The sequence below is a fragment of the Mycolicibacterium elephantis DSM 44368 genome, from assembly GCF_004014805.1.
Lineage (GTDB): Bacteria > Actinomycetota > Actinomycetes > Mycobacteriales > Mycobacteriaceae > Mycobacterium > Mycobacterium elephantis.
Map to the genome: position 1 here is coordinate 115,344 of NZ_ATDN01000078.1, position 57,073 is coordinate 172,416.

Sequence of the window (57,073 nt, forward strand, 5' to 3'; positions counted from 1 at the left end):
GTCAGCTCCTTCTCGCTGATCTCGGCGGGCGCGTCGCGAAGCACGTCGGCGACGATCTCATAGGCCTCGAAGAACGGGCGCAGCATGGCGCCGGCGATCAGCGGCTTCTTGGCGCGCAGCAGGACGTTGACGCGGTCGCCGCCGGCCGACACGTGGGTTTCCCAGTCCTCGTGCCACGACATTTCCTCGGCCAGGTGCTCGCGGAACGCGCTGGAGTCGGCGAAGTAGAAGTCGAACTTCAGCAGGTCGCGCAGCCGCATCGCCTGGTTCCAGAACGCCTCCAGCCGGTCTCCGTCGCTGCGCGCCGCGTAGGCCAGCGCCAGCTCGACGATCGAGGTCTCCAGGAACGCATCGATGAGCGTGTTGCGGTAGAAGGCCGCCTCGTGTTCGTCCTCGGGCGCGATCCGCCAGACGCACTCCCTGCCGCCCTCCACGGCGGTGACGGGATGGCTGTTGGACAGCGCATCGAGCGCCGCGCGCACCCCTTCGGGCGTGCGCAACCGCAACGCGCTGTTCGTCATCGGGGTCTGCTTGCGTTCCAGATAATCCAGCGAGTCCTGCAGCGTGTGGTGAATCGGGTCGAGTGTCAGCGCAACGCCTCGCGTGGTCAGCAGCAGCGCTGAAACCAGTGCGGTGGCGTTGACCGGCGTCGCCCGCAGAATCCGCCACGACACCTCGAACGCCATCTTCTGCAGCGCAAGCCGCTTACCGTCCTCGTCGGTGGTCATCGACCCGTGCGGTTCGCCGAGGTACTCGCGCATCGACACGGCTTCGGGGAAGCGGACGTAGATCTTGCCATAGTTGCGTTCACCCTGCGCCTTGATGAAGTTGTACATCCAGGACAGGCTTTCGGGCGTCTTCTCGCCACCGCGGGCGTACGCGGCGTACTCGGCGGTCTCGTGCAGTTGGTCGAAGCTGATCGACACGGGCTGAAGCAGGATGTCGTCGCTGCGCCCGTCGAGGTAGGCATCGGCGACGTAGGCGAGCAGTCCGAGCTTGGGGGGCAACATCTTTCCGGTGCGCGAGCGGGTGCCCTCGATCGACCAGCTGAGGTTGAACCGTTTTTCGACGATGTAGCCGACGAATTGGCGCAGCACGTACCTGTACAGCGGATCGTCGAGCTTGCGGCGCAGGAAGATGACGCCGGAGTGGCGCATCATCGGACCCATCAGGCCGAACGACAGGTTGATGCCCGCGAACGTGTGCACGGGGGGTAACCGGTTCTCCTGCATGGCCACCGGGACGATCACCCCGTCGAGGTAGGACCGGTGCGAGAACAGCAGGACGGCCGGATGGTTCTCCAGGTTGCGCCGCATCACCTCGACCTCGGCGCGGTCGTAGTCGATGTTGGGATCGAAGCCGCGGCTGAAGATCGCCCGGCCCAGCGACGGGATCAGGTCGACGGAGAACCGGCTCCACCCGGTGGACAGTTCGTCGAGCATCTCGCCGGCGCGTTCCACCGTCGCGCCCGGAATCCGCTCCAGCCCTTCGCGGAACCGTGCGGAGGCCAACAACTCGGGTTTGATCAGCCGTGGCGACTTGTATTCGGGCCCCAGCAGCCGCAGCTCGACGCGTTCGATCGCCAGGGCGGCACGGCGAATGACGAACCGGGCGAACTCCCTTGCGTTCTCGGCGACGGTGGTGTCGGCCCACTGCTGACGGAGTTCAGACACCTTGGCGGGTTCGCCGGCGACCACCCGGGCCCGTGACGGATCTCTGCGCAGGATGCGGCGCTGCAGGATCTCGGGCGGACGGTAGGTGTCGCGGCCGGAGAGCAGCGCCACGATCTTCGACCGGGTGGGCAGCCCGCCCGGCACCCAGAACACGCGGACCGGCACGACCGACCGGTCCTCGTCGGCCTGCAGCTTTTCGACGAGTTGAGCGAGAACACCAGGGGGCGGATCGTCCGAGTGTGGCAGCCGCAGCACCTCGACGTTCGTGTCGGGATGTTGGCGTCGTTGTTGCGCCAGCCAGTCATTGAGCAGTTCCTGCTCGGCGGGTGAGGACACCGACGCCAGCACCAGCGCGTCGTCGGTGGGGGTGAACGGGGTGTACTGGTCGACGGGCGCCTTCACGACCGGCCCTCCCCAGCGGTGCCTTTCGCCGCCGACTTCTTGGCGGCCGACTTCTTGGCCGTGGACTTCTTCGCCGCAGCCTTCTTCGCCGCAGCCTTCTTCGCCGCAGCCTTCTTCGTCTGCTTCTTGGCCGGCTTCTTCTTCGATGTGTGCGTGTACAACTCGGGTGTCGGCAACGTGTCGTGCGGCCAGTCCTTCAGAGTGTCGAGATAGAGCTGCCGGACCTCTTCGATGCGCTCGGACAGGTTCTCGTGCGTCCAGTCGTCCACGGGTATCGGCGGGTACACCACGACGTCGACGGTGCCGGGATTGAAGGTGCTCGAGTCGCGCGCGGCGATCACCTCGGCGTTGCGGATCACGATGGGCACGATGGGGATTCCCGCCGACATCGCGATGCGAAACGGACCCTTCTTGAAGGGACCCACCTCGTTGGTGTCCAGCCGGGTGCCCTCCGGGGCGATCAAGATCGACAGTCCCTTGCGGGCGAGTTCCTCGACCTTCTTGAGCCCCTCGACCGCCTTCTCCGGATCGTCGCGGTCGATGAAGGCGGCGTCCAACACCTTGCCCAACGTGCCGACGATCGGATCCTTTTCGAGCTCCTTCTTTCCGACCGACGTGAAGTCGGTGTCGACCAACCGCCCCGCGATGAGTGGGTCGGCCTGGTTGCGGTGGTTGAAGATGAACACCGCGGGCCGCTGCGCGGTCAGGTTCTCCTTGCCGAGGACGTTGATGTTGACGCCGATCGCGGTCATCAACGCCCGGCCGAACGTCGACGTGAAGAAGTTGACTCCGGTGCGCTTGCTGCGGGTCAGCAGGCCCAGGCTGATGGCGCCCGCCGCGATCGGAACCATCGATGCGATGCCCGCGGCCGTGCGCAGCTGGGACACCGGGTTGCTTCCGCTGCGGCTGGAGAACCGCAACACCGGCCAGCCGCGCTTGGCGGCGACGGCGGCCAGCTTGCCTGCCGGGTTCGTCGGCCGCGGGTTTCCGACGAGGTACATCAGCGCGACGTCCTCGTCTCCGTCGGCGTAGAAATAGCTCTTCGCCAGGTCGACACCGTACTTGGCCGCGAACTTCTGTACCGCCCTGGCCTTTCCGGGACCCCAGATGACCGGCCTGCGAACCTCGCCGGTGAGCAGTCCGTTCTCGTCGACCTCGAACTTGTTGCTCAGCACGTTCCCGATGCCGAGAAACCGCGCGACAGGCTCCACTTGGACCGTCAGCGCCGATGAGCTGAGCACCACGGTGTGGCCGCGCGCCATGTGGGCCCGCACCAGTTCACGCATCTCCGGATAGATTCGGCCGACGATCTTCTGCACAAAGAGCCGCTCGGCCAGCTCGTCGATATCGGTCAGCGAGTTGCCGCGCAGCATCCGGGCGCCCTTGCCGATCAGATCCTCGAACTCGGAGCGTCCGAGCTGGTGGTTCAACCCCGCCTGGACCATGCCGATGAACTCGCCCACCGACATCTGCCTGTTGCGCAGCCGATCTTGTGTCATAACCACGCCGGTGAAACCGGCGACCAGCGTGCCGTCGAGATCGAAGAACGCGCCCACCTCCGGACCGGGAGGGCTCGCCTCGATCTCGGCGACCGACCCCGGAAGCCGCATGGTCCGTGACGAAGCCTGACCATTCGCCGAAGTCATTGCGACGCACTCCCGTTGGGTGAAACCGGACTTGATGAAACCGCGTCGAGCGTGAACGAGGCGGGCACGGCTCGGCCCTCACCGCCGAGAGCGAGGACTTCGTCGAAACCCTGCACCAGGCAACGGGCCCACAGGTCGGGATCGTTGATCGCGGCCCGGTCGTACCTCGTCGTGACCGTGCAGTAACCGCTGCGCGAGATCAGCACGACCATCATCGCCACCCCTGGAAGGGGGCCAAGGCCGTACTGCCGCAGGACTTTCGCGCCCGCTATGTAGGTGTCCCCGGCATACACCGGCACGTTGCTGGCCTGAACATCGGAGTTGACGATCGAGCCGGCCATCGATTCGAGCACACTGTCGGGCAGAAGGCTCAGCACCGGAGCGATCGCGCCCACCATGTCGATGGCCCGTTCCTCACGCTTGGTGGTCATCTGCGATCGGATGTTCTTGATCCGCACCTGCGGATCCGTCAGGCCGATCGGCGCAGCGAGATTCACACCGGCGAACCGGTTCCCGCCCGCCGGGTCGGCCTCTGAGCGAAGGTTCACCGGCACCGCCATCGGCAGCTCGTCGATCGGCACGCCCTCGGCGTGGTGGTAGAACCGCAGCGCTCCGCAGAGCCCAGCCAGATACGCGTCGTTGATCGATCCGCCCGCGGCCTTGGCGGCTCGATGGATGCCACCGAACTCGATGTCGATCGCCTCGCTGTGCGACGACAGGCTGCGCCGGCGCAACACCGGCGACGGTTCGGCGACCGGGCCGACGACCCGGGCGCCGGACATCGCGTACTCGACGACGTCGCTCATCCGTGAGATCGGGTCGCGAACCACCTCGCCCACCACGTGCGCAGCCCCGGCCAACACCCCGCGGAACCTGCCGAACATCGTGCTGGGAAGTCGGCTGATCCCTTGGCGCATCAAGTCGTTGGGCGAGAGATCCTGCGGAATCGGCAGCGGCGGGACGTCCTGCGGCGGCGGTTCGCGCTCGAGGTCGTAGAGGCTGGCGAACATCTCCACACCGCCCACGCCGTCGGTGACGGCATGGCTGAGGTGGACCATCAGCGCGGCCTTCCCGTCGGCGAGTCCCTCGACCAGCGTCGCCGTCCACAGCGGCCGGGAGATATCGAGCGGCGACTGCGCGGCGACCTCGGCCAGATCCAACACCTGTCGGAAGGTGCCGGGCTCGGGCACCCGCAGTCTGCGCAGGTGATAGTCGAGGTTGAAGTCTGGGTCGACCACCCACCGCGGCGCGACGGTCGGCAGCGTCGGGGACACCACCTTCTGGCGCAGCCGCAGCACCTTGCGGGAGGCATGCTCGAACCTGGCGCGGAACAGGTCCCAATCCGGCGCGGTGTCGAGGAGTTCCAGAGTCATGATCCCCGACCGGGTGCGCGGGTTGGCCTCGCCACGATGCAGGATCTGGTCGAGGGCATTGAGTTCCTCGGGAAGTCCTGCCGCATCGAGGTCCGGCAGATCCGTCATGGCTCGTCGCTCCCCTTCCCACTGCCAACGCTGCTGTGACCACGCTAGCCCGCCGCGCGGTAGCGGGCAGGGGCTTTAGTAGCTGTCCGGCCGCTCTCGCCCTGGAAGATAGAATTCAGGGCGCACAGCCTCCGTAGCTCAGCGGAAAGAGCAGCCGCCTTCTAAGCGGTTGGTCGCAGGTTCGATCCCTGCCGGGGGCGCGCGATAGATTGCTGGGGCACCGTCGAACGGAAATCAAGGATGGCAAGACGCGCGAACAGGCTGGCGCTGACCGTCGCTGCGGCAGGCATCGCGACCAGCGTCACCGGGGTCGCCGCGCTGCAACCGGCCGCCATCACCACGCCGTTGGTCGATCTGGCCGCCCTGATTGTCGTCGGCAGCTCCACCAACCCGACCGGCGCGGGTGTGGAGAACTTCTTCCAGGGCAAGTTCAACGACCCCATGTACACCGGCCCGAACGGCGACGACATCGTCTACGTCAACTTCTGGTCCGGTGTGAAAGGCATCGAACGGGCTCTGGACGCCAACGCCGGGGAACGCAACGCCATCATCGCATCGGGCTGGGGCGCGGCGAACGCGAGCCTGCTGGCGCTGAGCAATCGTCCCGACCTCAGCGACACGGTGCTGATCCTGGACAACGACGTGGCGCGGCCCGACGGCGGCTTCGGCACCCGCTATCCGTGGTTCGCCCTCATCGGCGTCAACCCGTTTCCCACACCCAGCCAGGTGCCGGCCCTGCGCGCGGTGAACATCGGCTACGAATACGACTACAACTCGAACGCGCCCGCGGTTCTCCTCAACCCGCTGGCGGCCGTCAACTCGCTGGTCGGCTATCTGTACCGGCACCGCGACCAGGCCTCGATCGACCTGCCGGTCAATCCTGACGGCACGCCCGCGGTCCACTGCGACGCGAACACCTGCGCGATCACCGTCAGCGGAGCCGTTCTCGACTGCCCGAACGCTCGATGCAGTTCCCCCGGGGACCGGATCACCGCATACGTCACCATCCGCAACAACACCACCTATGTGACCTACGCCAGCGACGAGCTACCGCTGACCAGGCTCATCCGCGACGTGTTCGGAGATCAGATCGCCGCGTTCTTCGACCCACTTCTGCGTCTGTTCGTCAACTCCGCCTACTACGGGAGCAATCCGATCCCCAGCGATCCCAGCGCCTACCGCCCCGCGACGCTGTTCCCGTCGCCCTTACAAGTGCTGGATACCCTCGTGCGGATCCCGGGCGCGATCATCGAGGGCTGGCATGCGGCCACGGCGCCCCCGAAGCCGCCGGCACCGAAGGCCACTTCCGCGAACGACACGGCGGACGGAGCCGGAGACGACGCGTCCGAGCAGGACAGCCCCGAGAAGTCCACCCTGATGGAATCCCCGCTTGTCCAGCGCGTGCTGGCGTCCGTGACGCCGCAGCCGGCGTCACCGAGCCCCGACGCCGACGAAGACGTCGAAGCGTCCGAGGACGGCCAACTGTCCGAGGGTTCGGACGAGACGCGGCGGCCGAAGATCGGCGTCGTGCGCACCAGCGACAAGGCCGAGCCCGGCACCATCGGCTTCACCGGCGGCAGCGACGACGACTCGAACGTCGTTGAGCCGGACACGTATTCCACAACCGACAGCGATACCGAACCGGCTCAGGACGACGACAAAGGCACGGACACAGCGCAGGACGACGGCGCTGACACCGGCGCCGATACCGGCGCCGACGACGCCGGTGCCGCGGCCTGACCCTGCGCCAAGCTGTGATTCACGTTGCGCGTCGACGCCGATCGATACACTCATCGCGTGAATTCGGGGCGACGCAGCGCGGCCGCGGTCATCGCAACCGCCGCACTGCTGGCGGCTGCGAACGCCGTTCCCGCGCAGGCGAGCCCCCCGAGCTACGGCAGCAACGGGGTGTTCGGCGTCGCCACCAACCCCACCGAAGGCTGGGCGACGGCCTACATCCAGCCCGGCCGCTACCGGGTCGACCAGGCACCGAGCATGGCGCCGTACCAGAGCGCCCCCGGGTTCTGGTACCGCTGTCACGCCTTCCCATGCAGCCCGGGCTTTCCGGGCAACGTCATCGCCAGCGGCGCCGCCGTCCGAGACGCTCCGACCTTCGTGGACATCCTGCCCAGCGACGTCGCGGTGGCGCTGCACAACGTCACGCTGACGGCCGCCGGTTGAACGTCGACGCCGCCGCTCTACGCTGAGCAGCGTGTCTGATCTTGTGTTGGTCCACATCGAGGACCGCGTCGCCGTCGTCACCGTCAACGATCCCGACCGCCGCAACGCCGTGACGTTCGACATGTCCGTTCAGCTTCGTGCCGCCGTCGACGCCGCCGAAGCCAACCCGGACGTGCATGCGCTCGTCGTCACCGGGGCCGGTAAGGCCTTCTGCGCCGGCGCCGATCTGAGCGCGCTCGGCGAGGCGACCGAGGACGGCCTGCGCAAGATCTACGACGGTTTCCTCGCCGTCGCCAACTGCGCGTTGCCGACCATCGCCGCGGTCAACGGCGCGGCCGTCGGCGCCGGTCTGAACCTGGCGCTCGCCGCCGACGTGCGCATCGCGGGCCCCGCGGCCCTGTTCGATCCCCGGTTCCAGAAGCTGGGCATCCACCCGGGTGGTGGGGCCACCTGGATGCTGCAACGCGCGGTCGGGCCGCAGGTGGCGCGCGCGGCGCTGCTGTTCGGCATGCGTTTCGACGCCGAGGCCGCCGTCCGCCACGGTCTCGCGCTCGCCGTCGCTGACGACCCGGTCGCCGCGGCGCGCGAGCTGGCCGCCGGGCCGGCCGCGGCGCCGCGTGACGTCGTCCTGGCGACCAAGGCCTCCATGCGCGCGACCGCGAACCCCGGCGTCGTCGACACCGAGCAGCACCGTATCGCCGTCGACACCGAACTCGGGCCGCAGGCCACGTCGATCCTGACTCCGGAATTCGCTGAACGACTGGCCGCCGCCAAGCGGAAGTAGGCGCTAGACGTCGAGCAGCGCCAGCTCCGGGGATTCGATCAGGTCACGCAGCTCCCTCAGGAACGCCGCGACCTGCGCGCCGTCGGCGACACGATGGTCGAACGCGCACGTGAGTCTCATCGTCGGACGGGCGACCACTTCACCATCGACGACGACGGGCCGCGGGCGCAGCGAGCCCATCCCGAGAATGGCCGCCTCCGGGTAGTTGATGACCGGCACTCCGTCGTCGAGGCCGAGCGCCCCGAAGTTCGACACCGTGAACGTCGAGCCCTGCAGTTCCGTCGGCCGAAGTGTTCCCTCGCGAGCACCTTGAATCAACCGGGCCACCACGCGGGCCAGTTCGCGGGTCGTCTTGTCCTGCGCGTCACGCACCACCGGGACCAGCAGCCCGCGCGGCGCCGCCACCCCGAACCCCAGGTGCACCGCCGAATGCAGGTGTATCCGGGGTCCGTCGGTGGTTTCCACCCAGGTGGCGTTGAGGTTGGGGTGGTGGCGCAGCGCGATCGTCAACAGCCGCAGCGTCAGCACGAACGGGGTGATCGGCGCGTCCGCATCCGCCTTGTCTGCCAACCGGTCGCGCAATGTCATCAAGCGCGAAGCATCGACCTCGACACCTGCATGTGCGTCCGGTATCTCCCTGCGTGACAGCGTCATTCGCTGCGCCATCTCGGCATGCACACCGCGCACCGAAACCGTGTCCGCTTCGGGCGCGCTCCTGCCCGCCGCCGCCAGCACGTCCTCCCGGGTGATCACCCCGTCGGCACCCGAACCGGTCAACGTGCGCAGGTCGACGTTCAGGTCCGCCGCCAGTTTGCGTACCGGCGGCTTGGCCCTCGGCCGGCTCGGCGCGGCGAGGCGCCTGCTGCTGTCCATCTCGTCGTCGGCGCCGTATCCGACCAGCACCGGCCTGCGTTTCACACCGGCGCTGTCCGTCTCGAAACGTGCCAGCACTGAGCCGACGGCCAGCGTATCGCCCTCGGCGCCACCGAGTTCGACGATCCGGCCCGCGTACGGGCTCGGGATCTCGACCTCGGCCTTGTTGGTCTCGACGGTGCACAGCGTCTGGTTCAGGTCGACGTCATCGCCGACCGCGACGGCCCAGTGGGTGATCGTCGCGTCTTCCAATCCTTCACCCAGGTCGGGGACCAGGAACTCTCGCACGGTCATGGTTGCTCCAATGTGCGTTCCACACAGTCGAGTAACCGGTCGACGCCGGGCAGCCACAGTTTCTCCAGCCGGGCCGGCGGATACGGTGTGTCAAATCCCGTGGCGCGCAGCACCGGCGCTTCCAGATCGTAGAACAGTTCTTCCTGCAGGCGCGCGGCCAGTTCCGCGCCGAACCCCAGCGTGCGCGGGCCTTCGTGCATCACGACCGCGCGACCGGTGCGCCGTACCGAGTTCGCGACCGTGTCGAAGTCCAGCGGGTTCAGCGACCGCAGATCGATCACCTCCAGGCGCCAACCGCGCTGCTCGGCAGCGATGTCGGCGGCGCTCAACGCCGTCGCGGCCAGTGGACCGTAGGTCACCACGGTCACGTCGTCGCCGCTGCGCCGAATCGCCGCCCGGCCGATCGGTGGTGCTGCCACGTCGGTGTCGACCGGTCCGCGCGCCCAGTACCGCCGTTTGGGTTCCAGATACACGACCGGGTCAGGGCTGCTGATCGCTTGTCGCAACAGCCAATACGCGTCCGACGGCGTAGAAGGCACGACAACCTTGAGGCCCGCGGTGTGTAGCCAGTAGGTCTCGGTCGACTCGGAATGGTGTTCGACGGCGCCGATCCCGCCGAACGACGGGATGCGAATGGTCACCGGCATCGCGATGTCGCCGCGCGTACGCATCCGGTATTTCGCCAGATGGCTGACGATCTGGTCGAACGCCGGCGCGGCGAAACCGTCGAACTGTATCTCAGGCACCGGTACCAGCCCGCGGATCGCCATGCCGATCGCGATGCCGACAATCGCCGACTCCGCCAGCGGAGTGTCGAAACACCGCTGCTCGCCGAATGTTTCGGCGAGCCCTTCGGTGACCCGGAAGACACCGCCCAGCATCGCGACGTCCTCGCCGAACACCAGCACCCGCTCGTCGGCCGCCATCGCATCGTGCAGCGCCCGGTTGATCGCCTGCACCATTGTGAGCGTCGGCGCCACCGGCACCGGGGTCAGCAAGGGGCCGCGGGGATCGTCCTCGCCGTGCGCTGCGGGGCGTTCGATGATCTGTGTCATGCTCGTGCCCTCCCGTCGCTTCGCTCGCCCGAAGCCTCCTTCGCCAGCTCGGCAAGCAACTCTCGTCGCTGGTGCGCGAGAGCCGGTGTGATGTCGTAGTAGACGGTGTCGAACATGTCGGCCACGTCGAAATCGGCTGCGTCGACGACGGAGTCGCGCAGTTCGGCCCGCAACCGTTTCGACCTGGCGGCAACGCGCTGTTCGAGCCGATCGGTCCAAATTCCGGCGTTGCGCAGATACGTGCGGTACCGCTGGATGGGATCCCGTGCGGCCCAGAGCGCCACCTCGTCGGCGTCCTGATACCGCGTCGGGTCGTCGGAGGTGGTGTGCGGGCCCATGCGGTAGGTCACCGCCTCGATCAGCGTCGGTCCGCCGCCGTCGCGGGCTCGCTCGGCGGCCTCGGCCACCACCGCGAAACACGCCATTACGTCGTTGCCGTCCACCCGAACCCCCGGCATGCCGTAGCCGACGGCGCGGTGCGCGATCGACGGTGCGGCGATCTGGTGGCTGACCGGCACCGAGATCGCCCACTGGTTGTTCTGCACGAAGAACACGCACGGTGCCTTGAACACCGCGGCGAAGTTGAGCGCCTCGTGCGCATCGCCCGTGCTGGTGGCGCCGTCGCCGATGAACGCCAGCGTCACCGAGTTCTCGCCGAGCCGTTGCGCGGCCATCGCGGCGCCGACGGCGTGCAGTCCCTGGGTGCCGATCGGGATGGAGATGGGCGCGACGCATTTGTCGGTGAAATCCAGTCCGCCGTGCCACTTACCGCGCCACACCGCTGCCATCTGGGCGGGGCTGATCCCGCGCACCAGAAAGGCGCCGATTTCGCGGTATTGCGGGAACAGCCAGTCGGTCTTGCGCAAGCAGGCCGTCGCGCCGATCTGGGCGGCCTCCTGCCCGCGACACGACGCGAACAGCGCCAGCTCGCCCTGCCGTTGCAGGTTGACGAACTCAGCGTCGAGGTCGCGCGTCACGACCATCGACTCGTAAAGCCAGGAAAGCGTCTCGGGCGGCAGGCCTCGGCGGTATCGGCTGTGCGACGTCGGTGAACCGTCGGGCGCCACGAGTTGGACCAACTCCGACAGACCAGCCATACCGCCTCCTAGGGTCACTGACGGCGGATCGCGTCGTCAGGCGACTGAGGTGCTCAGCGCGGAGGCGGTCAGAGCAAAACCCCTGGTGGAGGGCCCGTCCGTCAGCTGCCGGGGTGTGGCGCCAACGCGACGATGCGCTCTGCTCGCCGCAGCACTGGGGCATCCACCATTATGCCCTCGAACTGGAAGACGCCCCGCTGGTCGCGGGCCGTGTCGAGCACGCGGCGGGCCCAGTCGACCTGTTCGTCGGTCGGCGCGTAGGCGGAGCGAATCACCGCCACCTGGGTGGGATGGATGGCGACCTTGGCGTCGAACCCGACCGCGACGGCGTCGTCGGCTTCGGCGCGCAACCCGTCCAGATCCTTGATGTCCAGATACACCGAGTCCAGGGCCAGCCGCCCGTATGCCTTGGCCGCCAGCAGGCTTTGCGACCGCACGTGCTTGGCGACGTCGCGGTAACTGCCGTCCGGCCAGCGGTTCGCGGTGCCGCCGGTGACCGCGAACAGATCCTCGGCGCCCCACATCACCGCGAAAGCGTTGTCGACGCGGGCCGACTCCGTGACGTTGAGCGCGCCGAGCGGCGTCTCGACGAGAACCACCACCTCCAGCGGCGCCAGCGAGGCCACCTGCTCGGCGGTTTCCGTCTTGGCCAGCATCACCGTCGTGTAATCCGTTGCCGCCAGGGCCTTCACATCCAGCGCGTGATCTGGGGTGGAGACGGGATTGACCCGAACCACGGTGCGGACCGGGTCCAGCGGCGTGTCGATCAGCGCCTTGCGGGCCGCCTCACGATCCTTGGCGGCCACCCCGTCCTCGAGGTCGAGGATGACGACATCGGCTGCCGCAGCGGCCTTCTCGAAGCGTTCAGGGCGGTCGGCCGGGCAGAACAGCCAGCCGGGCCCGGCATGGTCGATCCCCATCAGGCTTCTCCCTGCGGCCGCATCCGCACCATCGTCTTGCGCGACGCCAGCGCGACGATGTCACCGTGCTGGTTGCGCCCGGTATGGGCGAACGTCACGATACCTTCGCCGGGGCGGCTCTTGGACTCGCGTTTGTCGGTCACCTCGGTTTCGGCGTACAAGGTGTCGCCGTGGAAAAGCGGCTTGGGGAACTTGACCTCGCCGAAGCCGAGGTTGCCGACGATCGTGCCCTGGGTCAGCTGGGCCACCGACAGGCCCACCAACGTCGAGAGCGTCAGCATCGAGTTGATCAGCCGCTGGTTGAACGGCGGCAGCGCGTCGGAGAACGCGGCATCGAGGTGGAGCGCCTGGGTGTTCATCGTCAGCGTGGTGAAAAGCACGTTGTCGGCTTCGGTGAGGGTGCGGCCCGGCCGGTGCTGATAGATCACGCCGGTCTCGAACTCCTCGTACCACAGTCCCCGCTGAACGACGACTCTCCCGCCACCCCGCCCGTCGACTTTCTTGTCGCTCAAAGCCCGAGTTCCCTTCCGATCAGCATCAGCTGCACTTCCGTTGTGCCCTCTCCGATTTCGAGGATCTTACTGTCGCGGTAGTGGCGGGCCACCGGGTACTCGTTCATGAACCCGTAGCCGCCGAAGATCTGGGTGGCGTCGCGCGCGTTGTCCATGGCGGCCTCGCTCGCCACCATCTTGGCGACCGCCGCCGCCTTCTTGAACGGCTTGCCCGCCAGCATCATCGCCGCCGCGTCGTAGTAGGCGGTGCGCGCGGTGTGGGCCCTGGCTTCCATCCGCGCGATCTTGAACGCGATCGCCTGATTGGCGCCGATCGGGCGGCCGAACGCCTCCCGCTCCTTGGCGTACTTGACGCTCTCGTCCACGCAGCCCTGCGCGGCGCCGACCGACAGCGCGGCGATCGCGATGCGTCCCTCGTCGAGGATGCGCAGGAAGTTCGCGTAGCCGCGGCCCCGCTCACCGAGCAGGTTCTCCTCGGGCACCCGCACGTCATCGAAGCTCAACGGGTGGGTGTCGGAGGCGTTCCAGCCAACCTTGTTGTAGGCCGGCTCGGCGGTGAAACCCGGCGTCGGTACGGGCACCAGGATCGAGCTGATCTCCTTCTTGCTCGCTCCTCCCCCCGTGACCGCCGTGACCGTCACCAGCTTGGTGATATCGGTGCCGGAGTTCGTGATGAACTGCTTGCTGCCGTTGATCACCCAGTGGCCGTCGTCGAGCCGCGCGGTCGTCTTCGTCGCACCGGCGTCGCTGCCGCCGCCGGGTTCGGTCAGGCCGAACGCGCCCAGCGCCTTGCCGCTGGCCAGCAGCGGAAGCCATTCCTGCTTCTGCTTTTCGTTGCCGAACCGGTAAATGGGCATCGCCCCCAGCGACACACCGGCCTCGAGCGTGATGGCCACGCTTTGGTCGACCTTGCCGAGTTCTTCGAGCGCCAGGCACAGCGCGAAATAGTCGCCGCCCATGCCGCCGTACTCCTCGGGGAACGGCAGCCCGAACAACCCCATATCGGCCATTCCGGCGACGACCTCGTACGGAAAGGAATGCTCCTCATCGTGTTTCGCCGAGACCGGCGCCACCACGGACTGCGCGAAGTCGCGCACTGTCTTGGCCAGTTGCTGGTAGTGGTCGGGCAGCGTGCCCGTCGCCAGAAAGTCGGTCATGCTCGCGGCTCCTCGCTTGCCGTTATCCGGGCCAGGACCTGGCCCACCTTCACCTGCTCGCCGGCGGCGACGAGCAGTTCCACCACACCGTCCACCGGTGCGGTCAACGCGTGTTCCATCTTCATCGCCTCGACGGTGACCACGACCGTGCCCGCGTCGATCCGCTGCCCATCTGATACCCCCACGGCGACAACCGAACCCGGCATGGGGCTGGTCAGTTCGGCGTCTCCGGACAGCTCGTCGTCGGGGCGCACCGGCGCCTCGCGTACCTCCTCGACCAGCGCGGTGCGCCCGGCCCCGGCCAGCCAGATCTGGCCGTCGGTGGCGGCGACGAGGTACTCGGCGCGCAGTCCGTCGAGTGTGGCCGTCAGCCGGTCGCCGTCCAGTGACGTTGTCAGCGAATGTGTTTCACCGTGCTCGACGGCCGCCCTGGCGGACGCGGGGGTGCCGGTGAGGTAGACGTGGTCGGTGCGCTCGCCGGAGCTCAGCCGATAGGTGGTCGGCGCCGGTTCTCCGATCCGCCAGCCCGACGGCACCGACCACAGGTCGGTTACGTTGGAGTGTGCGTCCAGATCGCGATTCAGCGCGATTTCGCCGGTTTTGCCGATCTGGTCGCACACCCGGCGCGGCCGGGCGCCTTGCGGCCAGCCCCGTACCCACTTGTATGCCGCCGCGGCGATCAACTCCTCGTCGCCGGCCGGCGCGGGTCGGAAGTCCGGTGCGCGGCGGTCGAGCAACCCGGTGTCGAGCCGGCCGGCGGCGACGTCGGCATCGGCGAGCAGGAACCGGAGGAACTCGATGTTGGTGGTGACCCCGAGTACCGCGGTGTCGGCCAGCGCCGCGTCGAGCGCCCGAAGCGCGTCGGGCCGGTCGGCGGCGTGCGCGATCACCTTGGACAGCATCGGGTCGTAGTCGCTGCCGATGACCGATCCGCGGATCAGGCCGGAATCGACCCGGATACCGGGGCCCTGCGGCTCGGCGAGGGCCAGCACGTCACCGCCGGTGGGCAGGAAGCCGCGGCCCGGGTCCTCCGCGTACACCCGGGCCTCGATCGCGTGGCCGGTGATGGTGACGTCGTCCTGGGCGATCGGCAGCTTCTCGCCCGCCGCGACGCGCACCTGCTGTTCGACGAGGTCGACGCCGGTGACCATCTCGGTCACCGGATGCTCGACCTGCAGGCGGGTGTTCATCTCCATGAAGAAGAACTCGTCGGGCCGGTCGGCCGACACGATGAACTCGACCGTGCCCGCGCCGGTGTAGTCCACGCTGCGCGCGGTGTCGCAGGCCGCGGCGCCGATGCGGGCCCGGGTCGCGTCGTCGAGCAGCGGGGACGGCGCCTCTTCGATGACCTTCTGGTGCCGACGTTGCAGGCTGCATTCGCGTTCACCGAGGTGTACGACGTTGCCGTAGCCGTCGGCGAGTACCTGCACCTCGATGTGGCGCGGGTTGAGCACATAGCGTTCGAGAAACAGTGTGTCGTCACCGAACGCGGCGCCGGCCTCGCGCCGTGCGCTGGCGAGCGCGGCGGGCAGTTCGGACGGCGTCTGCACGACCCGCATGCCTTTGCCCCCGCCGCCGGCCGACGGCTTGACCAGCACCGGATATCCGACCTCGTCGGCGCCGGCGATCAATTCGGCGTCGGTGAGGCCGGGTCGCGAGATTCCCGGCACGACGGGAACCCCGAAGGCCGAGACGGCCGCCTTGGCCGCGATCTTGTCGCCCATGGTCTGGATCGCGCCGACCGGCGGCCCGATGAACACGATTCCCGCGTCCTGCAGCGCGGCCGCGAATTGGGCGTTCTCCGAGAGGAATCCGTAACCGGGATGGATCGCCTGGGCACCGGTGCGCACAGCGGCAGCGACGACGGCGTCGATGTTGAGGTAGCTGTCGCGCGCGGCCGCGGGGCCGATGTGCACGGCGGTGTCGGCCTCGGCGACGTGGCGCGCACCCGCGTCGGCGTCGCTGAAGACCGCGACCGACCGGATCCCCATCGCGCGCAGCGTGCGGATGACCCGCACGGCGATCTCACCCCGATTGGCGACCAGCACTGTGGAGAAAGCAGACATGACCATCACATCCGGAAGACGCCGTAGGAAACCGGCTCGAGCGGCGCCTGCCCGGCGATTGAAAGCGCCAGGCCCAGCACCGTTCTGGTGTCGGCGGGATCGATGACCCCATCGTCCCACAGCCGCGCCGTGGAATAGTAGGGGTTGCCCTGGTCCTCGTACTGCCGGCGGATCGGGGCCTTGAAGTCCTCCTCCTCTTCGGGGGTCATCTCCCCGCGCACCGTCGCCAGCACCGAGGCGGCCTGCTCGCCGCCCATCACCGAGATCCTGGCGTTTGGCCACATCCACAGGAACCTCGGCGAGTAGGCGCGACCGCACATCGAGTAGTTGCCCGCCCCGTATGAGCCGCCGATGACCACGGTCAGCTTGGGCACCCGGGCGCAGGCGACCGCGGTGACCATCTTCGCGCCGTGCTTGGCGATTCCGCCTGCCTCGTAGTCACGGCCGACCATAAAACCGGAGATGTTCTGCAGGAACAGCAGCGGGATGATGCGCTTGTCGCACAGCTCGATGAAATGCGCACCCTTCAAGGCGGATTCGCTGAACAGCACGCCGTTGTTGGCGACGATGCCGACGGGATGGCCGTGGATGCGGGCGAATCCGGTGACCAACGTGCTGCCGTACTCGGCCTTGAACTCGGAGAACTCGCCGCCGTCGACGATTCGGGTGATCACCTCGTGCACGTCATAGGGAACGCGTGGGTCGACCGGAACGACATCGTAGAGCTCGGTCTGGTCCGCCACGGGCTCGACCGTCGGCGTCACCTGCCACGGCGGTTCGGCCCGGGGCCCCAACGTCGCCACGATGCGCCGAACGATGCGCAGCGCGTCGCGGTCGTCATGCGCCAGATGATCTGTCACACCGGATGTTTTGGAGTGCAGCTCGCCGCCGCCGAGTTCCTCCGCGGTCACCACCTCACCGGTCGCGGCCTTCACCAGCGGGGGTCCGCCCAGAAAGATGGTGCCCTGGTTGCGCACGATGACGGCCTCGTCGCTCATCGCCGGCACGTACGCGCCGCCCGCCGTGCAGGATCCGAGCACCGCGGCGATCTGCGCGATGCCCTGTGCGCTGAGGTTGGCCTGGTTGTAGAAGATCCGGCCGAAGTGTTCGCGGTCGGGGAACACCTCGTCCTGACGCGGCAGGAACGCACCGCCGGAGTCCACCAGATAGATGCAGGGCAGCCGGTTCTGTCCGGCGATCTCCTGGCCGCGTAGGTGCTTCTTGACCGTGATCGGGTAATACGTGCCGCCCTTCACGGTGGCATCGTTGGCCACGATCATGCATTCGCGCCCGGACACCCGGCCGATCCCGGTGATCATGCCCGCGCCCGGGCACTCGTCGTCGTACATGCCGTCGGCGGCCAGCGCGGCCACCTCGAGGAATGGGCTGCCCGGATCGAGCAGGCCGTCGACCCGGTCGCGCGGCAGCAGCTTACCGCGGCCGACATGTCGTTCACGGGCACGTTCGGGACCGCCGAGCGCAGCGGTGGCCAACTTGGTCCGCAGCTGCTCGACGAGTGCGACGTGCTCCTCACGATGTGAAACCCGCGTTGCCATCGAGGAAGACCCGTCCAGTTGAGTTAATGGCGACTAACCGAGGTTATGTTAGTTATCATTAACCGAAATGTCCACCGTCGCCCGCGTCGAAACCCCCCGCAGTCGACGCAAGTCTGACCGCCGAACGAAGCTGCTCGCGGCCGCGGAGCGGCTGATCGCCGACCGGGGATATCTCGCGGTGCGCCTCGAGGACATCGGGGCGGCAGCAGGGGTCAGCGGACCGGCGATCTACCGGCACTTCCCGAACAAAGAGGCATTGCTGGTGGAGTTACTGGTGGGTATCAGCACGCGCCTGCTGGCCGGGGCCAGGGCGGTGGTCGCACAGGCCGACGATCCCGACGATGCGTTGAACGGGCTTGTCGACTTTCATCTCGACTTCGCGCTCGGTGAACCGGACTTGATCCGGATCCAGGACCGCGATCTGGCGCATCTGCCCGATCCCGCCAAGCGGCAGGTGCGAAAGGCGCAGCGACAATACGTGGAGATCTGGGTGGATCAGCTTTCGCGCCGTGGCGTCATGGAGAAGGAGGCCCGCCTGATGGCGCATGCGGCGTTCGGATTGATGAACTCCACCCCTCATGCCGTCACGGCGCACGGCGCCAACGGGATTGAACCGGCACGATCACGCGCGGTGTTGCGAGCGATGACGCTTGCGGCGTTGACGTAACCGACTGCGGCGCAAACGACAACGGCGGCCACCCTGATCGGGTGACCGCCGCGCGCAGCGCTGGAATTAATACCAGGCTCGTCGGCCGGCGACCGGACGGCCGACACTGCCGAGCAACCAGAACACCGCACCGATGACTATCAACGCGATACCGATGTACATCAACGGTGTCCACACGAAGTATCCCAGCACCGCCAGAATGATTCCGAGAATGATCATCACGCCACTCCTTTTGTCAGTAGCTGCCGCTGTCAGGCAACAGCTTTCGGATAAAGCCCGGAAGCGCTGGGCTCCGGGATGTTGCAATCAACTTTGGGATTCACACCCGCGTAGTTGAGCGGCCCGACGATGACCGTCAAAGCCACTCGCGCCGCCGTGGCGCAGTTCGCGTCGCCGGTCTGGAAATAGCCGCGTTGGTACGCGGCCAATACCCCGATCAGCAACCAAATGAGTACGACGACACCGATAACTCCTCGCATGCTGCGCCTCCGTCCGTGTGGGCACCGCCATTGACGTAGCGGCGAATTACCCTCGCGACAGTTGCGGTAAACCTTCGGGGCGCACCAACCCCGATCAAAGTTGTGCGGCGGGCGAAAACGCTGCCAGGAGCCACTCGCTCATCGCCTTGAGAAGCACGGCGCGGTTCTCGCGCCGGTCGATCTCGTGTCCGTCGTCGTCGAAAACCAGGTATTCCACGGTGCGGCCGAGCGCTCGCAACGCGTCGTACATTTGCTGAGATTCGGTGGGCGGCACGTTCGTGTCGTTCGCGCCGTGCACGAGCAGCAACGGGGCCACCAAGTCCTGCACCCGTTGCAACGGTGAGAGTTCTGCCAACAGGTCCTGGTCGCTGACGGGGTGGCCGTACTTGGGATATGCCGCCGCGGCGATCCACGGTTCGGTGGTGTGATACCAGGTGTTCAGGTCGCTCATCCCGCAGATGCTGATGCCCGCCGCAAACAGGTCCGGGTGAAAGGTGAGCGCGGCCTGGGTGAGATAGCCACCGTAGGACCATCCGCAGCACGCGATGCGGTCGGCGGGGGCGTGGCCGTTCTCGACGAGGAAGTTCACCGCGTCGGCGACGTCATCGATCGCGGCGAACCTGCCCTCTCTGTCGTCGGCGTGCATGAAACTGCGCCCTAACCCGCCGGATCCGCGCACGTTCGGCAGGAACACGGTGATCCCCGCCTCCAGCAACGCCGGAAAGAACTCGTTGTATCCGGGCCGGCCCTGACCTTCCGGCCCGCCGTGCAGGAAGAGCATCGCTCCGATCGGGTCCACTCCGTCGGGCGGCCGGAACAACCATCCGCTGAACTCCAGGCCGTCGCGGGCGGTGATGGTCTCCAACGTCGGGTCGGTGCTGACCGGCCCGAGGCTGGGTTCGCGGTCGACGAGTTCCCACTCCCCCGTCCGCGGGTCGACCAGTTCGACGGTCGGCGGGCTCGACGGCCCCTCGACCGTCATCGCCAACATCGACCCACCCGCGCTGATGCTCAGCTCACTGGCGACCATGCCGGGCAACGGAATCGGCTCGTGCAGCGTGTAGTCGGTCAGATCGAGGATCTGTAATTCGCTGGCGCCGTGAATATTCCACAGCATGGCCACCGTCGAGAGATCGTCGCTGACGGTGAACTCGTCGAGTTCGTGGTCGGGACGCTCGGCAACCACGTGATAGGCGACCCCGTCGGCCGTGACGGTCACCTCGAGCAGTCGCGCGTATTCGGCGCCGTTCTCGCTGCGGACGAGGGCGCGCACATACCCCTCGGTGCTGTCCTCGTCGAAGCTCGTCGCGGGTTGGTACCTCTCGGTGAGTTCGCCTTCAAGGCCCGCACGCAGCCGTCGAGGCAGGTGGTCGTCGAGGATGATCCCGGTGTCGGTGGTCGAGCCGGGATCGTATGGCAGCAGCACGGTCTCGATGCCGGCACGCAGCATGATGAGGTCCCGGTAGCCGCGCGGGCCGACACGCACCAGCGCCACCCCGGACCAGGCGTCGACCAGTCGCCCGCTCGAGCGGCGGTCCAGCACGGTCATCTCGCCGGTGGCGGGGTCGATCAGACACGACGTGCCCACGCCGTCTTCGCCGGTGAGGATCGCGGCCACCTGGGTGCCGTCCCAGTTGATCAACTCCGCGGTGCCCTCTTGGACGCCTTTGGGCCACGAGTCGATGCGTCGCGCGTCGCGGTCGTCGGGATCAGTTGTCACGACCCAGATCTGGCTGCGGGTACTGCCGTCCGGGGCGACCTCACACGCCAACCAATGGCCGTCGGCGGAGTGCATGACCCGAAGTACCGGCCCTTCGACGGGCAGTTCGACGTCACGCGAGGAGGACGCGCGCCAGCCGCGCAGGAAGCGCTGCACCGCGCGGGGGAAGCCGCCGTCGTCGACAAGGTGCGCGAACGCGGTCGCGTCCGGCGACATCGACGCCCCGTAGACCCGACGTACCTGTTGCCCCACCCCTCGTATTGTCCACGGGCAGGGTCCGACGGCGACCCGCCGCAGGGAAGTGCCAGGTCGCAGCCGCGCCCAGGGTGGGGGCCGGGGGGTTTGTGCGTCGCGACGACGGGGTTTGAGCGGCTGCCCAGGTACCCTCGCAGCCATGAGGTGGGCATGACCGATTCACCGCACCGCGGGGGCGAGGAGCAGGCGGGCTGGCGTGACGGTTCTGTACCGTCCCAGCCGCCGAGCGCCGGCTACCCGGGATATTCCGATCCGGCGTACGCGAGCCAGACCGGGTACGGACCCAGCTATCAGACGCCCGCGCCGACCCAGCAGCTGCCGTCGTACCCGCCCTACGGCTACGACCCGTATGCGACCGGCCAATACGGTCAGCAGTATCCACCCGGCCAGTCGCCCCAAGAGCCGCCCCAGGAGGAGCCCCAGGCGCCGCGGTGGTTGTGGGTGTTGGCCGGCGTCGCGGTGGTCACCGTCGTCGGTCTGGTCGTCGCCCTGGTCATCGTCAACGTGAACAAATCCCGGCAGGAAACCGTGGTGGCCCCGCCCTCGATGCAGGAGCCCAGGTTCACCACCCCGACGCCGACGACGTCGCCCCGGCCCACCATCCCGGTGGTCCCGGCGCCGACGGTGCCGCGCACGCCGCCGACCACCACCGTTCCCAGCCCCAGCCCGGGGGTGGCGGAGACAGTGGTCTACAACGTCACCGGGACCGGCCGCGCGATCAACATCACCTATGTCGATTCCGGCGGGCTGTTGCAGACCGAGTTCAATGTGCTGCTGCCGTGGAGCAAGCAAGTCGAATTGTCCGAGCCCGCAGAGGGTTCCGCGAGTATCAGCATCATCAACGTCGGCCGCGAGGTGTCCTGCTCGATCACCGTCAACGGTGTGATGGTGCAGCAGCGCACCGGCGCCGGGCTGACCATCTGCACCGCGCTCGGCTAACCCGTCGTCGCGCGGTGCGGTACCCGCACGGCCAGCATCCCCAGCAGACCCGCGAGCAGCACCACCAGCAGCCCGCCCATACCTGCGCGGTCGGTTCCGAACACGGCGATGAACGTGGAGAACAGAAACGGGGCCAGGTAGGAGACCGCGCGTCCGGTGGTGGTGTAGAGACCGAACGCGACGCCCTCCTTGCCCTCGGCGGCGATCCGCAGCATCAATGTGCGCGCGGCGGACAGCGTCGGCCCGATGAACAGGCACAACAACAGCCCACAGATCCAGAACGCGAGCGGCCCGGACGACGCCATCAGCGTGATGCCGACGGCGATCATCGCCGTCAGCGAGGTGACGATGACGGCCTTGGCCCCGAACTTGTCGTCGAGCAGTCCGCCGCCCACGGCCCCGACGGCCGCCACGACGCTGGCGCTCACGCCGAACAGCAGGACGTCGGCGGCCGAGACACCGTAGACGTTCACCCCCAGCACCGCGCCGAACGCAAAGATCCCGGTGAGCCCGTCGCGAAACACCGCGCTGGCGATCAGGTAGTACACCACGTTGTGGTCGCGTCGCCACTCGGCGATGATCTCCGTCCACAGCGTGCGGTATCCGCTGAAGAAGCTCGCCCTCGCGGTCGGCCGTTCGGGCCGCGGTTCCGAGCTGCGCACCGCGATGACGACGGGCAAGGCGAGCAGCCCGAACCAGATGGCGGTCAACAGCATTGCGGCCCGGACGTTTTGGCCGTCCGCCACCGCGAGGTTCAGCAGGCCGCGGGTGTCGCCCTCACCGGCGATGAAGCCGACGTAGACGACCAGCAGCAACACGACGCTGCCGAAATAGCCGAGACCGAAACCGAATCCGGAGATCTGACCGGATGTCTGCGGGGTGGACAGCTGGCGCAGCATCGCGTTGTAGGGCACCGTCGCCAGCTCGTTACAGGCCGATGCGCCCGCCAGCAGCAGCAGGCCGGGCAGCAGGAAGTGGTAATCCTCGCCGATCAGGCTCATCGCCGCGGTCAGCACGGCCGCGGCGCCGGTGAGCACGGCCAGGACGCGTCGGCGCCGCCACGGCGCGTCGACCCAGACCCCGGTGACCGGCGCCAGCAGGGCGACCACCACACCGGCGGCGCCGAGCGCCCAGCCCAGCCAGGACGCGGCGCTCGTGCCGCCGGGCAGGTCATCGCCCACCGCGTTGGTCAGGTAGACCGAGAACACGAAGGTCACGGCGATCGCGTTCAGGCCCGTCGCGCCGAAGTCCCACAGGGCCCACGCGAACACCTGCCGTTTGGCGGCTGTCTGTGGGTCCGCCGGGCGGGTGTCGCTCATGCTGGCCCACGATATAGTCCGGCGCATGCCAGTACCCGCTCCCAGCGCGGAAGCCCGAGCCGTCGTCACCGGCGCGTCGCAGAACATCGGTGAGGCGTTGGCCGTCGAGCTCGCTGCCCGTGGACACAACCTGATCGTCACCGCACGTCGCGAGGACGTGCTCACGGCGTTGGCCGACCGGCTGAGAGACCGCTACGGCGTCACGGTCGAGGTGCGTGCGGTGGACCTGGCCGACCCGACCGCGCGCACCGAGTTCTGCGACGAGTTGGCCACCCGCAACATCTCCATCCTGTGCGCCAACGCGGGCACGGCGACGTTCGGCCCGGTCGCCGAGCTGGATCCGGCCGGCGAGAAGGCTCAGGTGCAGCTGAACGTCCTTGGCGTGCACGACCTTGTGCTCGCCGTCTTGCCGGGGATGGTTCAGCGCCGCGCCGGAGGCATCCTGATTTCCGGTTCGGCGGCGGGCAATTCACCGATTCCGAACAACGCCACCTACGCGGCGAGCAAGGCGTTCGTCAACACGTTCAGCGAGTCGCTGCGCGGCGAGCTCAAAGGCGTCGGTGTGCACGTCACGCTGCTCGCGCCGGGACCGGTGCGCGAAACCCTGCCCGCCGAGCACGAGCAGTCGCTGGTCGAGAAGTTGATCCCCGACTTCTTGTGGATCTCGACCACCTACACCGCGAAGCTGTCGCTGGATGGCCTGGAGCACAACAAGATGCGGGTGGTTCCCGGGGTGACGTCGAAGGCGATGTCGGTGGCCAGCGGCTACAGCCCCCGCGCGATCGTGACCCCGATCGTCGGCGCGGTCTACAAGAAGCTCGCCGGCGGCTAGCTTTTCTTCTCTTCTCGCGAAATAGCATTCCGGGTCGTCGGATCGCCGAAATCACAGCCCGGAATGCTATTTCGTGGGGCCCGCGGCTAGCGCTAACGCCTGCGGCGGCGGCGCCCGGTGCCGAAGATGCTGCGGGTGATCTCGCGGCCGATGACGGTGCCCGCCGAGCGCATCGCGCTCTTGAACGCGGGGCTGTCCATCATCTTCTCCAGGAAACCGGGGTCCGCGGGCGGGGCGGGCATCGGCGGCGGCTCCACCTGCGGCGGCACCGGCACTTCCGGGGGCGCGGTGTCGGCGGGTTCGGGCGGCGGGGCGAGCTTGGCGGCCAGCCGTTCGTAGGCGGACTCGCGATCCACGGTCTGGCCGTACTCGGCCTGCAGCGGGCTGGCCTTGGCCGCGGCGGCGATCGCGTCGTTGCCGATGGTGTCCATCAACGACCGCGGGGCCCGCATCCGGGTCCAGGCCACCGGCGTCGGCGCGCCCTTCTCGGAGAGCACGGTGACGATCGCCTCGCCGATGCCCAGCGACGTCAACGCCGACTCCAGGTCGTACACATCGGTTTTCGGATAGGTGCGCACGGTCTTGGACAACGCCTTCTGGTCATCGGGCGTGAACGCGCGCAGCGCGTGCTGGACGCGCGCGCCGAGCTGGGACAACACGTCGTTGGGGACGTCCGTCGGCAGCTGGGTGCAGAAGAACACGCCGACGCCCTTGGAGCGGATCAGCTTGACGGTCTGCTCGACCTGTTCGAGGAACGCCTTGGACGCGTCGGAGAACAGCAGGTGCGCTTCGTCGAAGAAGAACACCAGCTTCGGCTTCTCGACGTCACCGACCTCGGGCAACGAGCTGAACAGGTCGGCAAGCACCCACATCAGGAAGGTCGAGAACATCACCGGCCGGGTGGCCTGGCTGCCGAGTTCCAGCAGGGTGATGACGCCGCGGCCCTGGTCGTCGCAGCGCAGCAGGTCCTCGGGCTCCAGCTCGGGCTCCCCGAAGAACGTGTCACCGCCCTCGGACTCGAGGTTCACCAGCGCGCGCAGGATCACCCCGGCCGTCGTCGTCGACACCGCGCCAAGCGATTTGAGTGAAGGCTTGCCCTCGTCGCTGGTGAGGTACTGGATGACCGACCGCAGGTCTTTGAGGTCCAGCAGCGGCAACCCCTGCTGGTCGGCCCAGTGAAAGATCAGGCCGAGGGTCGACTCCTGGGTCTTGTTCAGGCCCAACACTTTCGACAGCAGAATCGGACCGAAACTGGACACCGTCGCCCGTACCGGCACCCCCATCCCGCTGGTGCCCAGCGTGAGGAACTCGACCGGATACGCCGTCGGCGACCAGCTGTCCCCGGTGTCGGCGGCCCGCTGGTCGATCTTGTCGCCCGCCTCCCCCGGGCGCGAGAGCCCCGACAGGTCGCCCTTGACGTCGGCCATCAGGCACGGCACGCCGGCGGCGGACAACTGTTCGGCGATCAGCTGCAGCGACTTCGTCTTGCCGGTGCCGGTGGCGCCGGCGACCAGGCCGTGCCGGTTCATCGTCGCCAGCGGGATGCGGACCTGCGCAGACGGGTCGCAGACCCCGTCGACGACGACGGCTCCCAGCTCCAGGGCCGGGCCCTCGACGGCGTATCCGGAGGCGATCTGCTGCGCGGGGGTGCCTGTCGACTCAGTCGTCATGGTGGAAAACAGTACTGTGAGCGTCTGAGGCGAGCGAAGTGACGGGAAGAGCTGCTGTGCGCGATGAACTGGTGTGGATCGACTGTGAGATGACGGGGCTGGATCTGGCGACCGACCGGCTCATCGAGATCGCGGTGCTGGTGACGGATGCGGATCTCAATGTCCTCGGCGAGGGCATCGACGTCGTCATTCACGCCGATGAGCAGGCGTTGTCGTCGATGATTCCGGTGGTCACCGAGATGCACACCCGCTCGGGGCTGATCGAGGAGGTCCGGGCCTCGACCATCGACCTCGCGACCGCGGAGAAGATGGTGCTCGACTACATCCAGACGCACGTCAAACAGGCGAAGACCGCCCCGCTGGCCGGTAACTCGATCGCCACCGACCGCGGCTTCATCGCCCGCGACATGCCCAAGCTCGACGATTTTCTGCATTACCGGATGATCGATGTCAGCTCCATCAAGGAACTGTGCCGCCGCTGGTATCCCCGGATCTACTTCGGCCAGCCCGAGAAGGGCCTGACCCACCGCGCGCTGGCCGACATCCACGAGTCGATACGTGAGTTGCGCTACTACCGCCGCACCGCGTTCGTGCCCCCGCCAGGGCCTTCGACCAGCGAGATCGCGGCGATCGCGGCGGAACTGGGAACGAAGGGCGCCGACTCGAGCGTTACCGATTCGGCCGCAGAGCATCCGAGCGGATAGTATCGACGGCGCCGCAGCAGTACGCCGCGGCAATGGTGGCTGTAGTTCAGTTGGTAGAGCACCAGGTTGTGATCCTGGCTGTCGCGGGTTCGAGTCCCGTCAGCCACCCCGACTGGTCAGGGAGCAATTGTTCTGCTCCCTGACCTTTTTCGTTCGGGCTCAGACGCCGGCGTTGCCGGCCTTCCACGTCTCCCACGGGATGTTCCAGTCCCCGAGGCCGTCGGTGCCCGGCAGCGTGGAACCGACCGTGTTGATGACCTCGACGACGTCACCGCGCTTGGAGTTGTTGTAGAACCACTGCCCGTTGCTGGTGCTGACGTTGACGCAGCCGTGGCTGACGTTGCTGTAGCCCTGGCTACCCACCGACCACGGCGCCGCGTGCACGTAGATGCCGCTGTAGGAGATCTGGGTCGCCCAGTCGACCTCGGTGCGGTACCCGTTGGGCGAGTTGACCGGCACACCGTAGGTGGACGAGTCCATCACCATGTGCGCGCGCTTCTCCCCGACGATGTAGGTGCCGTTGTTGGTCGGCGTGCTGTTCTTGCCCATCGACACCGGCATGGTCTTGACGACCTCGCCGTTGCGCTTGACGGTCATCGTCTTGGTGTTGTCGTCGATCGTGGAGATGACCTCGTCACCGATGGTGAAATGCGTCGAGAGGTTCTCCTGGCCGTACAAGCCGTCACCCAGATCGACGCCGTAGGTGTTGACCGACACTTCGACCTTGGTGCCGGGCTTCCAGTAATGCTGTGGGCGCCAACGCACTTCGCGGTTGTTCAGCCAGTAGAACGCGCCATCGACCGGTGGCGTCGTCTTGATCGTGATCGCCCGCTGCGCGGCCAGGCGGTTCGGGATGTTCTCGTCGAACCGGATCGCCACGGGCTGACCGACGCCGACGACCTCGCCGTCGCTGGGCACCACGTAGGGCACCGTCAGGTTTTCCGGCGAGTGCGTTTCGAACGTCATCTGCCTGCTGGTGGCACCACCGAGGCCCATCGACTCCGCGGTCAACGTATAGCGCTTGTTGTAGCCGAGCGGTTCGGTGGTCGACCAGGTCAGGCCGTCGGGGCTCAGCTTGCCGTCAACAACGCGCCCGTTCTCGTTCACCATCGTGACCGAACCCAGCACGCCGGATTCCGCGCTGACGGTCACCGGGGCGTCGACGCTGACCCCCACCGCGCCGTCCTTCACCGAGGAGACGAGCTTGGGAATGAGCAGATCCCCGTACGGCGTTCCCTTATCAGCAATCACCTGGGGCTGAGGGGGCGCGGAATTGCTGCTGCAGGCAGACAGCCCCAACGCGACCACGGGGACCAGGGCGATGGCCGTCAGCCATGCACGACGTCGACGCGGACGGGTCACAGCACGGACCTGCCACATTGTTCTTTCCACCTCGCAGCCAGGAAGCACGGAGCAACGCTTCTCGAAACAGTGTATGGGCAAACTCGCCTGGAAGTCGCCTCGGCGGCCTCCCCCGACCACCGCCTGCGCTCGGGATTTCACCCTGCGCCAGAAGGCCTGTTATTGTCGCACACGCAGCGCCGTTAGCTCAGTTGGTAGAGCAGCTGACTCTTAATCAGCGGGTCCGGGGTTCGAAACCCTGACGGCGCACTCACCAGGGGTCGATCTTTCGACCCCTTCTTCTTTGTCCGTCTTCTGTCTGCCGGCGGCCCCGTTGCCGACCGGTCCCCCTCGGCCGCCTCCACGCGGTGTGAACCACGCTCGCCAAACCGTGCGGATTACGCACACGTAAATTACTCTGACCGATCGGTGGCCGCACCGCCCGAGGTGTGCTGGTGGCAGCATAAGCAAACTTATGCTTAAAATCACAAGCAGGGTCAAAAAGTTGCGGAAAAGACAGGCCCGGGACCGTGTTTTCGGGTTTTAAGCTGCTAGAAGGCAAAAAATTCTGCTAAAGTTCGGTTAGCTGACGGCAGGTTTTCAGCCTCGGCGTCGGCCGGATGGACAAAGAGACGGGGACTTAGCTGATGTCGCAGATAAGCGGATCGCTTACGGCAACCGCCGTGGCTTCGCATGCTGCCGACGAGGTAACTGGGGACAGCCCCATCGCCGTGCACAGCTGCAGCCGTCTCGGCCGGGTCGCCAATCCCCCGAGCTTCTCTTTCACCGACTGGTTCCGCGTCGCGCGTCGCCGGGGCTGACGGCCGTCAGCCGCGCTTGATGCGGCGCACCGCCAACACGACCAGCAACGCGCCCACGCCCGCCAGCGACATCGCCACGGCGGGTTTCTTGACGAACCGCACGGCACCGGCCTTGAGATCCTCGGCCAGCCTGCTGGGGTTGGCCCGCTCGGCCAGGATGTCCACGGTCGACGCCAGCTGATTACGCGCCTGGTCGATGTCCCGCTTGATGGTGTCGGGATCGCGGTCTGCCACTTGCGCCTCCAAGCCGCCTGAGAAGTCGCCACTCCACTTCGGAGCCTGCCGATTACCCTAGAGCAGCCCGCGCACACCCCAGCGCACCGGTCGACAAGAAGGGATGCCCAGGCGTGCCAAAGACACCGCGACTCGAGGTCGGCGACAAAGCACCCGCGTTCAGCCTGCCGGATGCCGACGGCAACATCGTCAAGCTCTCCGACTACAAGGGCCGCAAGGTCATCGTGTACTTCTACCCGGCGGCGTCGACACCGGGCTGCACCAAGCAGGCCTGTGATTTCCGCGACAACCTCGCCGAGCTCAACGAGGCCGGGCTCGACGTCGTCGGTATCTCCCCCGACAAGCCCGAGAAGCTGGCCAAGTTCCGCGACAAGGAGAAGCTGACCTTCCCGCTGCTGTCGGATCCGGACCGCAAGGTGCTCACCGAGTGGGGTGCATTCGGCGAGAAAACCATGTACGGCAAGACGGTTCAGGGTGTCATCCGCTCGACGTTCGTTGTCGATGAGAAGGGCAAGATCGAGGCGGCGCAGTACAACGTGCGCGCCACCGGCCACGTCGCGAAGCTACGGCGCGATCTGTCCGTCTGAGCCGGCCGTGCGCCTCACCGCGCGATCAGCTGGTTCATCCCGGGAACCCCTGTCTGCGAACCGCACTCACGGTCGAGTCGCCCGCGGATAACGGTGGACGACGAACACCTGTCGTGGCGGCACGGAGAACCCAGAAGCCCGGGATGAGCTCGTCGGCGTCGCCGTGGGCGGAGAGCATCCGCGGGTGAGGAGGCACAGTCCCAGGTGACCTTGTGCCCTAGCCCGATTCCTGTCGTGCGGACGATTCTGGTCGTCAAGTGGCACTGAGCGGAGGGACCAGACATGACGCGCAACCATCGCGAAGATGCTGGCACCCCGCGCGCGCTCAGTGTCGCCCTCGGATACGTCGGAGGCGGCCGTGAGAAAGCGTGAGATTCTCAAGTTCCTGTGCGGTTTTCTCGCCGGTGTCGGCGTGGTCCACGCGAATATCGGCTTTGCGATCGCGGCTGGACTGTTCAATGAGCCGCATTACCTCGGGAGAACGTGGAGCGCCGCTTCACTCTGGCTAGGTGCCGGGTTCTATCTCCTTGTCAGCATATTGCTCGGTTACCTCGGCTGGCGGAGCTCACCGAGTCGAACCAGTTAGCGGAGCCGCCCTTCTGCGCCGAGCTTCGCCAACAGCAGCGCCTCGGCGGTGGCGGCGCGTTCCAGCACGCCGAGATGCAGGCTCTCGTTGACGCTGTGCGCCTGTGTCGCAGGGTCTTCCACCCCGGTGACGAGGATCTTCGCCGACGGGAACGCCTCGGCGAACTCGGCGATGAAAGGGATCGACCCGCCGACCCCGGTGTCGACGGGTTCGGTGCCCCACGCCTCCCGGAACGCGGCCCGAGCGGCGTCGTAGACCGGGCCGGTGGCGTCGATCTGGTAGGGCTGCCCGAGATCGCCGGGTGTGACGGTGACGTGCGCACCCCACGGTGCATGCTTCTCGAGGTGACGCGTCAGCGCGGCCAGGTGTCCGGCAGCGTCGCCGCCCGGCGCGACCCGCATGCTGATCTTCGCCCTGGCCCGCGGGATCAGGGTGTTCGACGACTTCTCGATCGGCGTGGTGTCGATCCCGATCACCGTGATCGCCGGTTTGGCCCAAAGCCGTTGCGGCACTGAACCGGAGCCGATCTCCGACACTCCGTCGAGTAAGCCGGTCTCCCGCCGCAGCCGCTCGGGCGGATAGTCGACGTCGGCCGCCGTAGCCTCGTGCAGGCCCGCCACGGCGACGTTGCCGTCGTCGTCGTGCAGGCTGGCGAGCAACCGCGCCAACGCGCTGAGGGCGTCGGGCACCACGCCGCCCCACAGCCCGGAATGCAACCCGTGATCGAGGGTGGCCACCTCGACGACGCAGTCGGCGAGCCCGCGCAGCGACACCGTCAGCGACGGCACGTCGGTGCTCCAGTTGTCGGAGTCGGCGATGACGATCACATCGGCGGCCAACGTCTCGCGGTGTGCGGCCAGCAGCTTCGGCAACGACGGCGAACCGGATTCCTCCTCGCCCTCGACGAAGACGGTCACGCCGACCGGCGGGTTGCCCCCGTGCGCCCGGAAGGCCGCCAAATGCGTTGCGATACCGGCCTTGTCGTCGGCGGTCCCCCGGCCGTACAGTCGGCCGTCGCGTTCGGTCGGCTCGAACGGCGGCGAGTGCCAGTGGGTGTGATCGCCTTCGGGCTGAACGTCATGGTGGGCGTACAGCAGCACGGTCGGCGCTCCCGTCGGGGCGGGATGACGCCCGATGACCGCCGGCGCGCCGCCCTCGCTGATGATCTGGATGTCGCCGAATCCCGCTTCCGACAGCAGCTTTGCCACCGCTTCGGCGCTGCGGTGTACCTCCGGCCGGCGGGCCGGGTCGGCCCACACCGACTCGATGCGCACCAGGTCCTCGAGGTCGCGCCGTACCGATGGCAGCACCTCATGTACTCGTCGCACGAGATCGTCCATGCACTCGAGGTTAGTGGGTCGTCACCCCGGGCGAGCGTGCGCGAACTCGCGCTCTTGCGCGGCGTGTCGGCCTCAAACACGCACGCTCGCGGAAACCAAGAACCGGTCAGCGCTCCTCGAGGATGGCCACCGCCGCCGCCGTGTCGGCCTCGTGGGTCAGCGACAGATGGATCGTCACGTCCTTGAGATGCTCGGCGATCGCGCCGGTGAGCCGGACCTTGGGCCTGCCCCACATGTCGGTGATGACCTCGATGTCACGGTGGATGCCCTCAGGCAGCACCGGCCGCTTGGAGAACCGCGAACCCGACCACGCCTTGATCACGGCCTCCTTGGCCGCCCACCGCGCGGCCAGATGCCGTGCCGCCGACGAGCTCTTGTCGGCGGCGTCCCGACGCTCCCCGGGCGTGAACGTCTCGGCGAACACCGTCCCCGGCTGGTCAACCTGCTCGGCGAACTCGGGGATGGAAACCAGGTCGATTCCCACCCCGACTATCGCCATGACGCAGGCACATACACGTCGCCGTCGCCGAGGCGCGCCGCCGGGTCCAGCAGCATCCGGGCCTCCTGCCGCTTCTCCGGTTGGTCGGCGGCGAACCTGCGGTCGGCCGGCTTCTCGTACAGTGGCGGGCCGCCCGCGATCGCCGACGCCAACCGCAGTTGACCGGCCAGCACCCGCGCGTTGGAACGTTCGAGGTAGTCCTCACGCTCCTGGGGGCTCAGGGCGGCGAGGAACGCCTGCGGATGCACTAGCGCCACCAGGCCCGACACGTGCCCGAAGCCCAGGCTGGTCACCAGACCGGCCTTCAGCGGGAACTTGTCGCCGAACCTCAGGGTGTCGCGGAGCCAGACCAGGTGCTCGGCGCCGGCGAGCTCGTCGTCGACGCAGTCCAGGCTGCGGTTGGGCGGGATGACGCCGTCGCGCAGAATCTGGCACAGGCCCAGGATCTGGAACGCCGCGGCGCCGCCCTTGGAGTGGCCGGTCAGGCTCTTCTGCGAGACCACGAACAACGGGGCGCCGTCGGAGCGGCCCAACGAGTCGGCCAGTCGCTCGTGCAACTCGGTCTCGTTGGGGTCGTTGGCCAACGTCGACGTGTCGTGCTTGCTCACCACCGCGATGTCGTCGGCGCCGACGCCGAGCTTGGCCAGCGAGCGGGCCAGGTCGGACTGGCGTCCGCCGCGGCCGGCGCTCAGCGCGCCCAGGCCCGGGGCCGGGATCGAGGTGTGCACGCCGTCGGCGAACGACGACACGTAGGCGATCACCGCCATCACCGGCAGGCCCATCTTGAGCGCCAGATCCCCGCGGGCCAGCAGCAGCGTGCCGCCGCCCTGGCCCTCGACGAACCCGAGCCTGCGCCGGTCGTTGGCACGGGAGAACTTCGAGTCGCTGATGCCCCTGGCGCGCATCATCTCGGTGTCGGCGGTGGCCGCCATGTCGCCGAAGCCGATGATCGCCTCCAGCGACAGGTCGTCGTAGCCGCCGGCGACCACGAATTCCGCCTTGCCCAACCGGATCTTGTCGACGCCCTCCTCGACCGACACCGCCGCGGTGGCGCACGCGCCGACCGGGTGGATCATCGCGCCGTAGCTGCCGATGTAGGACTGCACGACGTGCCCGGCGAAGACGTTCGGCAGAACCTCCTGCAGGATGTCGTTCGGCTTGTTCCTGCCCAGCAGGTTGCCGTGATACATGGTCTGCATCGACGTCAGGCCGCCCATCCCGGTGCCCTGCGTGCTGGCCACCAGGCTGGGATGCACCCACCGCATCAGTTCGGTCGGGGTGAAGCCCGCCGACAGGAACGCGTCCACGGTGGTGACGAGGTTCCAGATCGCCAGCCGGTCAATGGAGTTCATCATCTCCTGGCTGACGCCGTAGACCATCGGGTCGAACCCGGTGGGGATCTGCGCTCCGACCGTGCGCGACAGCTTCGTCTTGCGCGGAACCCGAATCTCGGTGCCGGCCTTGCGGGTGACCTGCCAGTCACCGCTGTCGGGCACCTGCGAGATGACGGTGTGCTCCGGGTCGAATTGCACGAACGCCCTGGCCTCTTCCTCGCTGGACACCACGAACGTGAAGTCCTTGTCGAGGTACACCGAAACCAGCAGCGGCGCCGCGTGGTCCGGTCCGATGGCGCCGTCGTCGACGTACTCGCGGATGCCGACCCGCTCGAGCACGGCGTCGTGGTAGCGCTCCACCAGCTCGCCCTCGTCGACCAGGTCGCCGGTCTCGGTGTCGTACCAGCCGGGGGTCGGGTCGTCCTCCCACTTCACCAAGCCGGTGGTCCACGCCAGTTCCAGCACGCCTGCGGCCGACAGCTCGTTTTCGACCTCCATCTCGAAGCGGGTCCGCGACGAGCCGTACGGGCCGAGTTCGGCACCGCCGACGATGACCACCAGATCGGCCGGGTCGACGTCGAGGTCGTCCCATGCCGGCGGCGGCGCCGCGCGGTGGCCGCGCGGCGGAGACGGCAGGGCCCGGATCGTTCCGTGCTCCTCGGAGTCCTCCTCGGCCGACTCCGACACCATCTCCTCGCGGGCCTTGGCGCTGAGCTCCGAGAGGTCGAGGTCCACGTCGGCCAGCCCACCGGTGAGGTCGGCCTGCAGCGGCTCGCGGGCGGCGGCCACTTTCGCTTCGATGCCGCACAGCCCGAGCAGCATGGTCGCCATCTCGTCGGTGGTGTAGGTGGTCACGCCGGCCTGTTCGACGGCGTCGACGATCGCGTCGTTGTGGCCCATCAGCCCGGTGCCCTTGGTCCAGCCGATCAGCGCGTGCGCCAACGAGACCCGTTGCGCCCAAGACGATTCGGCCTTCCACCGGGTGACCAGCGCGTCCAGCGCGGACTTGGCCTCACCGTAGGCGCCGTCGCCGCCGAACATGCCGCGGTTCGGCGAGCCGGGCAGCACCACGTGCAGCCGCGCGGCGACGTCACGTTCCGCGCCGACATGCGACAACCCGGAGATCAGCCGCTGAACCGCCCACAGCAGCACCTTCATCTCCATCTCGGCGCGCGACCCGACATCGGAGAGGTCGCCGGCCACCCGGGGCGCGGCGAACGGGAACAGCAGCGTCGGGGTCAGCGCGTCCTTGATGTGGATCGACTGCGGCCCAAGGCTTTCGGTCTGTTCGCTGCCCACCCACGAGACCAGCGCGTCGATGTCGGTGTAGGACGCCATGTTGGCGGGCACCACCCACAGCTTGGCGCCGAACCGGGCGTGGTCGCGGTAGAGCGTGCGGTAGAACGCCAGCCGGTCGTCGTCGAGCTTCGACGTCGTCGCGATCACCATCGCCCCGCCGTCGAGGAGTTTGGCGACCACCGACGCCGCGATGGAGCCCTTCGACGCGCCGGTCACCACCGCCACCTCGTCGCTGTAGCGGCCCTTGCCGGGATTCTCGGCGCCCGCGGCGGCGCGGCCGTACAGGGAGGCGTGGATGTTACGGCCCGCGGCCAGCGCCTTGCCCTGCCACCAGGTGGCCTGCTTGCCGACGATGTGGCCGGTGCCCTCGAACCGCTCGGACAGCCGCGGCCAGTCGGCGTCGATCTCGTCCTCGTCCATCAACCACAGCTTGGCCAGGTCCTCGCGCGCACTGGCCCAGCGGTCGTCGAACAGCACCGCCTTGCGGGCGTCGAACACCGGAGCCACCAAACGCGGCCAGTCCGAACCCAATTCGGCCGTGACCAGATCGATCAGCTCGGCGTCGGTCGCGTCCGGGACGCTCGCCGGCGCATCGAGGCCGAGTTGGCTCAGAACGAGGCGGGCCGCCGACGCGAGCACCCCGTTGGGGCCGGTCACCTGCGCGGCGAACTCACCCAGCGCGGCCGAGTCGACCACACCGCCACCGCCGCCCGCGGCGGCCGCGGGCAGCGAAACGGCGACGCCGTGGCGCGCACCCACCGCGGCCACGGCGGCGTCGATCACCTTGTCGACGGTCGCCGCGTCCGCGAGCGCGCCGTCGTGCAGGCCACCCAGGTCACCGCCGCGCACGCTGGAGCCCTCCCGGGTGCCAAGCGCGACCTCGACCGTGACGTGCTTGACCCAGCCGTCGCCGAGTTCCCAGACCTTCTTGACCCGCTCGGCGATGTAGGCCGGACGCTTCCCGGACGGCCCGAGCACCGTGCGCAGCTGGTCATTGATCGCGTCGGAAAGCACTGGGCCGAACGGCTTGTAGGTCCGGGCCAGCTTGGTCACCTGTCCCTTCAGCCCGGCCAGATCGGCCTCGGCCGCGCCGTCGATGGCGCCGAGGTTCAGCTCCGAACCCAGGTCCACCAGCAGCTGGTTGCGTCGCGACGACGCGCCGTCGGTGATGGACTCGATGGAGTCCAGCGGCTCGATCTGGTCGATCCGCATCCTCGCCGACAACGCGATCAGCGCCATCGTGGCGTCCGACGCGTCGTAGCCGAGGTCGTCGGGCCGCGGCCCGCCCGAGGGTGCGGCAGGGGCCGTGGGAACCTCGGGCACCCCGACGGCCGGCGTCGCCTCGACCGCCTCGGGAGCGGGTGCGTCGTCCAGTTCGGGCTCCGGCTCGGGGTCGGTGTCGGTGGCGAACAACACCGCGGCGTCGCGCTCGGCGTTGAGCACCTCGGTGGTGTTATGGCTGTATTCCGGCAGCTTCAGCGTGTTCTGGGCCAGGCCCGCCACGGTCGGCGCCGACTTCACGCCGATCTCGACGAAGCGCTCGACACCGAGACCACCGGCGGCCTCCTCGATGAACAGCAGGTCCTGGGTCTCGATCCAGCGCACCGGGCTGGCGAACTGCCAGGCCAGCAACTCGATGACGATCTTGCGGCACAGCTCCTTGGGCCGCTCGTTGCGCCAGGTGTCGTAGTCGGCCAGCACCTCGTCGAGCGGTTCGGCGGGAACCAGTTCCCGGATCTCTTCGATGAAGTCACGGTCCAGCGTGAACGGGCGCGGCACCAGGTTCGGGATGTAGCGCCCGACAACCAGTTCCGGATCCGCTTCCTCGGGCATGACCCGTTCCAGAGCCCGCCGGAAATCGTTCACGCCGATGCGCAGCACCGAGGAGTGGAACGGCACGTCGATCCCGGGCACGAGGATGAAAGAGCGCTTGCCGCCGGTGATCTGGCGGCGCTTCTCGACTTCCTCCTCCAACGCCTCCAGCCCGGCGACCGTGCCGGCGATCGCATACTGCGAACCGCGCAGGTTGTAGTTCACGATCTGCAGGAACTCGCCTGTGCGCTGCGAGATCTCCTCGACGAAGGCCGGCACGTCGGCGTCTTCGAGATCGATCTGCGACGGGCGGATGGCGGCCATCCGGTAATTCGACCGGCCCTGCGCGTCGCGCGGGACGATGTCGTGCATCTTGGAACCGCGGTGGAACACCGCCTCCAGCAGGCCCTCGAGCTTGTAAACGCCGATGACACAGGCCAGCGCGGTGTACTCGCCGACCGAGTGCCCGCAGGCGATCGCGCCCTCGACGAACGCCCCCTGCTCGCGCATCTCGGCGACCTGGGCCGCGGCCACCGTCGCCATCGCCACCTGGGTGAACTGCGTCAGGTACAGCACGCCCTCGGGATGGTGGTAGTGCACGCCGGAGGCGATCAGGCTGGTCGGGTTGTCGCGCACCACGTGCAGCACCGAGAAGCCCAAGACGTCGCGGGTGAACTTGTCGGCGGTGTCCCACACTTTGCGGGCGGCCTTGGAACGCGCCCGCACCTCCATGCCCATGCCCTTGGACTGGATGCCCTGTCCGGGGAAGGCGTAGACGGTCTTCGGGGCGGCCAGTTGGGCGGTCGCCGACATCACCAGCTCGTTGCCGACGCGCGCGGCCACCTCGATCACCTCGGCGCCGCGGTCGATGCCGACGCGGTCGACGCGGAACTCGATCTCGTCGCCGGGCAGCACCATCCCGAGGAACCGCGACGTCCAGCCCACCAGGCGGGCGGGCGGCGTGGCCCTGCCGTCGGTTGCGGTGACCACGTGCTGGGCCGCCGCCGAGAGCCACATGCCGTGCACGATGGGCGATTTCAGCCCGGCGAGCAGGGCTGCGGCCCGGTCGGTGTGGATCGGGTTGTGGTCGCCGGAGACGACGGCGAACGCGCTCATGTCGGTGGGTGCGGCGACGGTGACGTCGCGGCGGCGGCGCCGCGGAGTGTCGGTCGCGTTGTCGGTCATCGCGCCGCCGGCCCGCGGCGGGTCGGCGAGTTCGGCCGCACCCGTGCGGCCGCGGATCGCGAACCGTTCCTCCAGTCGGGCCAGCACCGTGCCGTCGCTGTCGGCGATGTCGACCTGCACCGGGATGACGCGACCGTACTCGGTGTCGGTGGCCGTGGAAACCGTTGCGGTCACGGTCAATTCGGCCTTGGTCTTGGGCATCGGCTCGAGCAGGTGCGCGGCGTGGTCCAGGTGCACGAGGCTCAGCAGGCCTTCGACCACCGGGAAGCCGTCCTCGGTGGTGGCCGAACCGATGACCGAGAACACGGCCGGCCAGCAGTGCCCGACCAACGCGTCGGGCACCAGCGTCAGGCCCGGCGCCAGCGGCGCGCCGAACGTCGCGGTGACCCCGGTGTGGTCGGCGACCTGTTCGGGGTCCCAGTCCACGGTCACCGTCGCGGTGTTGCCCTCCACCGGCGGCAGCGCGTCGGGCGTCTGAACGCCCGCGGCGATCGCGAGGACCGAGCGCATCGCCGCCGACGCGTCCTCGACGGTGACCACCGGCATGCCGCCGTTGACCGTGCAGGGCGGCAGCGTGAACGGGATGTTGATCCAGATGTCGGAGAGCGGAACGGACAGCGTGACACCGTCGGCCCCGAGCTCGAGCCGGGCGCCGGTGGAAGCGTGTGTGGCGCTGGGCTTTCCGGGTACGTCGTTGACCTGCCACTCCTCGGGCGGGCCGATGCGGTGCACAGGGTTGATCGCGATGCGCCCCGCCCACAGCACGTCGGGCGAGTCCAGCACGACCGCCAAGGGTCCGGTGATGTCCGCGCGCGCGAAGCGCCGCGACACGACCGCCACGGGCCGACCGTTGGTGGAGAGCACCTGGTCGATCGCGGCCTGCTCGAAGCGGTCCAGCAACTCCCCGACCGGCTCGTCGACGCGGGTGATGCCTGCCACCGCCTGGATGCCCGGAATGATGCACACCTGGTCGGCCGAGTACCGCGCGTCGTGGGCCTGCCACAGCGAGTCGCTGCGCCACCAGCGCCGCACGTCCTTGTCGATGACCGGCACGAAGTTCACCGGCTTGCCGGGTGTCTTGCACAGCGTGATGAAGAACGGCACGTCCGCGGGGTGCAGCTTGAGCGTCTCGGCCTCCGGGTAGCGCGCCACCAGCGCGGCGATCGCCTGCTGCGGATTCTCCAGCAGCGCAAGGCCTTCGGTGTCATCGGAGCCCGTGTCGAACAGCGTCTCGATGGTCCCGGAGTCCTGCGGATGCAGCCGGGCCTCGGCACGCTGGAGCATCGCCGCGAACCGGTCGCGCCAGGTGTCGGCCAGCCACGGGCTGCCCGGCGCCGCGGTGTCGGCGGTGCTGTCGCCGTCACCGATCGCCAGCTCCACGTAGCGCTGCAGCCACTGCAGGTAGGTCATGTCGCCGACGTCGCCGAAGTAGGGCTTGCAGGTCTCGGCCATCGCCGCGATCAGTTCGTCGCGCCGCGCCGCGACGGCCTCGGCGTCGCCGGCGACCTCGTCCAGCAGCCGGCCGCACCGTGACGCGGCGTTGTCGATCTCATGGATGTCGGCACCGAGCTGGCTGCGCGAAGATGCCATGCCGCCCTGGGCCTTTCCGGCGCTGATCCAATGATCGGTGCCGGTGGTCTCGACGAGCATCTGCTTGACGGCCGGTGACGTGGTGGCCTCCAACGTCGCCATCGCCGCGGTGCCGACCAGGATGCCGTCGACAGGCATCGGTGGGTAGTTGTAGGCCTTGGCCCAGGCGCCGGACAGGTACTCGGCGGCCCGCTCCGGGGTGCCGATGCCACCGCCGACGCACACCGTGATGTTGTGCAGCTTGCGCAGTTCGGCGTAGGTCTCCAGCAGGAGATCGTCGAGGTCCTCCCACGAGTGGTGCCCGCCCGCGCGACCGCCCTCGATGTGCACGATGACGTCCTTGCCGGGCACTTCGGCGGCGATGCTGATCACCGATTTGATCTGGTCCACCGTGCCGGGCTTGAACACCACGTGGCTGATCCCGACGGTGTTGAGCTCATCGATGAGCTCGACGGCTTCTGCCAGTTCCGGGACGCCGGCGCTGACGACGACACCGTCGATCGGCGCACCGGACTGACGAGCCCTCTGCACCAACCGTTTTCCGCCGACTTGGAGCTTCCACAGATACGGGTCCAGGAACAGCGCGTTGAACTGCACGGCGCGCCCGGGCTCGAGCAGGTTGGTCAGCTCGGCGATGCGGTTCTCGAAGATCTCCTCGGTGACCTGCCCGCCACCGGCCAGCTCTGCCCAGTGCCCGGCGTTGGCGGCCGCGGCGACGATCTTGGCGTCCACGGTCGTCGGCGTCATGCCCGCGAGCAGGATCGGCGAGCGTCCGGTCAGCCGGGTGAACTTGGTCGACAGCTTCACCGAGCCGTCGGGCAGCGACACGGTGGTCGGCGCGAAAGTCGACCAGGCCGGGGGCACTTCGGGTTCGGCGCCGACGGTGAACAGGTTGCGCTGGCCCAGCCGGGTGGCGGCGGGCACCAGGCCGATGCCGAGCCCACGCACGATCGGCGCGGTCACCCGGGTCGCGGTGTCGCTCGGCCCCAGGTCGACGATCCATTTCGCGCCCGCGTCATGCAGTCGCTCGACCTCGGCCACCCAGTCGATGGGCCGCACGAAGATCGACTCGGTCATCTCGTGCGCCAGCTCGGCGTCGATCCCGCACTGCGCGGCCCAGCGGTCGACGAGCTCGATGCCGTCTGCCAACCGCGGGGTGTGGAAGCCGACCTCGACCTGCACACCGTGGAACTGCGGCGAGAAGACCGCGCCGCCGCGAAGCTTGTTCTTGCGCTCGGCTTCCTCCTTCTCGGTGATCTTCGCGCAGTACAGCTCGAAGCGGCCGAGTTGTTCGGGAGTGCCGGTGATGACCACGGACCGCCTGCCGTTGCGGATCGACAGCACCGGCGGAAGCACCGTTCGGACGTCCTGGGAGAACTCTTCGAGGAGTTCGGCGATGCGGTCCGGATCGACGTTGGTGACCGACACCATCGGGGATTTGTCCCCGCGCCCGACCATGCCGCGACGCCGCGAGACCAGCGAGCCAGCCGCGCCGATCAGCTGCAGCAGCGCCAGCAGCTCGGCGTCCCTGGCCCCGTTGGCGCGCAGCGACTCGCAGGCCATCAGACCCTGGGAGTGACCTGCCATCGCCACCGGCGGGCTGCCCTGCAGATCCAGGCCTTGGCGCGTCAACGCGCGAATGGCCGCCATCTGGGTCAGCAGGATGCCCGGGCCCGAGATCGCGGCGGTGATCAGTTGCTTGCTGGTGGGCAGCGGCTCTTCGGCGGCCAACGCCCGGACCCACTTCATCGGCTCGAATCCGATGGGGCGGACCACGACCAGTTCACGGGCCACCGGCTGCAGGAGCAGCTCCGCCTCACCGACCACCTCGCTGAGCTCGGACTCGATGCCGGCCGAGCTGACCAGTTCCTCGAGGTTCTCCAGCCAGGAGCCGCCCTGGCCGCCGAAGGCGACCGCATAGGGTTCGCCGGCGTTCAGCCGATCAACGAGGGCGTGCGTGCCCGCAAGGGCGGCCGAGTCCTGCGTCTTGCGGTCGGTGGGCACCCGGTGCTGCTCGTTGATCGTCACGTCGTGTTGTCTCCCTCGTCCCGCTTCTGCTGCTCGTCGTCGGTGGCTGTCGGCCTGATGATGTGGTGGCTCGCGCGCACGCGAGGCTCTGCGATTCGACGTCGAATCCCGACTGGTTCAGGTCTGTCCGGCCAGAGGGATCTCGCGACCGTCTCGCGGACTCTCCGGCCGTACTAAGAGTCTCATAAGAACCAGGCCATTCTGACAGCCGAAATGGTTACTAGCGAGTTCTACGCTTTAGTAACCGATAGTTCGGTAACGCGGAGTTCAGCGCGGGCAGAAGGCTTCTGGGACAAACGTCCTGCATGCAGGTGGTTACGGTCGAGTAGGGCTAATTTCCCTGATCAAGGCAGTATTGTTATCGAATCGTTATCTAAGATTTCTCGTCGCGTCCCGCCGTCCGGATCGGAGGCGAAAAAGGCGACAATCCGGCGAGAATTGTCTAGTGCGCGGCTCCAGCCACCTGTAGTTGTTTGCTGGCGTTACTTACTAATCGGTAAGGTTTTAGTCCCACTGCCCGTAGCTGGGCTTGAGGATGTGGTTGATGTCCACGCCGACTCCCCCGACCGACCGCTTGTCGATCTCGACCTGATGCAGGTGCGCCGCGGGGTGCGCGACCCGTCCGGGCGACCCCCAGTTGTGCTGCCAGAAGTAGCTTCCCAGCCCGTCCTGCACCGCCCATTCGATGGTCTTGGAATTGGCGTACACACCGACGCGCTGACGCCCCAACACCGCCTCCCAGCCGCGGAGATACGGCGCCACCTGCTGCTTGTACTGCTCGTAGGTCGGATTGTCGTCGATCGACGCGTAGATCGGAGCCCCGTAGGAACCGCCGGCCGCGACGTGCAGTTCCCAGCCCCGCTTGGCATGGGCGACGCCGGCCTTCTGGCCACCCAGCCAGTCCGCGGTGTCCCGTTTGCCGTACTGATAGCACGACACGATCTTCAAGCCGTTCTGGTAGAGGTCGCGGGCCTCGCCCAGCTGGATCGGCTTGCCGAGCATCCACTCGCCACCCGGCCGGCGGTCGGAGACGTAGCGGATGGCACCGATCGCGCCCGAGGCACGGATGTCGCTGGCCTTGATGACGCCTGCCGCGTAGTCCAGCAGGATGCCCAGCGGCGCCGCCGATGCCGCCGGGGTCGCCACCGCCTGCAGGCCACCACCGACAGCCAGCACCGCCGGCGCCGCTACCGCCCCTTTCAGCACTGCGCGCCGCGAAATCGACATCTGCCACAGGGTACGACAGACGCCTCGTAATTAACGGTTACGCCACTGGTCACAGCTGTATCAAGATTCCGTCCCGTCACCCGCGCTACGGCGCGACGCCGGCGCGGTTGCCCAGCGAACCGCACCGAACCGAGCTAGGCCGGCGGCTTCTGCTGTTGTCGCAGGGATTTGTCCAGCTCACCGGCCACCACCCGGCGCCACAGGTCGCGGAAATCCTGGATCACGCGGCTCATCTCGTCGGGCGCCGGGGCATGGTCGCCGAACCTGTCGGCCACGCATTCCTCGAGCACCTCGACGAATCCGTCGGCCATGCTCGCGATCGCCGGCCGGGTCGCTTCGTAGATCCGCAGCAGCGCGCGCACATACAGCAGCGGGTCCGGTCTCCGAGCGATGACTTCGCCGATCGCCGGGTCGGTGAGCACGACGGCGCCCTCCCTCACCTCGGCCAGGCGGTACTCGACCAACCGACGCGCCTCGTCACTGTCGGGATCGAGGTCGATGCCGGGCCGCACCGCGGTCGATGCGCTCGACCCCCGTTCGGCGGCCTCCTCGACGGGCGGGCCCAGTACGGCGCGCTGAATTCCCAGGATGTCGGCCAGATCGGCACCCTGGCGCATGCTCGCGAAGAACTCGGCGATGTGCGCCGAGTTGAAGCCGCGCCGATGCAACTGGTTGATGGTGCGTAGCTGCGACAGGTGGTAGTCGTCGTAGAACGCAGACCGGCCGACCCGGCGCGGGGGATCAAGCAGACCCCGTTCGCGATAGGCGCGGATGTTGCGGGCGCTCACGCCGGAGATCCGCGCGAGTTCCTCGAGTCGGTACTCAGCCAACCCCGGGCCTCCCCGCCGGGTGCGGGGTGCAACTCGACCCGGCACCGCCACGAACCATGCGACCACTGTAACCGCGATCTGACGCGCGTGAGCGAATGAAGGGCACATCTTCGGATATTTGCTAGCGGTGCTTGGCAAAGCTGTTGAGAGCCGTTATCGGCCCGCATCGGGTCGTTGCGCGCTGTGCACCTGCTCAACGTCCAGCCAACTCGGTGTGGTCGACGGCGGGCGAGGTGGGTGAGCTCACCACAGCGCGATTGGCGCCGACGGTCGGTGTTACGCGACGATGCTCCCGGCAGACATCACAACAATGGGTCAGCGAGGTTCGTTGTGCGTCCCTGGATCGTCTGGGCCACCGGACTGTTCGCCTACATCGTCGCCGTGCTCGACCGCACGACGCTGGGTGTCTCCGGTCTGGAAGCCGCCAACCGCTTTCACGCCAGCCCGAGCGTGCTGTCCACGTTCGTCGTCTTGCAGGTGGTCGTCTACGCCACCGCCCAGGTCCCCGCCGGGGTGCTGCTGGACCGGTTCGGCTCGAAGACCCTCATCATCTCGGGTGCCACGTTGATGGCGTCGGGGCAGTTCGCGCTCGCGTTCACCGAGTCGCTGCCCGCTGCCATTGCCGCCCGGGCGGTGCTCGGTCTCGGTGACGCCTTCACGTTCATCTCCGTGCTGCGCCTCGTGCCTCACTGGTTCCGGCCGCGACAGGTCCCGCTGGTGACCCAGCTGACCGGTATCTGCGGACAACTCGGCCAAGTCCTTTCCGCCGTACCGTTTTTCGCGCTGCTCAACGCGCAGGGCTGGACCACCGCCTACGCATCGGTGGCGGCGCTGGGTGTGGTGTCGATCGTCTTGACGCTGCTGCTGGTGAAGAACGCCCCGCACGGCACCGTCGTTGACATCCAGACAGCGTCGATCACCGAAACGCTGGCGAACGTGAAGACCGTGTGGTTGCGACCGGGGACTCGACTGGGCTTTTTCACCCATATGGGCACGCAGTTCTCGGTCACGGTCTTCGCGCTGATGTGGGGGGTGCCCTACCTGACGGTGGGACAAGGCGTTTCGGCGGGCACGGCGGGCGCGTTGTTGACCCTCTCGGTCGCATCCGCCATCTGGGCGGGTATCGCGATCGGCATCTTCACCGGCAGACATCCGCACCGGCGGTCACGGTTGGTCCTGGCGATCATCGGCAGCAATGCCCTGGTCTGGTCCGTCGTGCTGGCGCTGCCCGACCGTGCCCCGCTCTGGTTGCTGGTCACGCTGGTGGTGGTGATCTCGGTCGGCGGGCCAGGCTCGATGGTCGGCTTCGACTTCGCGCGCACGTTCAACCCGAGCGCCACGCTGGGCACCGCCCAGGGGATGGTCAACATGGGCGGGTTCGCCGCCTCGCTGCTGGTGATGCAGACGATGGGCGTCATCCTCGAGGCCGCCGGGGGCTTCTCGTTCGAGTCGTTCCGGCTGGCGTGGACCGTGCAGTACGCGGTCTGGGCGCTGGCCGTCATCGGCATCCTCATCCCCCGCCGTAAGGCCCGCAGGCAGATGGGGCTCGAGGGTGCCCCACCCGAGCTGATGAGGGAGCGACTACTTCTCGAGAGCCTGGACGTACAGCCGCCGGGCCGCGACTAGCGGTTGCGCGCGGACATTCGGCGGTTGGCCTTCTTGATCGCGGAGACCAGTTCGTCCTTGTTCATCGTGGAGCGACCCGAAATATCGAGGCGACGTGCAACGTCCACGAGATGCTTCTTCGATGCGTTGGCGTCGACGCCTTCGGCGGTCTTGCCCTTGGCGTTCGGTCCGCCGCTGCGCGCCCGCTGGTCCGACGGCCCCTTCTTGGACTTCGGCTCCCAATGGTCGCCGACCTTCTCATAGCTGTGTTTGAGGGCGCTGTAGGCCACGCGGTGGGCGCGCTGGCCCTCGCCGTACTCCTTGACCGCGGCGTCGTGGGCCTTCGCGAATGTCCGCTGCGCCTTGGCGTCCGACTTCTGCAGTGTGCTCGGCAGCTCGCTCTTGCGGGCACTGCCGCTCTTCGTCGTCTTCGGCATGGTGTCGACCTCCTCGCTGTGCTTCGTGTCCTCTTCGTCGAACAGCCGCACATCGGGTTTCCCGGCCGTCCGACGACTAAACGTGCTAACCAAGCCAGTGCCGCGGGCGCACGCCGGAGACGAGTAGCGCACTACGCGTGTGCGTGCACCCCGTCGGCTCGACGATCGAAGCGTGAACCGATACGCGCTGCACCTGCTGGGTGGATTCGCCGTACACATCGGCGACCGCGAGGTCACGCTGCCACCTGGCAGTCAACGGCTCGTCGCCCTGCTGGCGTTGAAGCGCAGGCCGATGCACCGCCTCTGGGTGTGCGCGACGCTGTGGCCCAACACGCAGACCCGTAAGGCCGTCGCCAGCCTGCGGTCTGCGACCTGGCGGCTGCACCCGGTGGGTGCGGACCCGCTCGTCATCGACGAACGCCAGTACATGGCGCTTGCCCCAGACGTGTCGGTCGACTGGCACAACGCGGTCGACCTGATCGATCGCCTGCTCGTCGAAAGCGTCGTCGTCGAGCCACAGCTCGTCACCGATCTGGTGCCGCTCTTGCGCGCCGGTGAACTGCTCGACAAGTGGACCGAGCCGTGGATCCGTCCGGAGCGCAGCCGCTACCACGCGCTGCGGATGAGCGCCGTCGAAGCGCTCGGTCACGGCGCGGACAAGCCGGTCGTGCACCATCCTCGCGGCGCGCTTCGCTCAGTACACACCGGTGCCACCGTCGCCCGAAAGCACGCCGACTCTCGTGATTCGAGACTGCCGTGAACGCCGTACTGGTGCTCAGCGTGGGGCTGGGGATCCCGGTGGTCGCAATTGCGTTGTACGACCTGCAGACCCGCTTGGAACGATGGGATCACGACCGGCACGCCGAGGATTGACCGCCGCGTGAACCGTCCGCGCACGCCGCTCAGTGTCAAGATACGTGGATGCGTGTGTCCTCGAAGCCCTACGCCGTCGGTGTGGTGTTGGCGGCGGGCCTGGGGTCGCGGGTCGGCGCCGACGGCAACAAGGCCTACCTACAGGTGGCAGATCGCGCCATGGTGTCGTGGTCGTTGGACACCCTCAGCCAGCTGGCCGACGTCGCGCGGGTGGTGCTGGTCTACCGGCAGGGTGAGCGCGGGCTGGCCGAGGACACCGTGAGCCGTGAACTCCCCACCGCCACGGTCGAGTTCGTCGAGGGCGGGGACAGCAGGCACGCCTCGGAGTTCAACGTGTTGCGGTACCTGGCCGCGGACATCGAATCCGGCGCGATCGACGTGGTGCTGATCCACGACGCAGCCCGCCCGGTGGCCGGAGCCGACATGTTCGTCACCGCGGTGTCGGTGGCCCGCGAGTACGGCGGTGCGATCCCGGCGCTGCCCCTGCCCGATGTGGTGAATGCCGGCGATCGGATCGAGTCGCCGAGACATACCGCGACGTTGGTTCGGGTCCAGACGCCGCAGGCGTTTCGGGCCGCTCCCCTGCTGCAGGCCTACCGCACCGCCGAGCATCAGCGCTTCGAGGCCACCGACACGTCGTCGTGCGTCGAGGCGTTCACCGATGTGGAGGTCCGCACCTTCCCCGGCGAACAACGCAACATCAAGGTGACCTACGCCCGCGACATCGCCATCGCCGAACACCTGCTCGCCGACCGGATCAGTTCCCATCCTGGTGCCGGCTCGCGATGACCGCCTCGAGGAACGGCGCATCGGCGGGTAGCGCGGCGCGATAGCCGTCGGGGTCTCCGGCGACGACGGTGATCGGCAGTCCGGCGCGAAGGGCCTCGTCGATCTCGTCGAAGTCCTCTGCGGTGTGCCGTGACAGCAACGACGCCAGGGGGCCGACGGCGAAGCCCCGCGGATACTGCGCAGCGGCCAACGTGGACCGATCCACCGTGGCGATCACCCTGCCGTTGGCATCGACGGCTTTGACGCTGTCGGTGACCGGAAGGGCCGGGACCGTCACTCCGTCGGTCAACCCGGCGATCACCCGGTGGCACAACTCCGCGGAAACCAGCGGTTGACGGATATCGCCGATCAGCACGTGCGTCGTCGACAACGCTTGGTGCTCAAGGTGTTCCAACCCGGCCCGCAGGCACTGTGCCCGCGAGCCGGGCCGCTCGGCCGCGGCGACCGTCACGGACGCGCTGTCGGCAAGGGCGGCGCGCGCGTCGGCGACAAGTGGCTCGGCGGCCGCAACGACGACACGCCCCGGCTCGGTGACCGCGTCGAGCAGCGCGCGCACGATCCGTACCAGCGGGGGTTGTCCGGCCAACGGAAGGAATGCCGACGCCGGGTTCTGCGCGACCGAAGCCGGCAGCGGCACAATCGCCGAGAGGTCCACCGAAGCCGCGCTGCTAGACGGGGTCGAACTGGGCGATCAGCCAGCGCCCGTCGATCTTCTCCATGCCCACCTTGACGCTGCTGGCGGCGAACGCGCCGTCCGGGTTCTCCTTGCTGGTGGTCACCTGGTTGACGAACACCAGCACTTCCGCGGAGTCGGGCTGCATTTCGGAGACCGCGGCCCGCACCACCGCTGCCGAGGTCTTGACGTTCTTCTCCTTGGCGGCCGGTGTGACGATCTGCTCAGTGAACTGCGTGTAGTACGACAGGAAGTCGCCGGTCAGGTTCGACTTGGCCGCGGCGAAATCCTGGTCGAGAGTGTCCGGCGAATACGACAGCATCGCGACGGTGGCGTTCTTGGCGGCCTCCAGCACGACGTTCTTCGCCGCCTCGTCGGTCTGCTGGGTGGGGCGGTACAGCCCGAAATACACCCACGCCGTCGCGCCCGCCGCGGCGATGAGCGCGACGGGGACCAGGATGGCGCCCAGATGGCGGCGGATCGCGCCCGTCGAGCGCTTGGGGGCCTTCTTCTCGGTGGTTTCTTCGGTGCCTTCCGCCGCCTCCACAGCCTCGTCGGTCTCGGGGGATTCGGTTGTCACGTCTGCGTTCTCGTCAACGGTCACGGCACGAACTCGACTTTCGACATCTTGATCTGGTCGCCGTCTCTTTGCAGGTCGACTGACAGTCGCCAGGCGCGCGGTTCCTGCTGGGCGCCCGCGGCATTGGTGACCCGCGACGTGGCCGCAACCAGGACGACGGCGGTGTCATCGGTCATCTTCTCCACGGCGGTGGAGTTCACCGTGACGTCGGTGACCACCTTGGAGTCCTTGGCCACCTGGACGAAATCCTCCGCCTGGCCCTCGAAGTCGGTTCTGAACTGGCCGGTCGAGTTGTCGATGATGCGCTGGACGTCCGCTTCGGCGTTGTTGAAATCCAACGACATCAACGTCACGACGCTTTGGCGCCCGGCGGCGGCGTATTCGGCCTCCAGCTTCTCCAGGTCGTTCGCCTTGCGGTGCTGCCACACCATGTATCCGCTGGCGGCCAGCAGCGCGCCGGTGCAGAGAATAGCCAGCGACATCGCGACCGCTTTGAGGATGCGGCCCCAGCGGCGACCGGACTCGGCCGGCTGCTCTTTCGGCTCTTCCCCGGCGTCCTCGGGGGCGGCGTCGACGGCGGCTGCCTCGGTCTCCTCTGCGGTCTCCTGTGCCTCCTGTTCGCCGGCGTCCGAGTCACTGGCGCCGGCGTCGCTGTCGGGCTCGTCGTCGCGGGCGCGTGCCGCGGCCTCCTCGGCCTCCCGGCGCAACCGGATCGCGCGGGCCCTGGCGCGCGCGGCCTCGGCGGCTGCTTCTGCTTCGGCAGCCTGCGCCTCGGCCTCGGCGAGCGCCAGCGCGTTGGTGGACTCCGCCGCGTCTGCAGGCGTTGTCGGCGTCTTCTCGACGCGTTCTGTGTCGCCGGCCGACGCTCGGCGCCTAAATGACGGCACGGCGACCTCCTTGTCTCTTGCCTGCACCACTGATGAGAATGCGATTATCCAGTTGGAGTATCGCCGCGACGATACCCGGCCCCGCGGGTCCCGGCCAGGTCCCGTTTCCTGCGGAAACGCCGTTTACAGGCTGTGCTGTGTGCTCAGCCGTTGTCGTGCTGAAGGCGGTCCTTCATCACCTTGCCGGTGGCGTTCAACGGCAGTTCGTCGAGGAACTCTACATACCGTGGCACCTTGAACCCGGCCATTCTTTCGCGGCTCCACGCGATCAGTTCCTCTTCGCTCACCGTGCCGGTGCCATCCTTGCGCACGACGAACGCCTTGCCCACCTGCCCCAACCGCTCGTCGGGAACCCCGATCACCGCGGCCTGGGCGACCGCGGGATGCTCGAGCAGAAAGCCTTCGATCTCCGCCGGATAGGCGTTGAAGCCGCCGACGATGAACATGTCCTTCTTGCGGCCCACGATCCGCAACCGTCCCGACTCGGTGAACTCACCCAGGTCCCCGGTGTGCAGGAAGCCGTCGGTGTCGATGGCCTCCGCGGTGGCGGCCGGGTCGTTGAGGTAGCCCTGCATGACGCCGTAGCCGCGCACGAGCACCTCGCCGTCGTCGGCGACGCGCACCTCGATGTCCTTGCACGGAAGCCCGGCGGTGGTGGCGACGTCTTCGAACGAGTCGCCAGGACGCGACAGGGTGACGTTGCCGGCCTCGGTCAGGCCGTAGCCGGTCATCAGCGTCTGGAACGGCAGCTCGTCGTGGATCCGTCGGACCAGCTCGACGGGGATGTCGGCCGCGCCCGTCACGGCGGCGCGCAACGTCGCGAGCTTGTCCTTGTCCTCGACGGCGAGCAACGAGTGATACAGCGTCGGCGGGCCGGGCAGCATGGTGATCCGCTCGCGCTCGACCAGCTCGACCACCCGGTCGACATCGAAGGCCGCGACCGGCACCATCGTCGCGCCGCGCAGAAACGACGCGACAAGGCCGGCCTTGAGGCCGAACGTGTGGAAGTACGGGTTGATCATCAGGTAGCGGTCGCCCTCGCGCAGATCGGCAAGCGTCGCCCACTCCTCGTACATCCGCAACGTCTGGCGGTGGTTCATCTTCGCGCCCTTGGGCCGTCCGGTCGTGCCGGAGGTGAAGATGATGTCGGAGACGTCGGAGCCGTCGATACCGTCGTGCGCGAAAGGCGAACCGCTGGACAGGAAATCGGACTTCAGGTCGATCACCGGCACGCCCGCCGGGGCAGAGTAGTCCAGGCCGAGGAAGTCCTTCTGCACCAGAACGACTTTGGCGCGGCTGCGGCCGATGATGTCGGCGGCCTCTTCGGACTTGAACCGGGTGTTGACCGGGACCAGCACACCGCCGGCGGCCATCAGGCCGAACGCCGCGATGATCCACTCCGCGGAGTTGGGCGCCCAGATCGCCGCCGGCTCGCCCTTGCCGATACCGGCTTCGGCGAATGCCCCTGCGGCGCAACGGATTCGCTGCACCAGATCGGCGTAGGAAAGGCGCAGCGAACCGTCGACAACCGCTTCCGCGTCACCGAAGCGGTCCGCTGCGCTCAAGACCATCTCGGGGATGGTCTCCCAGTGCCCTTGCGTCACACGGTGACGAGGCGGCCGAGGTTGCCGCCCATGATCTTCGCCTGATCCTCCACCGACAGGTGCTCGAGCGCGGTGACGTAGTGGGTGGGTTCGGCCAGGCCTTCCGGGTGCGGCCAGTCCGAGCCGTAGAGCACCTGCTCGACGCCGATCAGGTTGATCAGGTCGTCGATGCCCTCCTCGTAGAACGGGCTGACGAAGATGCGGTTCTTGATCTCTTCGATCGGGTTGCCGAGGAACGCCTCAGGCGCCTTCTTGTACACCTCGGCCATCGAATCCAGCAGCGGGAACATCCATTTCGACCCGGCTTCGACGATGCCGACCTTCAGCTTCGGGTGCCGGAACAGCGCGCCGTGAATCACCCAGGAGGCCACCGCATCCTGGATCGGGCGCCACTCGTTGAGGATCGACATGGCGTTGGTCTGGAACGGCAGCATCTCCTGTGCGACGCCGTCCCACTCCGAGGTGTAGCGCGAGTAGCCGCTGTCCGACGAGTGCATGCCGACGAACACGTCGTACTCGACGCACTTCTCCCAGAACGGGTCGAACTCCGGCAGCGCGAACGAGCGCGGTCCGCGGAAGCCGGGCACCGGCGCGGGCCGGACCAGGATCGCGCGGGCGCCCCGCTTGACGCACCACTCCAGCTCCTCGATCGCCTTCTCGACGATCGGCAGGGTGATCACCGGCGTGGTGAAGATGCGGTTCTTGTAGTTGAAGCCCCACACCTCGTCGAGCCACTGGTTCAGCGAGTGGATGAGCACGTGGATGGCGACCGGGTCGTCGCGCAGCCGCTCCTCGATCAGGCTGGCCAGGGTCGGGAACATCAGCGTGCGGTCGACGCCGAGCTCATCCATCAGCTCCAGGCGCGGAGCGGGCTCGAAGAACGCCGGGATCGAGCGCATCGGCTCACCGAAGAGCTCGCGCTTGCTCTTGCCCTCGGGGTTGCCGAACTTGAAGTACTCCTCCCACGCGCCGGGCTTGGCGACCACCGAGAAGGTGGGGTTGGGGATGTAGTTGCTGATCTGGCCGCGGATCGCGATCTTGGTGCGGCCGTTGACCTCGACGTACTGGACGACGTCCTGGTACTCCTTCGGCAGGTACTTGGTCATCGCCTCCGGCGGCTCATAGAGGTGGTTGTCCGCGTCGAACAGCGGAAACGGGATGTCGACCCGGTGGGAAAGTTGTCCCATGGAACACTCCTTTTCTTCTTGGGAGAATCCTATTCTCATCAGCGATCGATTTGCAACGACCTCGCCGGGGCTGCGGCGGGGGTCCGTTCAGTTCGCGAGGGTGCCCACCTGTTGCACGCGCTCGCGGACCAGAAACTTCTGCACCTTGCCGCTCGCCGTGCGCGGAAAGTCCTCGCCGTCGGGCACGCGGTGCAGTTCCTCGGGCCACTTCTGGATCGCCACGCCCGCCTGCCGGAAGTGCGCGCGCACGTCATCGAGCGTCGGCATCTGGTGGCCGTCGCGGACGCGCAGCACCGCGGCCGTGCGCTCACCGAGGCGTTCGTCGGGCGCGGCCACCACCACGGCCTCGGCCACGCTCGGCATCCCCAGCAGCACCTCCTCGACCTCCAGCGCCGAGATGTTCTCCCCGCCACGGATGATGACGTCGGCCTTGCGGTCGGTGATCGTGAGATAGCCGTCCTCGTCGAGCACGCCGATGTCGCCGGTGTGATACCAGCCGTCGTCGTCGAACGCGCGCCGGGTGAGTTCGTCGTCGGTGTAGCCGAGGCACAGATCCGGTCCGCGGGAAAGGATTTCGCCTTCTTCGGTGAGCCGGATCTCGACACCGGGTCGCGGGTCCCCGTCGGTGTAGAGCCGCTTGTCCTCCGGCGCCGACGGCCGCGACCCGGTGATCGACGGATGCTCGGTGCTGCCGTAAGACCGGAACACGAACATGCCCATGTCCGCGAGCCGGCGCGTCACCGCCGCGGGCACGGTCGAGCCGCCGAGCCCGACGGTGGTGAACCGCGCTCGGTGCGCGTCGGTGCAGTCCGGGTGGTCGAGCAGGCTGGTGACGAAATACGGTGGCCCGCCGCCGATCGACATCCCTTCGGTCTCCATGAGTTTGAGCACCCTGCCCGGATCCCACACGTCGCACAGATCGATCGGCGCGCCTTCGAGGACCGGGATGAGAAACGCGCCCAGCATGCCGATGAAATGGCCGACGGGCGTCGCGGTGAGCTGCCTGCCGCGGTCCTTCGGATAGTTCTCCAGCAGCTGGCGCGTCTCGAAGCCCAACGTCTGGTGGCTGTGGATGACGCCTTTGGGCTTGCTGGTGGTGCCCGAGGTGAACGCGATCAGCGCAGGGCGCGCCGGGTCGGTCGCAACGGTGCCCGCCATGGGTTCATCGGCGAGCAAATCCTCGAAGTTGTCGCCCACCAGCCCGATGACCGGGATGTCGGCGCACAGGTCGGGCGCGAACCTCATCCGGCCGAACTCCTCGGCGGTGATGAACACCTTGGGCTGCGAGGTCGACAGGATGTGGCCCAGTTCCTTGCGGCCGTAGAAGTGCACGATAGGCACCACCACCGCGCCCAACAACGTCGACGCCCAGAAGGTGACGGCGGCCTCCATCCAGTTCGGCAGTTGCATGGCGACCACATCGCCGGGGCCGACGCCCCTGGCGTGCAGGCCCGCGGCCAGCCGACGGGCGCTGAGTTCGACGTCAGCGAAAGTGCCTGCGAACGGCCGGATTTCGGAGTGCACCCAGAAGCCGGTGTCGGGATGGGCGGTCAAGTTGCGGGCCAGCAGATCGCCGAGCGTGTCCGGGGTCCACCACCCCTCGCGCTCGTAGCGTTCGACCAGCTCGGCGGGGATGTTTCGCATCGACCTCTGTTCTTCGCGTGTCTTCGCGCCATCGGGTCGCCGCAGGCCCGTGCGAACGGCCTCCGACTCGGAGGCGATGCTATTCTCCAATTCTGAGAATGCCAATACCGCACATGGAGAACGCTTGATGGTCGAGCTGGAATGGGACGGCGCGTTGGCGGTCATCACCATCGACCGTCCGGAGGCTCGCAATGCCATCGCGCCGGAGACCATGGAGCAGTTGGACAAGGCGCTCGACGGCGCCGATGGCGCGGGCGCCCTGGTCCTCAAGGGCGCCGGCGACCGGGCATTCGTGTCGGGCGGTGACCTCAAGCAGCTCGCGGCCATCCGGACCGAGGAAGACGCCGCCGCCATGGCGTGGCGGATGCGCTCGGTCTGCGACCGGATCGCCGACTTTCCCGCGCCCACCATCGCCGTGCTCAACGGGCACGCGCTCGGCGGGGGCGCGGAGTTCGCGGTGTCCGCCGACATCCGATTGGCGGCCGCCGACATCAAGATCGGCTTCAACCAGGTCGCGTTGGCGATCATGCCCGCCTGGGGCGGCGCCGAGCGGCTGACCGCGCTGGTCGGCTACAGCAAGGCGCTGCTGTTGGCTGGCACCGGCACCATCCTCGAGGCCGCCGAGGCCGAACGCGTCGGTCTGGTCGATCGCGTGCTCCCCCGCGAGTCGTTCGACGAGGCGTGGCGCGCCATCGCCCATCAACTCGCCACCCGTCCCGCCGGGGAGATCAAGCGGGTGATGCGCGGTGTCTCGACCGACGAGGCCGTCGCCGCGTTCGCGCGGCTGTGGGTCGCCGACGAGCACTGGACCGCCGCCGACAAGGCGATGAACCGCGGCAAGTAAGTCCGTTTTCGGCGAAATAGCATTCCAGGCTGCCGCTCGACCGATTTCGCGACCCTGGCTGCTATCTCGCCGACACCGTGACGACGTCAGCCGAGGGGACGGATCGGGTCGCTGCCATCCCAGGAGGCGGCGGCGTCGCGGACGAACGTCGCCATGCCCGCCGTGATCTCGGTCAGCTCCATGATCTCGACGACGCTCGCCGGGCGGTTCGGCGGCTCGACGTAGGCGAACCGGGTGCCGACGTCCTCGCCGCCCGACCACACCACGGGCCAGCCGGCCGCCTGTACCGCTCCCATGGTGGCGTCGAAATCCTCTGTCCAGTAAGCGAATTGATGTAGCCCTTCACCGTTGGCGGCCAGGAACTCGGTGAAGACACTCGGGGTCTGGTCCTCCTGCTGGATCAGTTCGACCTGCAGGTCGCCGCTGTTGGCCAACGCCAACGACTGGGTGATCTGACACGGTAGGCCGCGATGGCGCGCGGTCAGCGTCAGCCCGCGCATGACGAACCACGGGCCGACACCGAGTTCCAGCCAGGCGGCTAGCGCGCGGTCGAGATCGGTGACGACGTAGCCGATCTGGCGAATCGGCCCCGGCAGGATCGTCATGGCGCGCCGGGGTGCACGACGACACGGGGCGGGCCTTGCCCCTCGCGGACCTGGTCGATGGCCTCGGGCACCTCATCGAGGCCGATGGTGCGGCCGATGCTCGGCGAGGGGTCGAGTCGACCGTCGACGACGGCATCCACGGCACGCATGTTCAGTCCGCGGTGCCTGCGGCGCTCATCACGCGCGCGATGTTGGTGGTGCGCTTGCTGATTCGCCATCCGTCGGCGGTACGGGTCAGTTCGTCGTCATAGTGGCCCAGCGCGTCGATCCAGCTGTTGGAGTCGCCGGGCACGGCCTGCAGCACCGCCCGCACATAGGAGCGCGCCGCGGCCCGATCGCCGTCGAGGTCGACGGTGATGTTGGAGAGCCGGTGATAGGTCTGCCCCATGGGGTCGTGGATCTGCTTCATCAGCTCGGTGAACGCGTCGGCGTCGGTGAACGTGCCGAGGTCGCCGTAGTCGATGTCGACCTGGTCGGTCCAGCAGGTCCGGAACAGCGCCCAGTCCTTGAAGTCGATCCCGGTGGCGTAGCGGATCAGCACCTCGGCGATCTCTGCTTTGTCGGCGTCCACGCCGGCAGGCTAGCACTTGTTCTCTCTAGACGAGAACGCCGTTTCCAATTATGGTCAACCCGTGTCTACCCAGCAGATCGCGCTCGCGCCGGAAATCTCCACGTGGCCAGACGAGAGCCCGCAACTGATCGGAAGTACCTGCGGCGCATGCGGAGCCACCACGTTCCCGGTGCAGCAGCGCTGCCCGAAGTGCAGCGCGGCCGAGATGTCCGAAGTCAAGCTGCCCCGTCGCGGCACGCTGGTGGCGTGGACGACGCAGGGCTTCCCGCCCGGGCCGCCGTACAAAGGCCCCACCGGCAAGGATTTCGTTCCGTTCGGGGTCGGGCTGGTGCAACTCGACGACATCATCCGCGTGGAGGGCCGGCTCACCGAGAACGACCCGGCCAAGCTGCAGTTCGGCATGGAGGTCGAGCTGACGATGGTGCCGTTCACCACTGACGACGACGGCAACGAGGTCGTCACCTTCGCGTTCAAGCCGGTCTAGGAGGAGCAGAGGCCATGAGCACCGCAACAAACGATGTCGCGATCATCGGCGTGGGCCTGCACCCGTTCGGCCGGTTCGACAAGACGGCGATGGAGATGGGCGCGGAGGCGATCCAGGCCGCGCTCGCAGACGCCGGCGTGGAATGGAAGGACATCCAGTTCGGCTTCGGCGGCAGCTACGAGGTGTCCAATCCCGACGCCGTCACCCGCCTGGTCGGGCTGACCGGCATCACGTTCACCAACGTGTTCAACGCGTGCGCGACGGCGGCCAGCGCGATCCAGCAGACCGCCGACACCATCCGGCTCGGCAAGTACGACATCGGCATCGCGATCGGACTGGACAAGCATCCGCGCGGTGCGTTCACCGATGACCCGGCCAAGCTGGCGCTGCCGCAGTGGTACGCCGAGAACGGGCAGTTCGTCACCACCAAGTTCTTCGGCATGAAGGCCAACAAGTACATCCACGACCACAACATCAGCCAGGCGACCCTGGCCAAGGTGGCCGCCAAGAACTTCCGCAACGGTGAACGCAACCCGAATGCGTTCCGCCGCAAGCCGATCTCCGAAGAGGAAATTCTCAACTCGGCGGTGCTGAATTACCCGCTGACCCAGTACATGTTCTGTGCGCCCGACGAAGGCGCTGCCGCGGTGATCATGTGCCGTGGCGAGATCGCGCACAAGTTTACCGACAAGCCGGTCTACGTGCGCGCCAGCGAGATTCGGACGCGCACCTACGGCGCCTACGAGGTGCACGCGACATCGGCTCCGCTGGACGAGGATTCGTCGCCGACGGTGTACGCCGCCAGGGCCGCATACGAGGCGGCGGGCATCGGGCCCGAGGACGTCGACATCGCGCAGTTGCAGGACACCGATGCAGGCGCCGAGGTGATCCATATGGCGGAGACCGGGCTGTGCGCCGACGGTGAACAGGAGAAGCTACTGGCCGACGGCGCCACCGAAATCGGCGGTTCGCTGCCGATCAACACCGACGGTGGCCTGATCGCCAACGGTGAACCGATCGGAGCCTCCGGGCTGCGGCAGGTGCACGAACTGGTGCGGCAGTTGCGCGGCGAGGCCGGCGAGCGTCAGGTGCCCGGCACCCCGCGAGTGGGGCTGGCACAGGTGTACGGCGCGCCCGGGACCGCGTCCGCGACGATCCTGACAACTTGATGCACAACGCGATTCCGCCTCGTTGGCGAAGAGATCACTCTAAAATCCGGCAGATGATGTTCCGGTCGGTACGTCTGCCCAGTGCTGTGCGACGCCCGCTGCGCGTTCTGACCGCGACGGCCGTCG

At 67.8% G+C, this 57,073-nt stretch carries 48 protein-coding genes and 3 tRNA genes (2 of these 51 only partly in view); 18 read left to right on the forward strand and 33 right to left on the reverse strand.

Annotation, left to right across the window (positions count from 1 at the left end; genetic code table 11):
- The 3 genes in view from MELE44368_RS25355 to MELE44368_RS25365 are tightly spaced (each overlapping or abutting the next) and all read right to left on the reverse strand, a layout consistent with a single transcriptional unit that may run on beyond the window.
- Positions 1–2,075, reverse strand: partial view of a glycerol-3-phosphate 1-O-acyltransferase gene (locus MELE44368_RS25355; protein ID WP_128110987.1) — the 5' portion only. 271 nt of this gene lie to the left of the window's left edge; only the first 2,075 of its 2,346 coding nucleotides appear in the window; the start codon lies at positions 2,073–2,075; the stop codon falls past the left edge of the window.
- The gene (locus MELE44368_RS25360; protein ID WP_128110988.1) at positions 2,072–3,721 is read right to left on the reverse strand and encodes an HAD-IB family hydrolase; all 1,650 of its coding nucleotides are present in this window, start codon (positions 3,719–3,721) and stop codon (positions 2,072–2,074) included. The genes MELE44368_RS25355 and MELE44368_RS25360 overlap by 4 nt, the downstream gene beginning before the upstream one ends.
- Positions 3,718–5,202, reverse strand: a complete 1,485-nt coding sequence (locus MELE44368_RS25365; RefSeq protein WP_128110989.1) for a wax ester/triacylglycerol synthase family O-acyltransferase — start codon at positions 5,200–5,202, stop codon at positions 3,718–3,720. The genes MELE44368_RS25360 and MELE44368_RS25365 overlap by 4 nt, the downstream gene beginning before the upstream one ends.
- Before the next feature lie 127 nt (positions 5,203–5,329).
- Between MELE44368_RS25365 and MELE44368_RS25370 the strand changes: the two genes are divergently transcribed.
- The 4 genes from MELE44368_RS25370 to MELE44368_RS25385 all read left to right on the forward strand — a co-directional run bounded on the left by MELE44368_RS25370 (position 5,330) and on the right by MELE44368_RS25385 (position 8,167).
- A tRNA-Arg gene (locus MELE44368_RS25370) sits at positions 5,330–5,402 on the forward strand.
- A gap of 40 nt (positions 5,403–5,442) precedes the next feature.
- Positions 5,443–6,942 (forward strand): PE-PPE domain-containing protein, encoded by a 1,500-nt coding sequence (locus MELE44368_RS25375; RefSeq protein ID WP_128110990.1) that lies wholly within the window; start codon positions 5,443–5,445, stop codon positions 6,940–6,942.
- Between the two features lie 57 nt (positions 6,943–6,999).
- Positions 7,000–7,383 (forward strand): hypothetical protein, encoded by a 384-nt coding sequence (locus MELE44368_RS25380; RefSeq protein WP_409366158.1) that lies wholly within the window; start codon positions 7,000–7,002, stop codon positions 7,381–7,383.
- Positions 7,384–7,414: 31 nt separating this feature from the next.
- Positions 7,415–8,167, forward strand: coding sequence for an enoyl-CoA hydratase (locus MELE44368_RS25385; RefSeq protein ID WP_128110991.1), 753 nt, complete (start codon positions 7,415–7,417; stop codon positions 8,165–8,167).
- A gap of 3 nt (positions 8,168–8,170) precedes the next feature.
- On the opposite strand, the gene MELE44368_RS25390 is transcribed toward MELE44368_RS25385, so the two are convergent.
- From MELE44368_RS25390 to MELE44368_RS25425, 8 genes are all read right to left on the reverse strand, one after another.
- Positions 8,171–9,334 (reverse strand): dihydrolipoamide acetyltransferase family protein, encoded by a 1,164-nt coding sequence (locus MELE44368_RS25390; RefSeq protein ID WP_128110992.1) that lies wholly within the window; start codon positions 9,332–9,334, stop codon positions 8,171–8,173.
- On the reverse strand, positions 9,331–10,389 hold the full coding sequence (locus tag MELE44368_RS25395) for an alpha-ketoacid dehydrogenase subunit beta (protein ID WP_128110993.1): 1,059 nt from the start codon (positions 10,387–10,389) through the stop codon (positions 9,331–9,333). The genes MELE44368_RS25390 and MELE44368_RS25395 overlap by 4 nt, the downstream gene beginning before the upstream one ends.
- Positions 10,386–11,486 carry a pyruvate dehydrogenase (acetyl-transferring) E1 component subunit alpha gene (gene pdhA / locus MELE44368_RS25400; protein WP_128110994.1) on the reverse strand — a complete coding sequence of 367 codons (1,101 nt, stop codon included), beginning with the start codon at positions 11,484–11,486 and terminating at the stop codon, positions 10,386–10,388. The genes MELE44368_RS25395 and pdhA overlap by 4 nt, the downstream gene beginning before the upstream one ends.
- Before the next feature lie 101 nt (positions 11,487–11,587).
- Complete coding sequence (locus MELE44368_RS25405; RefSeq protein WP_128110995.1) at positions 11,588–12,406, reverse strand: HpcH/HpaI aldolase/citrate lyase family protein; 819 nt, start codon at positions 12,404–12,406, stop codon at positions 11,588–11,590.
- Positions 12,406–12,918: a MaoC family dehydratase gene (locus tag MELE44368_RS25410; RefSeq protein ID WP_128110996.1), complete on the reverse strand. Its 513-nt coding sequence runs from the start codon at positions 12,916–12,918 to the stop codon at positions 12,406–12,408. The genes MELE44368_RS25405 and MELE44368_RS25410 overlap by 1 nt, the downstream gene beginning before the upstream one ends.
- Positions 12,915–14,075 (reverse strand): acyl-CoA dehydrogenase family protein, encoded by a 1,161-nt coding sequence (locus MELE44368_RS25415; RefSeq protein WP_064892963.1) that lies wholly within the window; start codon positions 14,073–14,075, stop codon positions 12,915–12,917. The genes MELE44368_RS25410 and MELE44368_RS25415 overlap by 4 nt, the downstream gene beginning before the upstream one ends.
- Positions 14,072–16,147, reverse strand: a complete 2,076-nt coding sequence (locus MELE44368_RS25420) for an acetyl/propionyl/methylcrotonyl-CoA carboxylase subunit alpha (protein WP_128110997.1) — start codon at positions 16,145–16,147, stop codon at positions 14,072–14,074. The genes MELE44368_RS25415 and MELE44368_RS25420 overlap by 4 nt, the downstream gene beginning before the upstream one ends.
- Positions 16,147–17,697 (reverse strand): carboxyl transferase domain-containing protein, encoded by a 1,551-nt coding sequence (locus MELE44368_RS25425; protein WP_128110998.1) that lies wholly within the window; start codon positions 17,695–17,697, stop codon positions 16,147–16,149. Before MELE44368_RS25425 ends, MELE44368_RS25420 begins: the two co-directional genes overlap by 1 nt.
- A gap of 67 nt (positions 17,698–17,764) precedes the next feature.
- Between MELE44368_RS25425 and MELE44368_RS25430 the strand changes: the two genes are divergently transcribed.
- On the forward strand, positions 17,765–18,364 hold the full coding sequence (locus MELE44368_RS25430; RefSeq protein ID WP_128110999.1) for an SACE_7040 family transcriptional regulator: 600 nt from the start codon (positions 17,765–17,767) through the stop codon (positions 18,362–18,364).
- Between the two features lie 66 nt (positions 18,365–18,430).
- Here the strand turns inward: MELE44368_RS25430 and MELE44368_RS26815 are convergent, their stop codons facing one another.
- The 3 genes from MELE44368_RS26815 to MELE44368_RS25440 all read right to left on the reverse strand — a co-directional run bounded on the left by MELE44368_RS26815 (position 18,431) and on the right by MELE44368_RS25440 (position 20,779).
- Positions 18,431–18,583 carry a hypothetical protein gene (locus MELE44368_RS26815; RefSeq protein WP_164890228.1) on the reverse strand — a complete coding sequence of 51 codons (153 nt, stop codon included), beginning with the start codon at positions 18,581–18,583 and terminating at the stop codon, positions 18,431–18,433.
- 32 nt (positions 18,584–18,615) lie between these two features.
- On the reverse strand, positions 18,616–18,843 hold the full coding sequence (locus MELE44368_RS25435; RefSeq protein WP_082933316.1) for a hypothetical protein: 228 nt from the start codon (positions 18,841–18,843) through the stop codon (positions 18,616–18,618).
- A 94-nt stretch (positions 18,844–18,937) separates the two neighbouring features.
- The gene (locus MELE44368_RS25440; RefSeq protein WP_128111041.1) at positions 18,938–20,779 is read right to left on the reverse strand and encodes an alpha/beta hydrolase family protein; all 1,842 of its coding nucleotides are present in this window, start codon (positions 20,777–20,779) and stop codon (positions 18,938–18,940) included.
- 189 nt (positions 20,780–20,968) lie between these two features.
- Here MELE44368_RS25440 and MELE44368_RS25445 point away from each other — a divergent pair, with 189 nt between their 5' ends.
- On the forward strand, positions 20,969–21,757 hold the full coding sequence (locus tag MELE44368_RS25445; RefSeq protein ID WP_128111000.1) for an MmpS family transport accessory protein: 789 nt from the start codon (positions 20,969–20,971) through the stop codon (positions 21,755–21,757).
- Here MELE44368_RS25445 and MELE44368_RS25450 read toward each other — a convergent pair.
- The gene (locus MELE44368_RS25450; protein ID WP_128111001.1) at positions 21,754–23,076 is read right to left on the reverse strand and encodes an MFS transporter; all 1,323 of its coding nucleotides are present in this window, start codon (positions 23,074–23,076) and stop codon (positions 21,754–21,756) included. The genes MELE44368_RS25445 and MELE44368_RS25450 overlap by 4 nt on opposite strands.
- A 25-nt stretch (positions 23,077–23,101) precedes the next feature.
- On the opposite strand from MELE44368_RS25450, the gene cmrA reads away from it, so the two are divergent.
- Positions 23,102–23,908, forward strand: a complete 807-nt coding sequence (cmrA, locus tag MELE44368_RS25455) for a mycolate reductase (RefSeq protein WP_128111002.1) — start codon at positions 23,102–23,104, stop codon at positions 23,906–23,908.
- 92 nt (positions 23,909–24,000) lie between these two features.
- Here the strand turns inward: cmrA and MELE44368_RS25460 are convergent, their stop codons facing one another.
- Positions 24,001–25,578: a helicase HerA-like domain-containing protein gene (locus MELE44368_RS25460; protein ID WP_128111003.1), complete on the reverse strand. Its 1,578-nt coding sequence runs from the start codon at positions 25,576–25,578 to the stop codon at positions 24,001–24,003.
- A 56-nt stretch (positions 25,579–25,634) separates the two neighbouring features.
- Here MELE44368_RS25460 and orn point away from each other — a divergent pair, with 56 nt between their 5' ends.
- Entirely contained in the window at positions 25,635–26,282 is a 648-nt protein-coding gene (orn, locus tag MELE44368_RS25465) for an oligoribonuclease (RefSeq protein WP_128111004.1), read from the forward strand.
- A gap of 35 nt (positions 26,283–26,317) precedes the next feature.
- A tRNA-His gene (locus MELE44368_RS25470) sits at positions 26,318–26,390 on the forward strand.
- A gap of 51 nt (positions 26,391–26,441) precedes the next feature.
- Here MELE44368_RS25470 and MELE44368_RS25475 read toward each other — a convergent pair.
- The gene (locus MELE44368_RS25475) at positions 26,442–27,662 is read right to left on the reverse strand and encodes a L,D-transpeptidase (protein WP_128111005.1); all 1,221 of its coding nucleotides are present in this window, start codon (positions 27,660–27,662) and stop codon (positions 26,442–26,444) included.
- Positions 27,663–27,820: 158 nt separating this feature from the next.
- On the opposite strand from MELE44368_RS25475, the gene MELE44368_RS25480 reads away from it, so the two are divergent.
- Positions 27,821–27,893, forward strand: a tRNA-Lys gene (locus tag MELE44368_RS25480).
- A 557-nt stretch (positions 27,894–28,450) separates the two neighbouring features.
- Here the strand turns inward: MELE44368_RS25480 and MELE44368_RS25485 are convergent.
- Positions 28,451–28,678: a DUF3618 domain-containing protein gene (locus tag MELE44368_RS25485; RefSeq protein ID WP_128111006.1), complete on the reverse strand. Its 228-nt coding sequence runs from the start codon at positions 28,676–28,678 to the stop codon at positions 28,451–28,453.
- A gap of 113 nt (positions 28,679–28,791) precedes the next feature.
- Here MELE44368_RS25485 and bcp point away from each other — a divergent pair, with 113 nt between their 5' ends.
- Positions 28,792–29,265 carry a thioredoxin-dependent thiol peroxidase gene (gene bcp, locus MELE44368_RS25490; RefSeq protein WP_128111007.1) on the forward strand — a complete coding sequence of 158 codons (474 nt, stop codon included), beginning with the start codon at positions 28,792–28,794 and terminating at the stop codon, positions 29,263–29,265.
- A gap of 582 nt (positions 29,266–29,847) precedes the next feature.
- On the opposite strand, the gene MELE44368_RS25495 is transcribed toward bcp, so the two are convergent.
- The 5 genes from MELE44368_RS25495 to MELE44368_RS25515 all read right to left on the reverse strand — a co-directional run bounded on the left by MELE44368_RS25495 (position 29,848) and on the right by MELE44368_RS25515 (position 42,995).
- Positions 29,848–31,191, reverse strand: a complete 1,344-nt coding sequence (locus tag MELE44368_RS25495) for a dipeptidase (protein WP_128111008.1) — start codon at positions 31,189–31,191, stop codon at positions 29,848–29,850.
- 106 nt (positions 31,192–31,297) lie between these two features.
- On the reverse strand, positions 31,298–31,690 hold the full coding sequence (gene acpS, locus MELE44368_RS25500; RefSeq protein WP_064892978.1) for a holo-ACP synthase AcpS: 393 nt from the start codon (positions 31,688–31,690) through the stop codon (positions 31,298–31,300).
- Entirely contained in the window at positions 31,681–40,938 is a 9,258-nt protein-coding gene (locus MELE44368_RS25505; RefSeq protein WP_128111009.1) for a type I polyketide synthase, read from the reverse strand. The genes acpS and MELE44368_RS25505 overlap by 10 nt, the downstream gene beginning before the upstream one ends.
- Before the next feature lie 504 nt (positions 40,939–41,442).
- The gene (locus tag MELE44368_RS25510) at positions 41,443–42,165 is read right to left on the reverse strand and encodes a DUF1906 domain-containing protein (RefSeq protein WP_128111010.1); all 723 of its coding nucleotides are present in this window, start codon (positions 42,163–42,165) and stop codon (positions 41,443–41,445) included.
- 134 nt (positions 42,166–42,299) lie between these two features.
- Complete coding sequence (locus tag MELE44368_RS25515) at positions 42,300–42,995, reverse strand: MerR family transcriptional regulator (protein ID WP_128111011.1); 696 nt, start codon at positions 42,993–42,995, stop codon at positions 42,300–42,302.
- A 330-nt stretch (positions 42,996–43,325) separates the two neighbouring features.
- On the opposite strand from MELE44368_RS25515, the gene MELE44368_RS25520 reads away from it, so the two are divergent.
- Complete coding sequence (locus MELE44368_RS25520; protein WP_128111012.1) at positions 43,326–44,621, forward strand: MFS transporter; 1,296 nt, start codon at positions 43,326–43,328, stop codon at positions 44,619–44,621.
- Here MELE44368_RS25520 and MELE44368_RS25525 read toward each other — a convergent pair.
- Positions 44,618–45,037, reverse strand: a complete 420-nt coding sequence (locus tag MELE44368_RS25525) for a ChaB family protein (RefSeq protein ID WP_128111042.1) — start codon at positions 45,035–45,037, stop codon at positions 44,618–44,620. The two genes, MELE44368_RS25520 and MELE44368_RS25525, sit on opposite strands and share 4 nt — an antisense overlap.
- Before the next feature lie 172 nt (positions 45,038–45,209).
- Here MELE44368_RS25525 and MELE44368_RS25530 point away from each other — a divergent pair, with 172 nt between their 5' ends.
- Positions 45,210–45,797 carry an AfsR/SARP family transcriptional regulator gene (locus tag MELE44368_RS25530; protein WP_128111013.1) on the forward strand — a complete coding sequence of 196 codons (588 nt, stop codon included), beginning with the start codon at positions 45,210–45,212 and terminating at the stop codon, positions 45,795–45,797.
- A gap of 161 nt (positions 45,798–45,958) precedes the next feature.
- Entirely contained in the window at positions 45,959–46,699 is a 741-nt protein-coding gene (locus MELE44368_RS25535) for an IspD/TarI family cytidylyltransferase (protein ID WP_128111014.1), read from the forward strand.
- Here MELE44368_RS25535 and MELE44368_RS25540 read toward each other — a convergent pair.
- The 6 genes from MELE44368_RS25540 to MELE44368_RS25565 form a co-directional block, all read right to left on the reverse strand.
- Positions 46,668–47,354 (reverse strand): IspD/TarI family cytidylyltransferase, encoded by a 687-nt coding sequence (locus MELE44368_RS25540; protein ID WP_128111015.1) that lies wholly within the window; start codon positions 47,352–47,354, stop codon positions 46,668–46,670. The genes MELE44368_RS25535 and MELE44368_RS25540 overlap by 32 nt on opposite strands.
- Before the next feature lie 13 nt (positions 47,355–47,367).
- Positions 47,368–47,976 (reverse strand): hypothetical protein, encoded by a 609-nt coding sequence (locus tag MELE44368_RS25545; protein WP_128111016.1) that lies wholly within the window; start codon positions 47,974–47,976, stop codon positions 47,368–47,370.
- Positions 47,973–48,839, reverse strand: a complete 867-nt coding sequence (locus MELE44368_RS25550; RefSeq protein ID WP_128111043.1) for an Rv1363c family protein — start codon at positions 48,837–48,839, stop codon at positions 47,973–47,975. The genes MELE44368_RS25545 and MELE44368_RS25550 overlap by 4 nt, the downstream gene beginning before the upstream one ends.
- Positions 48,840–48,982: 143 nt before the next feature.
- Positions 48,983–50,443: a FadD3 family acyl-CoA ligase gene (locus MELE44368_RS25555; RefSeq protein WP_264032699.1), complete on the reverse strand. Its 1,461-nt coding sequence runs from the start codon at positions 50,441–50,443 to the stop codon at positions 48,983–48,985.
- Positions 50,440–51,630, reverse strand: a complete 1,191-nt coding sequence (locus tag MELE44368_RS25560) for an amidohydrolase family protein (protein ID WP_128111017.1) — start codon at positions 51,628–51,630, stop codon at positions 50,440–50,442. The genes MELE44368_RS25555 and MELE44368_RS25560 overlap by 4 nt, the downstream gene beginning before the upstream one ends.
- 87 nt (positions 51,631–51,717) lie before the next feature.
- Complete coding sequence (locus tag MELE44368_RS25565; RefSeq protein ID WP_128111018.1) at positions 51,718–53,274, reverse strand: AMP-binding protein; 1,557 nt, start codon at positions 53,272–53,274, stop codon at positions 51,718–51,720.
- Between the two features lie 127 nt (positions 53,275–53,401).
- Between MELE44368_RS25565 and MELE44368_RS25570 the strand changes: the two genes are divergently transcribed.
- Positions 53,402–54,118 (forward strand): enoyl-CoA hydratase/isomerase family protein, encoded by a 717-nt coding sequence (locus MELE44368_RS25570; RefSeq protein ID WP_128111019.1) that lies wholly within the window; start codon positions 53,402–53,404, stop codon positions 54,116–54,118.
- A gap of 86 nt (positions 54,119–54,204) precedes the next feature.
- Here the strand turns inward: MELE44368_RS25570 and MELE44368_RS25575 are convergent, their stop codons facing one another.
- From MELE44368_RS25575 to MELE44368_RS25585, 3 genes are read right to left on the reverse strand one after another with little or no spacing between them, the layout of a single operon-like run.
- Positions 54,205–54,723 carry a VOC family protein gene (locus MELE44368_RS25575; protein WP_128111020.1) on the reverse strand — a complete coding sequence of 173 codons (519 nt, stop codon included), beginning with the start codon at positions 54,721–54,723 and terminating at the stop codon, positions 54,205–54,207.
- Positions 54,720–54,872 (reverse strand): hypothetical protein, encoded by a 153-nt coding sequence (locus MELE44368_RS25580; protein WP_241566766.1) that lies wholly within the window; start codon positions 54,870–54,872, stop codon positions 54,720–54,722. Before MELE44368_RS25580 ends, MELE44368_RS25575 begins: the two co-directional genes overlap by 4 nt.
- Positions 54,873–54,874: 2 nt before the next feature.
- Positions 54,875–55,294, reverse strand: coding sequence for a nuclear transport factor 2 family protein (locus MELE44368_RS25585; protein WP_128111021.1), 420 nt, complete (start codon positions 55,292–55,294; stop codon positions 54,875–54,877).
- A 61-nt stretch (positions 55,295–55,355) separates the two neighbouring features.
- Between MELE44368_RS25585 and MELE44368_RS25590 the strand changes: the two genes are divergently transcribed.
- The 3 genes in view from MELE44368_RS25590 to MELE44368_RS25600 are tightly spaced (at most 53 nt apart) and all read left to right on the forward strand, a layout consistent with a single transcriptional unit that may run on beyond the window.
- A complete protein-coding gene (locus MELE44368_RS25590) occupies positions 55,356–55,778 on the forward strand; it encodes a Zn-ribbon domain-containing OB-fold protein (RefSeq protein WP_128111022.1) in 423 nt (140 codons plus the stop codon).
- 14 nt (positions 55,779–55,792) lie between these two features.
- Entirely contained in the window at positions 55,793–56,947 is a 1,155-nt protein-coding gene (locus MELE44368_RS25595; RefSeq protein WP_046752826.1) for a thiolase family protein, read from the forward strand.
- A gap of 53 nt (positions 56,948–57,000) precedes the next feature.
- On the forward strand, positions 57,001–57,073 hold the 5' end (the start) of the coding sequence (locus MELE44368_RS25600) for an Rv2576c family protein (protein WP_128111023.1). 389 nt of this gene lie beyond the right edge of the window; 73 of the gene's 462 nt are visible here — the first part of the coding sequence; the start codon lies at positions 57,001–57,003; the stop codon falls past the right edge of the window.

What these genes read in the sequence shown, in the direction of transcription:
- MELE44368_RS25580 (WP_241566766.1), bottom strand. Translation starts at nt 54,872, where the DNA reads ATGCGTGCCGTGGATGCCGTCGTCGACGGTCGACTCGACCCCTCGCCG.
- MELE44368_RS25510 (WP_128111010.1), bottom strand. Translation starts at nt 42,165, where the DNA reads ATGTCGATTTCGCGGCGCGCAGTGCTGAAAGGGGCGGTAGCGGCGCCG.
- MELE44368_RS25395 (WP_128110993.1), bottom strand. Translation starts at nt 10,389, where the DNA reads ATGACACAGATCATCGAACGCCCCGCAGCGCACGGCGAGGACGATCCC.
- MELE44368_RS25425 (WP_128110998.1), bottom strand. Translation starts at nt 17,697, where the DNA reads ATGGCAACGCGGGTTTCACATCGTGAGGAGCACGTCGCACTCGTCGAG.
- MELE44368_RS25420 (WP_128110997.1), bottom strand. Translation starts at nt 16,147, where the DNA reads ATGGTCATGTCTGCTTTCTCCACAGTGCTGGTCGCCAATCGGGGTGAG.
- MELE44368_RS25560 (WP_128111017.1), bottom strand. Translation starts at nt 51,630, where the DNA reads ATGGGACAACTTTCCCACCGGGTCGACATCCCGTTTCCGCTGTTCGAC.
- MELE44368_RS25565 (WP_128111018.1), bottom strand. Translation starts at nt 53,274, where the DNA reads ATGCGAAACATCCCCGCCGAGCTGGTCGAACGCTACGAGCGCGAGGGG.
- pdhA (WP_128110994.1), bottom strand. Translation starts at nt 11,486, where the DNA reads ATGGCTGGTCTGTCGGAGTTGGTCCAACTCGTGGCGCCCGACGGTTCA.
- MELE44368_RS25445 (WP_128111000.1), top strand. Translation starts at nt 20,969, where the DNA reads ATGACCGATTCACCGCACCGCGGGGGCGAGGAGCAGGCGGGCTGGCGT.
- MELE44368_RS25375 (WP_128110990.1), top strand. Translation starts at nt 5,443, where the DNA reads ATGGCAAGACGCGCGAACAGGCTGGCGCTGACCGTCGCTGCGGCAGGC.
- MELE44368_RS25595 (WP_046752826.1), top strand. Translation starts at nt 55,793, where the DNA reads ATGAGCACCGCAACAAACGATGTCGCGATCATCGGCGTGGGCCTGCAC.
- MELE44368_RS25450 (WP_128111001.1), bottom strand. Translation starts at nt 23,076, where the DNA reads ATGAGCGACACCCGCCCGGCGGACCCACAGACAGCCGCCAAACGGCAG.
- MELE44368_RS25360 (WP_128110988.1), bottom strand. Translation starts at nt 3,721, where the DNA reads ATGACTTCGGCGAATGGTCAGGCTTCGTCACGGACCATGCGGCTTCCG.
- MELE44368_RS25575 (WP_128111020.1), bottom strand. Translation starts at nt 54,723, where the DNA reads ATGACGATCCTGCCGGGGCCGATTCGCCAGATCGGCTACGTCGTCACC.
- MELE44368_RS25390 (WP_128110992.1), bottom strand. Translation starts at nt 9,334, where the DNA reads ATGACCGTGCGAGAGTTCCTGGTCCCCGACCTGGGTGAAGGATTGGAA.
- MELE44368_RS25430 (WP_128110999.1), top strand. Translation starts at nt 17,765, where the DNA reads ATGTCCACCGTCGCCCGCGTCGAAACCCCCCGCAGTCGACGCAAGTCT.
- MELE44368_RS25495 (WP_128111008.1), bottom strand. Translation starts at nt 31,191, where the DNA reads ATGGACGATCTCGTGCGACGAGTACATGAGGTGCTGCCATCGGTACGG.
- MELE44368_RS25535 (WP_128111014.1), top strand. Translation starts at nt 45,959, where the DNA reads ATGCGTGTGTCCTCGAAGCCCTACGCCGTCGGTGTGGTGTTGGCGGCG.
- MELE44368_RS25440 (WP_128111041.1), bottom strand. Translation starts at nt 20,779, where the DNA reads ATGTCGCCGGACGCGACCGCGTTCGCGCACCTTGTCGACGACGGCGGC.
- MELE44368_RS25415 (WP_064892963.1), bottom strand. Translation starts at nt 14,075, where the DNA reads ATGACCGACTTTCTGGCGACGGGCACGCTGCCCGACCACTACCAGCAA.
- MELE44368_RS25475 (WP_128111005.1), bottom strand. Translation starts at nt 27,662, where the DNA reads ATGTGGCAGGTCCGTGCTGTGACCCGTCCGCGTCGACGTCGTGCATGG.
- MELE44368_RS25365 (WP_128110989.1), bottom strand. Translation starts at nt 5,202, where the DNA reads ATGACGGATCTGCCGGACCTCGATGCGGCAGGACTTCCCGAGGAACTC.
- acpS (WP_064892978.1), bottom strand. Translation starts at nt 31,690, where the DNA reads ATGGCGATAGTCGGGGTGGGAATCGACCTGGTTTCCATCCCCGAGTTC.
- MELE44368_RS26815 (WP_164890228.1), bottom strand. Translation starts at nt 18,583, where the DNA reads ATGATCATTCTCGGAATCATTCTGGCGGTGCTGGGATACTTCGTGTGG.
- MELE44368_RS25405 (WP_128110995.1), bottom strand. Translation starts at nt 12,406, where the DNA reads ATGGGGATCGACCATGCCGGGCCCGGCTGGCTGTTCTGCCCGGCCGAC.
- cmrA (WP_128111002.1), top strand. Translation starts at nt 23,102, where the DNA reads ATGCCAGTACCCGCTCCCAGCGCGGAAGCCCGAGCCGTCGTCACCGGC.
- MELE44368_RS25460 (WP_128111003.1), bottom strand. Translation starts at nt 25,578, where the DNA reads ATGACGACTGAGTCGACAGGCACCCCCGCGCAGCAGATCGCCTCCGGA.
- MELE44368_RS25525 (WP_128111042.1), bottom strand. Translation starts at nt 45,037, where the DNA reads ATGCCGAAGACGACGAAGAGCGGCAGTGCCCGCAAGAGCGAGCTGCCG.
- MELE44368_RS25570 (WP_128111019.1), top strand. Translation starts at nt 53,402, where the DNA reads ATGGTCGAGCTGGAATGGGACGGCGCGTTGGCGGTCATCACCATCGAC.
- MELE44368_RS25435 (WP_082933316.1), bottom strand. Translation starts at nt 18,843, where the DNA reads ATGCGAGGAGTTATCGGTGTCGTCGTACTCATTTGGTTGCTGATCGGG.